The organism is Variovorax sp. P5_A3, assembly GCF_056400665.1.
Genome location: NZ_JBFUKW010000004.1, coordinates 335,013 through 382,600 on the forward strand (window position 1 = coordinate 335,013; position 47,588 = coordinate 382,600).

General features: G+C 66.0%; 46 protein-coding genes and 3 pseudogenes (1 of these 49 only partly in view). 31 read left to right on the forward strand and 18 right to left on the reverse strand.

The window, feature by feature from the left end:
* The 6 genes in view from AC1D3B_RS09085 to AC1D3B_RS09110 are tightly spaced (at most 52 nt apart) and all read right to left on the reverse strand, a layout consistent with a single transcriptional unit that may run on beyond the window.
* Positions 1-574, reverse strand: the 5' portion of a protein-coding gene (locus tag AC1D3B_RS09085) for a Gfo/Idh/MocA family protein (protein WP_478190319.1). Its footprint begins 524 nt before the window's first position; the window shows 574 of its 1,098 coding nt (coding positions 1-574); it begins with the start codon at positions 572-574; its stop codon lies off the left edge, out of view.
* A gap of 22 nt (positions 575-596) precedes the next feature.
* Entirely contained in the window at positions 597-2,078 is a 1,482-nt protein-coding gene (locus AC1D3B_RS09090; RefSeq protein ID WP_478190320.1) for a glycoside hydrolase family 5 protein, read from the reverse strand.
* A gap of 19 nt (positions 2,079-2,097) precedes the next feature.
* Positions 2,098-3,159 carry an ABC transporter ATP-binding protein gene (locus AC1D3B_RS09095; RefSeq protein WP_478190321.1) on the reverse strand — a complete coding sequence of 354 codons (1,062 nt, stop codon included), beginning with the start codon at positions 3,157-3,159 and terminating at the stop codon, positions 2,098-2,100.
* A gap of 52 nt (positions 3,160-3,211) precedes the next feature.
* Positions 3,212-4,024: a carbohydrate ABC transporter permease gene (locus tag AC1D3B_RS09100; RefSeq protein WP_478190322.1), complete on the reverse strand. Its 813-nt coding sequence runs from the start codon at positions 4,022-4,024 to the stop codon at positions 3,212-3,214.
* A 31-nt stretch (positions 4,025-4,055) separates the two neighbouring features.
* Positions 4,056-5,003 (reverse strand): carbohydrate ABC transporter permease, encoded by a 948-nt coding sequence (locus tag AC1D3B_RS09105; protein WP_478190323.1) that lies wholly within the window; start codon positions 5,001-5,003, stop codon positions 4,056-4,058.
* 25 nt (positions 5,004-5,028) lie between these two features.
* Positions 5,029-6,309 carry an ABC transporter substrate-binding protein gene (locus tag AC1D3B_RS09110; RefSeq protein WP_478190324.1) on the reverse strand — a complete coding sequence of 427 codons (1,281 nt, stop codon included), beginning with the start codon at positions 6,307-6,309 and terminating at the stop codon, positions 5,029-5,031.
* A 146-nt stretch (positions 6,310-6,455) separates the two neighbouring features.
* Between AC1D3B_RS09110 and AC1D3B_RS09115 the strand changes: the two genes are divergently transcribed.
* The 9 genes and pseudogenes from AC1D3B_RS09115 to AC1D3B_RS09155 form a co-directional block, all read left to right on the forward strand.
* Entirely contained in the window at positions 6,456-7,775 is a 1,320-nt protein-coding gene (locus tag AC1D3B_RS09115) for an ROK family transcriptional regulator (protein ID WP_478190325.1), read from the forward strand.
* 148 nt (positions 7,776-7,923) lie between these two features.
* The gene (gene gnd / locus AC1D3B_RS09120) at positions 7,924-8,937 is read left to right on the forward strand and encodes a phosphogluconate dehydrogenase (NAD(+)-dependent, decarboxylating) (protein ID WP_478190326.1); all 1,014 of its coding nucleotides are present in this window, start codon (positions 7,924-7,926) and stop codon (positions 8,935-8,937) included.
* The gene (gene tkt / locus AC1D3B_RS09125; RefSeq protein WP_478190327.1) at positions 8,934-11,006 is read left to right on the forward strand and encodes a transketolase; all 2,073 of its coding nucleotides are present in this window, start codon (positions 8,934-8,936) and stop codon (positions 11,004-11,006) included. The genes gnd and tkt overlap by 4 nt, the downstream gene beginning before the upstream one ends.
* Before the next feature lie 11 nt (positions 11,007-11,017).
* Positions 11,018-12,673 carry a phosphoglucomutase (alpha-D-glucose-1,6-bisphosphate-dependent) gene (gene pgm / locus AC1D3B_RS09130; RefSeq protein ID WP_478190328.1) on the forward strand — a complete coding sequence of 552 codons (1,656 nt, stop codon included), beginning with the start codon at positions 11,018-11,020 and terminating at the stop codon, positions 12,671-12,673.
* 98 nt (positions 12,674-12,771) lie between these two features.
* A complete protein-coding gene (locus tag AC1D3B_RS09135; protein ID WP_478190329.1) occupies positions 12,772-13,404 on the forward strand; it encodes a response regulator in 633 nt (210 codons plus the stop codon).
* Between the two features lie 156 nt (positions 13,405-13,560).
* Positions 13,561-13,866 (forward strand): hypothetical protein, encoded by a 306-nt coding sequence (locus AC1D3B_RS09140; protein ID WP_478190330.1) that lies wholly within the window; start codon positions 13,561-13,563, stop codon positions 13,864-13,866.
* A 129-nt stretch (positions 13,867-13,995) separates the two neighbouring features.
* A complete protein-coding gene (locus tag AC1D3B_RS09145; protein WP_478190331.1) occupies positions 13,996-14,157 on the forward strand; it encodes a hypothetical protein in 162 nt (53 codons plus the stop codon).
* Positions 14,158-14,174: 17 nt separating this feature from the next.
* Positions 14,175-14,570 (forward strand): hypothetical protein, encoded by a 396-nt coding sequence (locus AC1D3B_RS09150; protein ID WP_478190332.1) that lies wholly within the window; start codon positions 14,175-14,177, stop codon positions 14,568-14,570.
* A 48-nt stretch (positions 14,571-14,618) separates the two neighbouring features.
* Positions 14,619-14,882 (forward strand): annotated as a pseudogene (locus AC1D3B_RS09155) (acyl-CoA dehydrogenase family protein); the annotation flags it as partial.
* Positions 14,883-14,894: 12 nt separating this feature from the next.
* On the opposite strand, the gene AC1D3B_RS09160 reads toward AC1D3B_RS09155, so the two are convergent.
* Positions 14,895-15,662, reverse strand: a complete 768-nt coding sequence (locus AC1D3B_RS09160) for a crotonase/enoyl-CoA hydratase family protein (RefSeq protein ID WP_478190333.1) — start codon at positions 15,660-15,662, stop codon at positions 14,895-14,897.
* Positions 15,663-15,706: 44 nt separating this feature from the next.
* Positions 15,707-15,910 carry a hypothetical protein gene (locus tag AC1D3B_RS09165; RefSeq protein ID WP_478190334.1) on the reverse strand — a complete coding sequence of 68 codons (204 nt, stop codon included), beginning with the start codon at positions 15,908-15,910 and terminating at the stop codon, positions 15,707-15,709.
* A 160-nt stretch (positions 15,911-16,070) separates the two neighbouring features.
* Here AC1D3B_RS09165 and AC1D3B_RS09170 point away from each other — a divergent pair, with 160 nt between their 5' ends.
* Together AC1D3B_RS09170 and AC1D3B_RS09175 are read left to right on the forward strand one after the other, a co-directional pair.
* Positions 16,071-16,319 (forward strand): DUF3297 family protein, encoded by a 249-nt coding sequence (locus AC1D3B_RS09170; RefSeq protein ID WP_478190335.1) that lies wholly within the window; start codon positions 16,071-16,073, stop codon positions 16,317-16,319.
* Between the two features lie 50 nt (positions 16,320-16,369).
* Positions 16,370-16,741: a hypothetical protein gene (locus tag AC1D3B_RS09175; RefSeq protein WP_478190336.1), complete on the forward strand. Its 372-nt coding sequence runs from the start codon at positions 16,370-16,372 to the stop codon at positions 16,739-16,741.
* A gap of 49 nt (positions 16,742-16,790) precedes the next feature.
* On the opposite strand, the gene AC1D3B_RS09180 is transcribed toward AC1D3B_RS09175, so the two are convergent.
* The 3 genes from AC1D3B_RS09180 to AC1D3B_RS09190 all read right to left on the reverse strand — a co-directional run bounded on the left by AC1D3B_RS09180 (position 16,791) and on the right by AC1D3B_RS09190 (position 19,044).
* Positions 16,791-17,411, reverse strand: a complete 621-nt coding sequence (locus AC1D3B_RS09180; protein WP_478190337.1) for a murein L,D-transpeptidase catalytic domain-containing protein — start codon at positions 17,409-17,411, stop codon at positions 16,791-16,793.
* Positions 17,412-17,521: 110 nt separating this feature from the next.
* A complete protein-coding gene (locus AC1D3B_RS09185) occupies positions 17,522-18,379 on the reverse strand; it encodes an alpha/beta hydrolase (RefSeq protein WP_478190338.1) in 858 nt (285 codons plus the stop codon).
* Positions 18,379-19,044: a TetR/AcrR family transcriptional regulator gene (locus AC1D3B_RS09190; RefSeq protein WP_478190339.1), complete on the reverse strand. Its 666-nt coding sequence runs from the start codon at positions 19,042-19,044 to the stop codon at positions 18,379-18,381. Before AC1D3B_RS09190 ends, AC1D3B_RS09185 begins: the two co-directional genes overlap by 1 nt.
* A gap of 179 nt (positions 19,045-19,223) precedes the next feature.
* Here AC1D3B_RS09190 and AC1D3B_RS09195 point away from each other — a divergent pair, with 179 nt between their 5' ends.
* The 19 genes and pseudogenes from AC1D3B_RS09195 to AC1D3B_RS09285 all read left to right on the forward strand — a co-directional run bounded on the left by AC1D3B_RS09195 (position 19,224) and on the right by AC1D3B_RS09285 (position 40,592).
* Complete coding sequence (locus tag AC1D3B_RS09195) at positions 19,224-20,096, forward strand: fumarylacetoacetate hydrolase family protein (RefSeq protein ID WP_478190340.1); 873 nt, start codon at positions 19,224-19,226, stop codon at positions 20,094-20,096.
* Positions 20,093-20,890, forward strand: coding sequence for an alpha/beta fold hydrolase (locus AC1D3B_RS09200; protein WP_478190341.1), 798 nt, complete (start codon positions 20,093-20,095; stop codon positions 20,888-20,890). The genes AC1D3B_RS09195 and AC1D3B_RS09200 overlap by 4 nt, the downstream gene beginning before the upstream one ends.
* Before the next feature lie 2 nt (positions 20,891-20,892).
* Positions 20,893-22,182, forward strand: a complete 1,290-nt coding sequence (locus AC1D3B_RS09205) for a metal-dependent hydrolase family protein (RefSeq protein ID WP_478190342.1) — start codon at positions 20,893-20,895, stop codon at positions 22,180-22,182.
* A 10-nt stretch (positions 22,183-22,192) separates the two neighbouring features.
* Entirely contained in the window at positions 22,193-23,476 is a 1,284-nt protein-coding gene (locus AC1D3B_RS09210; protein WP_478190343.1) for a metal-dependent hydrolase family protein, read from the forward strand.
* Positions 23,473-24,414: a branched-chain amino acid ABC transporter permease gene (locus tag AC1D3B_RS09215; RefSeq protein WP_478190344.1), complete on the forward strand. Its 942-nt coding sequence runs from the start codon at positions 23,473-23,475 to the stop codon at positions 24,412-24,414. The genes AC1D3B_RS09210 and AC1D3B_RS09215 overlap by 4 nt, the downstream gene beginning before the upstream one ends.
* Before the next feature lie 23 nt (positions 24,415-24,437).
* Positions 24,438-25,580 carry a branched-chain amino acid ABC transporter permease gene (locus AC1D3B_RS09220; RefSeq protein WP_478190345.1) on the forward strand — a complete coding sequence of 381 codons (1,143 nt, stop codon included), beginning with the start codon at positions 24,438-24,440 and terminating at the stop codon, positions 25,578-25,580.
* A gap of 16 nt (positions 25,581-25,596) precedes the next feature.
* Complete coding sequence (locus AC1D3B_RS09225) at positions 25,597-26,850, forward strand: ABC transporter substrate-binding protein (RefSeq protein ID WP_478190346.1); 1,254 nt, start codon at positions 25,597-25,599, stop codon at positions 26,848-26,850.
* Between the two features lie 8 nt (positions 26,851-26,858).
* Positions 26,859-27,677 carry an ABC transporter ATP-binding protein gene (locus AC1D3B_RS09230; protein WP_478190347.1) on the forward strand — a complete coding sequence of 273 codons (819 nt, stop codon included), beginning with the start codon at positions 26,859-26,861 and terminating at the stop codon, positions 27,675-27,677.
* Positions 27,677-28,171 (forward strand): annotated as a pseudogene (locus tag AC1D3B_RS09235) (ABC transporter ATP-binding protein); the annotation flags it as partial. The gene AC1D3B_RS09230 and the pseudogene AC1D3B_RS09235, both read left to right, overlap by 1 nt.
* A 531-nt stretch (positions 28,172-28,702) precedes the next feature.
* Positions 28,703-29,908 (forward strand): annotated as a pseudogene (locus AC1D3B_RS09240) (Tm-1-like ATP-binding domain-containing protein); the annotation flags it as partial.
* Between the two features lie 28 nt (positions 29,909-29,936).
* A complete protein-coding gene (locus AC1D3B_RS09245; protein WP_478190348.1) occupies positions 29,937-30,767 on the forward strand; it encodes a phosphoenolpyruvate hydrolase family protein in 831 nt (276 codons plus the stop codon).
* A 20-nt stretch (positions 30,768-30,787) separates the two neighbouring features.
* Complete coding sequence (locus AC1D3B_RS09250) at positions 30,788-32,482, forward strand: flotillin family protein (RefSeq protein WP_478190349.1); 1,695 nt, start codon at positions 30,788-30,790, stop codon at positions 32,480-32,482.
* A gap of 3 nt (positions 32,483-32,485) precedes the next feature.
* Positions 32,486-32,926 (forward strand): SRPBCC family protein, encoded by a 441-nt coding sequence (locus AC1D3B_RS09255; RefSeq protein WP_478190350.1) that lies wholly within the window; start codon positions 32,486-32,488, stop codon positions 32,924-32,926.
* Positions 32,926-34,407 (forward strand): SRPBCC family protein, encoded by a 1,482-nt coding sequence (locus tag AC1D3B_RS09260; RefSeq protein ID WP_478190351.1) that lies wholly within the window; start codon positions 32,926-32,928, stop codon positions 34,405-34,407. The genes AC1D3B_RS09255 and AC1D3B_RS09260 overlap by 1 nt, the downstream gene beginning before the upstream one ends.
* A gap of 30 nt (positions 34,408-34,437) precedes the next feature.
* A complete protein-coding gene (locus tag AC1D3B_RS09265) occupies positions 34,438-34,815 on the forward strand; it encodes a VOC family protein (RefSeq protein ID WP_478190352.1) in 378 nt (125 codons plus the stop codon).
* A 499-nt stretch (positions 34,816-35,314) separates the two neighbouring features.
* Positions 35,315-35,806: a helix-turn-helix transcriptional regulator gene (locus AC1D3B_RS09270; protein ID WP_478190377.1), complete on the forward strand. Its 492-nt coding sequence runs from the start codon at positions 35,315-35,317 to the stop codon at positions 35,804-35,806.
* Positions 35,803-36,210 carry a VOC family protein gene (locus tag AC1D3B_RS09275; RefSeq protein ID WP_478190353.1) on the forward strand — a complete coding sequence of 136 codons (408 nt, stop codon included), beginning with the start codon at positions 35,803-35,805 and terminating at the stop codon, positions 36,208-36,210. The genes AC1D3B_RS09270 and AC1D3B_RS09275 overlap by 4 nt, the downstream gene beginning before the upstream one ends.
* 109 nt (positions 36,211-36,319) lie before the next feature.
* Positions 36,320-39,091: an MGH1-like glycoside hydrolase domain-containing protein gene (locus tag AC1D3B_RS09280; protein WP_478190354.1), complete on the forward strand. Its 2,772-nt coding sequence runs from the start codon at positions 36,320-36,322 to the stop codon at positions 39,089-39,091.
* Positions 39,092-39,095: 4 nt separating this feature from the next.
* The gene (locus tag AC1D3B_RS09285; RefSeq protein WP_478190355.1) at positions 39,096-40,592 is read left to right on the forward strand and encodes an alpha-amylase family glycosyl hydrolase; all 1,497 of its coding nucleotides are present in this window, start codon (positions 39,096-39,098) and stop codon (positions 40,590-40,592) included.
* Here AC1D3B_RS09285 and AC1D3B_RS09290 read toward each other — a convergent pair.
* From AC1D3B_RS09290 to AC1D3B_RS09305, 4 genes are read right to left on the reverse strand one after another with little or no spacing between them, the layout of a single operon-like run.
* Positions 40,570-41,751: a lipid-transfer protein gene (locus AC1D3B_RS09290; RefSeq protein ID WP_478190356.1), complete on the reverse strand. Its 1,182-nt coding sequence runs from the start codon at positions 41,749-41,751 to the stop codon at positions 40,570-40,572. The two genes, AC1D3B_RS09285 and AC1D3B_RS09290, sit on opposite strands and share 23 nt — an antisense overlap.
* Positions 41,748-43,316, reverse strand: coding sequence for an AMP-binding protein (locus AC1D3B_RS09295; protein WP_478190357.1), 1,569 nt, complete (start codon positions 43,314-43,316; stop codon positions 41,748-41,750). Before AC1D3B_RS09295 ends, AC1D3B_RS09290 begins: the two co-directional genes overlap by 4 nt.
* 13 nt (positions 43,317-43,329) lie before the next feature.
* Positions 43,330-44,463: a DUF5938 domain-containing protein gene (locus tag AC1D3B_RS09300; protein ID WP_478190358.1), complete on the reverse strand. Its 1,134-nt coding sequence runs from the start codon at positions 44,461-44,463 to the stop codon at positions 43,330-43,332.
* Positions 44,464-44,500: 37 nt separating this feature from the next.
* Entirely contained in the window at positions 44,501-45,304 is an 804-nt protein-coding gene (locus tag AC1D3B_RS09305) for an SDR family NAD(P)-dependent oxidoreductase (protein ID WP_478190359.1), read from the reverse strand.
* Between the two features lie 137 nt (positions 45,305-45,441).
* On the opposite strand from AC1D3B_RS09305, the gene AC1D3B_RS09310 reads away from it, so the two are divergent.
* Positions 45,442-46,164 (forward strand): TetR/AcrR family transcriptional regulator, encoded by a 723-nt coding sequence (locus tag AC1D3B_RS09310; RefSeq protein ID WP_478190360.1) that lies wholly within the window; start codon positions 45,442-45,444, stop codon positions 46,162-46,164.
* Positions 46,165-46,211: 47 nt separating this feature from the next.
* Here the strand turns inward: AC1D3B_RS09310 and AC1D3B_RS09315 are convergent, their stop codons facing one another.
* The 3 genes from AC1D3B_RS09315 to AC1D3B_RS09325 all read right to left on the reverse strand — a co-directional run.
* Positions 46,212-46,439, reverse strand: a complete 228-nt coding sequence (locus tag AC1D3B_RS09315; RefSeq protein ID WP_478190361.1) for a formate dehydrogenase subunit delta — start codon at positions 46,437-46,439, stop codon at positions 46,212-46,214.
* Positions 46,429-47,310, reverse strand: coding sequence for a formate dehydrogenase accessory sulfurtransferase FdhD (fdhD, locus tag AC1D3B_RS09320; protein WP_478190378.1), 882 nt, complete (start codon positions 47,308-47,310; stop codon positions 46,429-46,431). The genes AC1D3B_RS09315 and fdhD overlap by 11 nt, the downstream gene beginning before the upstream one ends.
* Before the next feature lie 2 nt (positions 47,311-47,312).
* On the reverse strand, positions 47,313-47,588 hold a 276-nt coding region (locus tag AC1D3B_RS09325; protein ID WP_478190362.1), incomplete at its 5' end, for a molybdopterin dinucleotide binding domain-containing protein.

Here is a 47,588-nt window from a genome sequence, read left to right on the forward strand (position 1 = left end):
CCGGTCCGATGAGGTTGACCAACGCCGTGATGTAGTACGGCCCCATGTCGAGCATCGGACCACCACCGGCTGCGTAGTAGAAGGCAGGATTCGGATGCCAGCGCTCGTGACCGGGGCACATGAAAGTCGCCGTACCAGCAACTGGCTGGCCGATCGCGCCTTCGTCGATGAGCTTGCGACACGTCTGGTGCGCCCCACCCAGAAAGGTGTCGGGCGCACAACCGACGCGTAGACCCCGCTTGTCGGCGGCTTCGAGCAGCGTTCGCGCGTGGGATGTCGTGAGCGCCAACGGCTTCTCGGAATGGACGTGCTTTCCGGCAGCGAGCGCCATCAGGCCGACCTCGACGTGCGCCGCCGGAATCGTCAGGTTGACGATGATCTCGATCGCGGGGTCGCGCAAGAGTTCATCGACCGAGACCGCCTTGAGTCCGAACTGTGACGCGCGCGCCTGCGCTGCCTCAGGCTTCATGTCGGCGACGCCCCGGATGTCGAGGATCGGGAACTTCGTCGCGGCCTTCAAGTAAGCCTCGCTGATGTTTCCGCAGCCTATGAAGCCAATGCCTACCTTGTCCATGAGTGATCTCTCGGTGAATCTGTCAGTCGGCTGACGACGTCGGGAGGGAGGCGTACTTCCTCACGATGCCGGCGAGTTCATCGTTCACCTTGCACTGTTTCAGCGAGAAAGAAGCAAGGACCTGGTCGATCTGCGACTCCGACAAGTCCTTGAACAGGCTGGCGTAGTTCCGCTGCATCAAGGCGCTCGTGTAGAAGCAGAGCACCGCCGAACTGAAGCACGTGCGGTTGTAGTTCTTCGTGATGCTGTCGTCGCCGATGACCTCGTAGATCTGCTCCGCCAATCTTGCGGTTTCCTGCTTGACCGGCGTCTGCGGCATCCACGCCATCCAGTCATCGGTGCCCAACTGCTCCTTCTTCCTGATGAAGTCGCCGACACGCTGCCTGTACTCCGACTCGGGGTCGAGAGTCACCAGGCCCATGACGCCGACGTCCTTGTAGGTCCAGGTGGTCCAATGCGCGCCATGGCGCTCGAAGATGCCGATCTGGTCGTCCATTGCACGGAGGCGGTCCGGCACGCCTTCCAGCCCACCGTTGTAGACCGATCCGAACTCCCCGACCCACAAGGGGACGCCATGCTTCTTCGTGAACACGGTCCCTTCGTGGCTCTGGAACACGGCCTCTTGCTTCGCCAGGTCCCAGTGCTCCGGGCCATCGCTACGGAGGGGTCCCGCGTTGATCGTTCCGGGATACTGACCTGGACCGAAGCCCGCGATGGTGTAGTTGTGGCTGCTGTAGACAAGGTTCTCCGCGAACGGCGCTTCCAGCCCATCGAACAGGTAGGAATATCGATCGCCTTCGAGGAAGATGATGTGCCTGGGATCGATCTCCCTCACTGCGGCAACGGCCCGCCGATAGACGGCGTTCATCAGGTCCCAGTCCGGAAGATAGTTCTTCTGGACATTCCAGGGCAGATCGCCGAACTGGTTGTTCACGCAAGGCTCGTTCATCAGGTTGAAGCCCGCGACGACGGCTTCGTCCTTGTATCGCCTGGCGATCTCCTTCCACAAGGCAATGAACCTGTCCTGGTAGTGCGTGTGATTCCAGAACAGGCTGTGCCTGTTGGCGTTGTCCGAATGCCAATGCACGTTCTGCCACCCCTGGACGGCGTGAAGGTCGAGGATGGCGTAGAGGCCATGCTTCTCGCACCACCGGAGCACCTGCGTCAGCCGCTGGAAGCCGGCTTCCTTGTAGATGAAGGGCGTCCGGTCGTCCTCGAAATGCCTGTAGTTCAGCGGGAGCCTCACAACGGTGGTGCCAAGGCTCTTGAGGTATTCGATGTCCGCTTCATTGAAGAAGTGGTCGTGAAATCGCTCGAAGAAGAATTCAGCCTTCGACTTCCCCAGAACCTCGGCCATCTCGACCCGCAGCGTGTGCTCTGCGCCGGAGAACCCGTTGATGAAGTCCTCCATGTTCATCCAGCCGCCGACACAGGTGCCTCTGAGCCACACGCTCTTGCCCTGCACATCGACGATCCGGTTGGCCTTTACGCTTAGAAAATCCATTGCCACTGCTCCTGTTGCATCAGTTGATTCGTTGCTCGGTCGCCGCGTCGAACAGATGCGCGTGCTCGCGCTGTGCGGCGATCCGGATGACTTCGCCGGGGCGAGCGGTGATGCGCTCGCGGAAGACCGCGGTGATCGCCTGGCCACCGAGCTGTGCCATCACCTGGGTCTCGGAGCCGGTCGGCTCGACCACCTCCACCGTGATCGGGAAGCCCGCGCTGTCGAGTGCAAAGTGCTCTGGCCGGATGCCATAGACCGCAGGCAGTCCCGGCGTCGCCGTCGGTGCGTTCGAGAAGGGCAACGTCAGTCCGGCCGGTCCATCGACGACGAAGCCCTCCCGCTCCACCTTCCCCTTGATGAGGTTCATCGCAGGACTGCCGATGAAGCCGGCAACGAACAAGTTGGCCGGACGGTCGTACAGGTCGAGCGGTGCGCCCACCTGCTCGACGACACCGTCATGCAAGACGACGATCTTGTCGGCCATGGTCATGGCCTCGACCTGGTCATGGGTCACGTAGACGATGGTGGTTCCCAGGCGCTGGTGCAGCGCCTTGATCTCGGTGCGCATCTGCACCCGGAGCTTGGCGTCGAGGTTGGACAGCGGCTCGTCGAACAGGAACACCTTGGGGTCGCGGACAATCGCCCGGCCCATCGCGACGCGCTGGCGCTGGCCACCCGAGAGTTCCTTCGGCAGGCGACCCAGCAGCGGCTCCAGGCTGAGGATCTTCGCCGCGCGCGCGACCTTCGGTTCGATCTCGCTCTTCTTCGCGCCGCCCATCCTGAGCGAGAAGGCCATGTTCTGCTCGACCGTCATGTGCGGATACAGCGCGTAGCTCTGGAACACCATCGCGATGTCGCGTTCCTTCGGTGCGACATCGTTGACCACCTTCTCGCCGATGCGGATCTCGCCGCCCGAGATGTCCTCGAGACCGGCAATCATCCGCAGCAGCGTCGACTTTCCGCAGCCGGAAGGGCCGACGAGGATCACGAACTCACCGTCATCGATTTCGACATCGACCCCACGGATGACCGACACCGGGCCATAGTCCTTCTGGACTTTTCTGATACTGACTGAAGACATGATGGGTCCTTCTAGTTCTGCGTTGCCGCGCCGAGCGCGCGAGCGACAGAAGTCATCCCTTGACAGAGCCGGAGGTCAAGCCGGCCACGATGTGCTTTTGCGCGGCGAAGAACATGATCACGGCCGGAAGGATCGTGAGCGTGATGAACGCCAGCACCAGGTTCCAGTCGGTCGAGTACTCGCCCTGGTACGCCATGATTCCGAGAGGCCACGTGTAGAGCGTCTCGCGGTTGAAGACCACCAAGGGCAGCAGGTAGGAGTTCCAGCTGTGCACGAAGACGATCACCGACACCGTTGCCAGGATGGGTCGCGACAGGGGCAGCACGATGTGCCAGAAGAACCTGAAGTAGCCGCAGCCGTCGATCAATGCCGCCTCGAACAATTCCGCCGGCAGTTGCTTGAAGTAGTTGCGGAACAGCAGGATGCTCGACGCCAGGCCGAAAGCGACCTGCGGCAGGACGACGCCCCAGTAGTTGTCGAGCAGCCCCAGGTCCCGGATCTGGATGAACAGCGGCAGGATCGCGGTTGCCGCGGGGAACATCAGTCCGAGAAGAAGGTAGTTGACGAGGAATGTCGAGCCGAAGAACTGGATGTGCACGAACACGAACGCGGCCATCGCCGAGACCATGACCGTCAGGATGACGGTCAGCACCGCGATCACCGCGGAATTCCCCATCAATTGCCAGTAGCGGCTCCCGCCCAGGATGTCCCAGTAGTTCCGCCATTCCCAATGCGCCGGAATCCCGAAGGGATTGACGCGCAGGTCTCCGAGGGTCTTGAATCCGCCGAGGACCGTGGCGACCAGCGGGATCAGCACCAGGCCGGCGACGAGGAACAGCGCTGCATAGCGGACGACCGGCGACATGCTCGCGGACTTCGGCGCAGATGAATCGTGACTAGTCATGGCGCATCAGGACCCGCTTGTAGCCAAAGGCGAAGACGACGCAGATCAGGAACAGGACAACGCCGACGGCACTGCCGAATCCGATCTCCGTGCGGGTGACGCCGTAGCTGTAGAGGAACGTCACCATGGTCTGCGTGCTGTCGGACGGGCCGCCCTTGGTCAGCGGCATGATCAGATCGAACAACTGGATCGAACCCAGGATCGCGAAGAACACCGACAGCCTGATCGTCGAACCAAGCAATGGAACAGTGATCCGGCTGAAGATCTGCCAGCGTGACGCGCCGTCGATGCGGGCGGCCTCGTACAGGCTGCGATCGATCTGCTGCAATCCGGCGATGTAGAGGATCATGTGGAAGCCGAAGTACTTCCAGATCACGACGACCAGGATGGCATACATGGCGAGGTCGGGCTCGGACAGCACATAGGGCGCCGTCGCTCCGAACGATTCCCAGATCTTGGCCAGCAAGCCGTAGTCGCCGTCGTAGACAAAACGCCAGATCAGGCCGGCCGCGATCTCCGCCAGGATGTACGGCAGGAAGAAGATCAATCTGAACGTGGTCGTGCCACGCACCCGGTCGACGAGCAATACCGCCATCGCCAGTGCCAAAGGCAACTGCACGACCAGCGAGCTCACGATGATCAGCAGGTTGTTGCCAAGGGCCGTGTGGAACGCTGGGTTCTTGAAGAGGTCCACGAAGTTCCGCCAGCCGACGAAATTCGTGGGAACACCGTAGCCATTCCAGCTGAAGAAGCTGTACCAGCCGGCCGCCCCCATGGGCAAGGCGACGAACAAGGTGAACAGCAAGATCGCCGGCGGAAGAAAGAACAGCAGGACTGTCGTTGTTCCGCCGATTCGCTTGGATGGCTTGCGACGCCAGGCCCGCGAAGAGCCGGTCCGGGCCGCCGCCATGGCACCCGCACTGTGATCGATCGTCGTCACGATTGCGCGAGGTCGTGCGAGTGGTTCAGTTGGCGCTGTTGGCGCGCTGCCAGGCGGCTTGCACGGCAGCCGCTGCATCTGCCGGCTTCATCTTCCCCGTGGCGAGGTCGACCGACACGTCATTGACTACTGCGCCGACCGACGGGCCAAGCATCTGGTCGTAATAGATCTGGTGGTAATGGGACTTCGCAACGTTGTCGGCCAGTTGGCGAAGAATCGGATTGGCAATTGCATCCTGCGTTCCATTCACCACGGGGATGTAGGAACCGCGCTCGGCTGGCACCCGCTGATTCTTCGCCTCCGACATGAAGCGCAGGAATTCGACGGCCTCTTTCGGCGAGCCCTTGGTGACAAGCCAGCCATTCATTCCGCCCAGCGTGTCGCTCGGGTCGCCCTTGCCACCCGCAACGACCGGGAACGGAAACCATCCCAGCTTGTCCTCGGGAATGCCGAGCTTGTTCGCGGAGTTCGCCTTCATCGAGCCGAGCATCGCGTTCAGCATCAGGACCATCGCGCCCTTGCCGTCGCCGAACTGACCAGACGACTGGGGAAAGGTGCTGCCGAGGTAGCCCGGCTGGAACGGCTTCAGATCCGTGAGCTGCTGGAACAACGTGCCCGCCTGTACGAAGGTATCGCCCGCGAAGCCCTTGCCCTCGCCTTGCATGGCGGCATCGAACGCGCCCTTGCCTCCGACTCGCAGGGCCAGGTGCGACCAATAGAAGTGCAGCGGCCACTTGTCCCCGCCACCGACGATGATCGGCGTGGTTCCCGAGTCCTTGATCTTCTTCACTGCGCCGAGCAGGTCGTCCCAGGTCTTGATCGACCCTGCGTCGACCCCGGCCTTTGCAAAGAGGTCCTTGTTGTAGAAAAACCCGACCTGGCCCAGCTGCAACGGCACACCGTAGACCTTGCCGTTGACGGTATAGGCCTGCATCGCGGCTGGCATGAAGCTCTCGCGCCACTTTGCGTCCATCGGCGTCGACAGGTCCTCGACGACGCCGGCCTTGATCTGATCCCTCATCGTTCCGCCGCCCCAGCTGTAGAGGATGTTGGGCCGATCGGGCGATTGCAGGAGCGTCGTCAGCTTCTTCTTGTATGACTCGTTCTCGAGGTACTGGATCTCGACCTTGACGCCAGGGTGCGTCGACTCAAAACGCCGCGCAACGTCGTTGTAGAAAGCGCCGACGTCGGGGTTCTGATCCACGTGCATCAGACGAACGGTCGTGTCGGCGGCCAGGACCGCGGCAGAGGACAACCACATCCCTGCGGCGAGCATGGCAGTGGAAACCAACTTGATGCGTTTCATGGTGTCTCCTATTTGTTTGATGGCCAAACAAATGTGCCATCCGCCAGCGACGCGGTCACTAGGGATTACGCTGATGGTGCTAAATTTCGGGGCTGGCGTTACGCTTCCACATGTTTCCGCCAAGGCAACGGCCGCGAAAGATCGCCATGACCCACCTGACAAATCGCAACGTGAGACCATTAATTCGACCAGCAGCCATAAAGCGCACGAGCGAGCCGAAGGAGCAGATCGCCACGCCAATTCCAGTCACGGGAGACCAGGCGCTTGTCAAGAGCATCAATCGCATTGCCCTGCTTCGCCTGCTTCGCGACCACGCAGGCATCTCGCGCGCCGGCCTGTCCGAGCGCAGCGGCCTGACGCGATCGACGGTAAGCCTGCTCATCAAGGAACTCATCGATGAAGGGTGGCTGGTCGAGGCGGATGCGTTCGTCACCGGTACCGTCGGTCGTCGGCCGACGCCTTTGCGGCTCGCCGGGAAGAACATGGTCTTGCTCGGCGTCGATCTCGCACCCGACGTCGTCCAGGTCGTGGCGACCTCGATCAATGGAGAAATCCTCGAGTCGAGCCAGGCGGCCCTCCGCTCGAAGGATCCGGATGAAGCGTGCCACCAACTCGTCGAGATGGCCACCGCTCTCTCCGCGAAGATGACACGCGGCGGTTCGCGCCTGCTGGGCATCGGCGTCGGACTGCATGGTCCGGTGGACAAGCGTTCGGGCATGCTGGAATTCGCGCCGAACATCGGCTGGCGTCATGTCGAGATCGGCCGTCGATTCGGCGCGGAACTCGCACAGGCAGGTCTGGCGGACGTGCCTGTCTACTATCACAACGAAGCCGACCTGGCCGCGGTCGGCGAGACGGAGTTCTGCGAGCGACCGGTCGACGATCCCCTGGTCTACGTCAGCTGCGGCGTCGGCGTTGGCGCAGGCATCATCCTCAACCACGCGCTGTTCACGGGCGCCAGCGGTTCAGCAGGCGAAATCGGCCATACGACCCTTGTGATCGACGGGCAGCCCTGCTCTTGCGGTCGCCTCGGTTGCGCAGAGGCATACATCGGGCTCAAGGCCATCGCAGCCGCTGCAGGTTGCTTTCAGGACGACGTCATTGACCGGCGCGCACTGCGCTCGCGCATGAGCGCTCGCGATCCAGCGACCCGGAGCGCTTTCGCGCGAGCCGGCGCAGTGCTTGGCGTGTTGCTCCAGAACGCATGGACGACCTTCAACCCGCAGGTGATCGTGCTGGGCGGCGAGACGGTGACCCTCGGCGGCGACACCCTTCTCGACGCTGCAACCAAGGTACTTTCCCAGTATGCGGAGAGGGCCGGCCTGACGGCCCCCGTGGTGAAAACGGCGCGGTACTCCGACCTGGCCACCGCCGTTGGCGGCGCGGCATATGTCCTGCACGCGATTCTCAATCCTCAGCAGCAAGCCCTTCAGTCGCAGTACGTTCCGATACCGTCGTCCGGCTAGGGCACGCAGGAAGCCATTCAAGTCGAACCGCGCTCGACTTTTCCCGTGGGCGGGAAGATGATCGCCGGCCGTCCTCCGTCGTCGTCCCTGGAACTCGACGGCGAAGGCGCCCTCACACATCAACTCAACCGGACACAGGAGCATCGCGATGCAAATCGGCATGATCGGACTCGGACGCATGGGCGCCAACATGACCAGCCGCCTGATGCGTGGAGGCCACGACTGCGTCGTGCATGACAACGCCCCCGCCTCCATCGAGCGCCTGGCCGCGCAGGGTGCGACCGGCGCGGCCACGCTGAAGGAATTCGTCGACAAGCTGACGCGGCCGCGCGCGGTCTGGCTCATGGTCCCCGCCGCGGTCGTGGACTCCGCGCTGGCCACCCTGACGCCGCTGCTCGAGCCCGGTGACATCGTCATCGACGGCGGCAACTCCTACTACCGCGATGACATCCGCCGCGCCGCCGAACTGCGTTCCCTGGGCCTTCACTACATCGACGTCGGCACCAGCGGTGGCATCGCCGGCTTCGATCGCGGCTACTGCCTGATGATCGGCGGCGAAACCGAGACCGTGCAGCACCTCTCGCCGATCTTCGCCACGCTGGCACCCGGCGCCGGCGACCACCCGCCGACCCCCGGCCGCGCCCCTGGCAGCGGCACGGCCGACCAGGGCTACCTGCACTGCGGTCCGCACGGCGCAGGGCACTTCGTCAAGATGGTCCACAACGGAATCGAGTACGGGATCATGGCCGCGTATGCGGAGGGTCTGAACATCCTCCGCGGAGCGAACATCGGCAAGGGCTCGCACGACATCGACGCCGAGACCACGCCGCTGCGCGACCCCACGGCCTACCAGTACGACATGAACCTGCCCGAGATCACCGAACTGTGGCGACGCGGCAGCGTGATCGGATCGTGGCTCCTCGACCTCACGGCCGCGGCCCTTGCAGCCGATCCGGACCTGTCGAATTTCCAGGGCCGTGTTTCCGATTCCGGCGAAGGTCGCTGGACCCTCCAGGCCGCGATCGACGAGGGCGTGCCGGCGCCCGTGTTGAGTTCGGCGGTGTACGCCCGATTCAGCTCGCGCGGAGAAGCGGACTTTTCCAACCGCGTGCTGTCGGCCCTGCGGCACCAGTTCGGCGGTCATTCGGAGAAGAAATCATGAGCGATGACGCAGCCCTCGACCTGTTGTGCATCAACACGCTGCGCACCCTGTCCATCGACGCGGTGCAGAAGGCCAACTCCGGCCATCCCGGCACGCCGATGGGCGCAGCGCCGGTCGCCTACTGCCTGTGGCAGCGGTTCCTGCGCTACGACCCGAAGGACCCCGATTGGCCGAACCGCGACCGCTTCGTGCTGTCGGTGGGCCATGCATCGGCGTTGCTCTACAGCCTGCTGCATCTGTGCGGCGTGAAGGGCAAAGGGCCGCACTACCCCGCCCAAGACAGTCCCGCGGTGTCGATGGCCGACCTGCAGAGCTTTCGCCAGGAAGGCAGCCGTTGCACCGGCCACCCCGAATACGCATGGACATCGGGCGTCGAGACCACCACCGGCCCGCTCGGCCAGGGTGTCGCGACCAGCGTCGGCATGGCGATCGCGCAGCGCTGGCTGGCGGCCACCTACAACCGGCCCGGGCACGACCTGTTCGACTACAAGGTCTATGCCCTGTGCGGCGATGGCGACATGATGGAAGGCGTGAGCGCCGAAGCCGCATCGCTCGCCGGCCACCTGAAGCTCTCCAACCTGTGCTGGATCTACGACGACAACCAGATCAGCATCGAAGGCGCGACCTCGATCACTTCCGATGAGGACGTCGGCGCACGCTTCGAAGCCTACGGCTGGAGGATCCTTCGTGTCGCCGATGCGAACGATCTCGAAACGCTCACGCAAAGCCTGCGTGAATTCAACGCCACACAGGACCGGCCGACGCTCATCGTCGTGCGAAGCCACATCGGCTATGGCGCACCGCACAAGCAGGACACCAAGGAGGCGCACGGCGAGCCGCTCGGCGCCGATGAGGTCAGGCTTGCCAAGAAATTCTTCGGCTTCGATCCCGACGTGCAATTCGCCGTGCCCGACGGCGTGCGCGCCCATTTCGAAGCGCAGTTCGGCCAACGCGGCGCGATTGCCCGCGGCGCATGGGACGCGATCCATGAGGCCTACAAGGCGCAATACCCGGAACTCGCAGCGCAGATCGACTGCATGGAGCGCTGCGAATTGCCCGAAGGATGGGACAGCGACCTGCCCGCCTTTCCGGCCGACGCCAAGGGCATGGCCACGCGCGATTCCTCCGGCAAGGTGCTGAACGCGATCGCCAAGCGTGTCCCCTGGCTCCTCGGCGGTGCCGCCGACCTGTCGCCATCGACCAAGACGGCGCTCGGCTTCGAGCAAGCCGGCGAATTCAAGAGCGGCAACTACCAGGGGCGCAACTTCCACTTCGGCATCCGCGAACACGCGATGTGCGCGATCGCCAGCGGCATGACGCTGTCGAGACTGCGCGCCTATGCCGCGACCTTCTTCATCTTCACCGACTACTGCCGCGGTGCCGTCCGGCTCGGCGCAATGATGGGCATCCCCGTCATCTACATCTGGACCCACGATTCGATCAGCATGGGAGAAGACGGTCCCACGCACCAGCCCGTCGAGCAGCTTGCGTCGTTTCGCGCCATGCCCGGCATGACGCTGCTGCGCCCGGCCGACGCCAACGAAGTCGTCGAGGCCTGGCGCGTCGTGATGCAGATGACGGACCGCCCCGCGAGCCTAGTCCTGTCGCGCCAGGCGCTGCCCACGCTCGACCGCATCCGGTATGCCAGCGCCAGCGGCGTCGCCCGCGGCGCCTATGTGCTCGCCGACGCCGCCAACGGCAAGCCCGATGTGTTGTTGATGGCAAGCGGCAGCGAGGTCGCGCTCTGCATCGCCGCGCATGAGCAATTGCAAAGCCAAGGAATCGCGGCACGCGTGGTCAGCATGCCCTCATGGGACCTCTTCGAAAAGCAGAGCGACGAATACCGCGACAGCGTGCTGCCGCCCTCCGTGGCCGCCCGCGTTTCCGTGGAAGCGGCCTCGCCGCTGGGTTGGGAGCGCTACGTCGGGCGCGAAGGCGCCATCATCGGCATGCGCTCCTTCGGTCTGTCGGCGCCCGGCAAGGTCGCCGAGGCGCACTTCGGCTTCGACGCTGCGCATGTCGTCGCTGCCGCGAAGGAACAGTTGGCAAGGCATGCGCACCCAGCCTGAGGTCCACCGCCATGGCCGAACGCATCAGTCCCCTCGCCGGCAAGCCGGCACCGCCCGAGTCCCTCATCGACGTCGACGCGCTCATCGCCGCGTACTACGCGGACGTTCCCGACCCCGGCATCGCGACACAGCGCGTTGCGTTCGGGACGTCAGGCCACCGAGGATCGGCGTTCGAACGTTCCTTCAACGAATGGCACGTGCTCGCGGTCACGCAGGCCATCTGCGACTACCGCAAGGCCAAGGGCATCGACGGGCCGCTGTTCCTCGGCATCGACACGCATGCGCTGTCGCAGCCGGCCTGCGCCAGCGCGCTCGAGGTGCTGGCCGCCAACGGCGTCGACGTGATGCTGGCAACGAATGACGAATTCACGCCGACCCCGGCCCTGTCGCATGCAATCCTGACCTACAACCGCGGGCGACAGGATGGCCTGGCCGACGGCATCGTCGTCACGCCTTCGCACAACCCGCCGCGCGACGGCGGCTTCAAGTACAACCCGCCCAACGGCGGACCGGCGGGACAGGACGTCACCGGCGGCGTCGAGGCAGCGGCCAACCGCTACATCGAACAGCGGCTCAATGGCGTCAAGCGGATGCCGCACGCAGCGGCCCTGAAGGCCGGCACGACCCACCGCCACGATTTTCTCGGCACCTATGTGGGCGACCTCGGCCATGTGATCGACATGGACGTGATCCGCGACGCCAAGGTCCGGATGGGCGTCGACCCGCTTGGGGGCGCAGGCGTCCATTACTGGGCAGCCATCGCCGATCGCTACAAGCTGGACCTGACCGTCGTCAGCGATGTGGTCGATCCGCGTTTCGGCTTCATGACACTCGACTGGGACGGGCAGATCCGCATGGACCCGTCATCGGGCTATGCGATGCAGCGCCTGCTCGACATCAAGGACCGCTTCGACGTCGGCTTCGCCTGCGACACCGACCACGACCGGCACGGCATCGTGACCGGCAGCGCCGGGCTGCTGCCGCCGAACCATTACCTCTCGGTCGTCGTCGACTATCTGTTCCAGCATCGCCCGCAATGGGCGCCGCAGATGGCCGTCGGCAAGACCGTCGTCTCGACGCAGCTCATCGATCGCCTGGCTGCCAGGCTCGGCCGAGGCCTCTACGAAGTGCCGGTGGGCTTCAAGTGGTTCGTGGACGGCCTGCTGGACGGCTCCCTCGGCTTCGTCGGGGAAGAAAGCGCGGGTGCCACTTTCCTGCGGCGCGACGGCACGGTATGGACCACCGACAAGGACGGCATCACCGCTGCGCTCCTTTCGGCGGAAATCACCGCGCGGACGGGCCGCGACCCTGGCGCGCTCTACGTCGACCTTGCCAACGAATTCGGCAATCCGGTGGCCAGCAGGATCGACGCGCCCGCGACAGTCCAGCAGAAGAGGCAGTTGTCCGCGCTGTCGCCACGACAGCTCGGCGCCACCGAACTCGCCGGAGAGAAGATCGAGAGCGTGCTGAACCATGCGCCCGCCAATGGCGCAGCGATCGGCGGCATCAAGGTGATTTCGCAGGGCGGATGGTTCGCGGCGCGGCCCTCGGGCACCGAGGACATCTACAAGATCTACGGCGAGAGTTTCCGCGGCGCGGATCACCTGCGCCGCATCCTCGACGAAGCCCAGACCATCGTCGACGCGGCCATCTCTCCTGCACGCTGATTCGCGGCTTGTCCTACGAGGTGTCGGCCCCCCCGCAGACACGCGAAGAGCCTTTCCGGCCGCATGCTCTCCCGGGCCAATAACTCGAGGAGCAAGCGATGATCAAGATCGGAATCGTGGACGACCATGCGATCGTGCGTTCGGGCCTGCGGGATTTCTTTTCGCAGCACGTCGACCTTCGCGTCGTGGGCGAGGCGGCCAGCGGCCGCGAGGCGATCGACCTGGTGCGATCCAACAAGATCGACGTGCTGGTCATGGACCTTTCCATGCCGGGCCAGAGCGGCATCGATGCGATCGCGATGGTGCGCGCCAAGGCGCCCGACACCGGCATCCTGATCCTGAGCGGCTACCCCGAGGAGCACTACGCGATGAGCCTCATCCGCCAAGGCGCGAGCGGCTACCTCAACAAGGAATGCGACCCGAAGGAAATCGTGGAGGCCATCCGCACGATTTCGCTGGGCCGGCGCTACATCACGCCCGCGGTGGCCGAGTTGCTCGCACGGCAACTCGATCGCAAGAACGACGCGGCGCCGCACGAGCAGCTCTCCGAGCGCGAATTCCAGGTGTTCCTGAAGCTGGCCACCGGTGAAACGGCCGGCAGCATCGCGGAGCATCTGTCGCTCTCGGTCAAGACGGTGAGCACCTACCGCAGCCGCCTGATGGAGAAGATGAACCTCGCCTCCAACAGCGACCTCACCTACTACGCACTGAAGAACCAGCTGATCAGCTGAGTGCCCGAGTGCAACTGATCGGGCGCAAAATCACTCTCACTCCCATCCGCCGGATGTGGAAGTGAGGGTGAAATGACAGCGCGCTTGAACGTCGGAAAGTTGCTCGGGGCAGTTGCCATCTGCCTCCCATGGATTTCGGTTGCCCAGACGGGCGCGATGGCCGGTCCGGACCTTTCGGGCGAACAGCAGGAGGCGGATTACCGCGTGATTGCGGCCCGATGCGGCACCCCGGCCTTCGAAAAGGGCTTCTACAAGCAATCCAAGGCGGCGGTCGCAGCCGGGCTGGTGGTCAAGCACCGGGACCCGGCGCAGGTCGAGAAAACCGTCACCGCCCTGCGCCGCAACCCGGTCGTGCTGATCGGCACGCAGGCGGACTGCCCGGACCAGGTCGCGCGGCTGAAGGACATACAGAAAGAGCGGGCCAAGTTGCTGGGAGGCCAGCGCCGGGCGGGCAAGGGCTAGCCGGGATCGCCCGCCGGCGCAATGTCAAAAGCTGTACGCCTTGGATTTACAACACCTGCCAATTGGCAGATTCCCACCGGCGCCGCATCCGTACAGACTGAAGCCGTTGAATCGACAGGGAAGCGGATCATGGATTCAGACCTTTACACCCTCAGCGTCCTCGCGGCGGTTCTCGTGGGCGGATGGCTGCTCGATCACCTTGGCTGGTGGGGCAGTTCGCACGTCACGGAGGAAATGGAGCGCCAGCTCCAGAAGTCGGCCGATACGATCCGCGGCGCGCCGCTGGACTGATGGAGCCGGTGCGGCCCGTGGCCGCCATGGCATCGGTGCGCAGGAAATCGGCACTGCTGGCCGCCGTCTCGCTCGTGCTCGCGGCGCTTGGACTGGAGGCCTATGCGGCTGGCTACCCGATGGGCATGTCCCTTCTGGCGGCGGCCACGCTGCAGGCCCTGATTTGCTCGGCGATATTCCGCAGCCGCCTGCTGATCGCGGTGGTGGTCGCCAATTTCCTGCTCTTCGTGGCGCATGCCGTCGTGATCAGCCCCTCCTTGAGCCAACCACATCCCCCAGGGATCTTCCAACTGGGCGATTTCTGCTGCGCCGTGCTGGCAGGCGCCTCGCTGGTCTTCACGCCGGTCGAGACGATGGCACTGGTGGTCCGTGACGCCTACCTGAAGCGCCCGCGCCGCCGGAATCCGCGCTGAAATCCGGCGATCGAGAGGCCCGGCGGGTGCACCGCCGCGCCCCCGTGCCTGAAGGCGGCCGACATGATGGACCGGGTGGGCAACAAGGTCGCGCGACTCGAGATCGCGATGATCAAGGTCGCCGCGCCGCGCATGGCGCTGAAGATCATCGACGATGCCATCCAGGCGCACGGCGCGGGCGGCGTGACCACCGATTTCGGCCTTGCCAAGCAGTACGCGAGCATGCGCACGATGCGGCTGGCCGATGGGCCGGACGAAGTGCACAACCGCGCGATCGCGCGGATGGAATACGGCAAGCACCGCGTCACCTGAGGACGCGCCGGTCTACTTGCCGTGTCGGCCGGCGCCGGCGACGAATCGTGCCGCACCGGCCTCGCCTTCCGCGAGCACGATGGGCACACCCCGCTTGCCTTCGCGGCGCAACGCCATGTCCAGCGGAAGATCCCACTGTTCGTAGGCGGAACGGCGATCCGCCAACATGCACTGCTGGGGGAAGCCCGAGATCTGCCGGGCCAGTTCTTGCGCAACCGCCAACGCGCCACCCGGCGGCGTGATTCGATTCACCAGCCCCATCGCCAACGCCTCGGGTGCCGGCACGGCGCGGCCCGTGAGGATCAGATCGAGCGCGCGGCCCATCCCGACGATGCGCGGCAGGCGCACGGTGCCGCCATCGATCAGCGGCACGCCCCAGCGGCGGCAGAACACGCCGAAGGTCGCGTCTTCATCCGCTACGCGGAGGTCCGCCAGCAGCGCGAGTTCCAGTCCACCGGCCACCGCATAGCCATTGACGGCGGCAATCAGTGGCTTCGACAGCGCCATGCGTGTAGGCCCCATCGGCCCGCCTCCCTCGCCCTCGGGGTCCAGCTTGTTGCGCTCGGCCGGATTGCCGACCGCACCAAGATCGGCGCCGCCGCAGAAGTGGCCGCCGGCGCCCGTCAGCACCGCGACGCGCAACGCCTCGTCGGCCTCGAAGCGCTCGAACGCAGCCAACAGTTCGGCCGCGACGACGCCGTTGACGGCATTGCGCTTCTCCGGCCGGTTCAGGGTGATGGTGCAGACCGCTTGGTCGACTTCGAATGAAACGTGGGACATGGCATGCCTCTCTTCCTTCGAGCGGACTGGGCTCGGTCCAGGGATTACTTCGCGAGGTCGCTCAGGTTCACCGATCTTGGCACGGATGGCCGTGGCGTCGGTCGTGGTGCCGGCCAGCTCGCGCCGGCCAGTGCGTGCACCAGCGCATAGTTGTACGAAGACTCGGTGGTCGGGTCCTTGTCAGCGCCATAGGCCTTGCGATAGGCCGCCGCGAAGGTCTTGGGCCCCACGCGTTCGTCATACGACACCGGCAACACGCCGATCGACCCTTCGAGCGGTGTCAGGCCGGCCCGAAGAGCTGGCTCCAGTTCTTCGCGTACTCGTGGTCGCCCGGCAGCACGTTTGAGACACCTGCTTCTACCGCCGGGTAGGTACCGCAAAATGGAAGTCTTGACGATTCCCGATTCCATGACTGAAACCACACCCAAGCCACCTCTTCCCGACCACTTGTCGGTCGACCCCCGCAGCCCGCATCACGTGGCCGCCATCTTCGATCACGACATCGGCATCCGCTTCAACGACAAGGAGCGCGGCGACGTCGAGGAATACTGCATCAGCGAAGGCTGGATCAAGGTGCCCGCCGGCAAGACGCTCGACCGCAAGGGCAAGCCGCTGCTGATCAAGCTCAAGGGCAAGGTCGAAGCTTTCTACCGCTAGGCGACGCCCCGGCGGCCTCACGACACCGCGAATCCCGACAGGAGATGCCCATGGCGAACAAACAAGTACTGGTGATCGGCCTGGAGCCGGATCTCGTCGACTTCAGCGCGATGCCGGACATGAACGCAGCAAAGGTACGGGCGGGCCTCGAAGCCGACAAGGCGAAGCTTGCCGGACTGGGCTACGAAGCCGAACTGTGCCTCACCGACCTCGGAAGCACGGCGGAAGCCGTCGTCACGCAAAGGCTCTCCGCGAAATCCTTCGATTGCGTCGTGATCGGCGCCGGCATCCGCACGCTGCCTGTCCATTTCCTCCTTTTCGAGAGACTCGTGAACGCGGTGCACCGACACGCACCCGCCGCCCGGCTCTGCTTCAACACGAAGCCGAGCGATACAGCGGAGGCCGTCCAGCGCTGGATCTGAAACATCAGGCGTTGCCGCACCGCCCCGGAAAGCCTTGGCACATCCTGCATCAGGGTCCGGCCACCGCGTAGATCAGCGCGCCTCCGCGCAACAGGTCGATCACCGTGTCGCGGTCGGCCGACGAGAAAACCATGCATCCGTCGCTCCGGCCCGCCTTGCCGTAGAGCGCGACGAACTCCGGTTCGACATACCACTGCGCGTGGATGACGATCAGGCGCTTGTAGGCGTTGCTGTTGGTCGGGGACAGGCCACGCAGGCGCATGGAGAGCCCGTTGCCTTCCGTTGGACTCATGTAGACCTCGTCGGTGCGATACAGCCCGAGGCTGCTCGCAAAGCTGTCGACAACGTCGAGAAAGACTTCAGGCACCCCGTCGTTGTCCTCCGGCTCGGATCCGATGCCGTGTGCCACCAGGAAGCTGTGGACGATGGTGCCGGTCGAGCGCTCGATCACATGAAAGCGCGGCAATCGCGACTGGACGGAAAAGTCCAGCACCGCCGCATAGGGATGCTCGGAGGGCTGCGCCAGCACATAGGCAATGGCCGACGACAGCAACGCCGAGCGCGCCGGCGGAGCCTCGTCGGTCGGCGGCGCGAGCGCCAGCGTCACGCCGAGGCCATTCCACCCCAGGATGACGCCGAGCCCCGTCCGAAGCAACCGTCGCCTGATCACACAGCATGTCTCCTGCGCTATTTGCCCTTCGACGCCGCGGCTGCAGCCTACCCCCTTCGCCGCCAGCTTTGAATTGCACTTTGGTGCAGAGGCGCCCGTAGGCGCGAGCGTCAGAGGCCCAGCAGTTCCAGGGCGCGCCGATGTGTCCGCGCCCCCGGGTTGGCGAGTTCGTGGAGCACATCCATGTGATTACGACCCAGCTCACTCTCCGCCGCGATGACGACGCGCGGGCCCCATGCTTGCGCGATCAGGTCGGCCTGTCGATGGAACTCCTCGCTCTCTTCGCCGCCGACGACCGTGACCAGCGATCCGCGCAAGGGTGCCGGCATGGCCGCTGGACTGAGGCGCAAGGCCGACGCTTCGGTCAGACCGATGTCAGGCGCCAGGAACGGCGCATGCCGAAGCGGTTCCAGTTCGTAGAGACCCGAGATCGACAAGGCGGACTTCACGAGATCCGCCGGCAGGTCCGGCGACACGGCCCGCCAATCGGTGGCCAGCAACATCGTCGCCAGGTGCCCGCCAGCCGAATGGCCCGCCACGACGATGCGCTTCGGGTCGCCGCCATGTTCGGCCGCATGTCGCCAGACCCACGCGAGCGCCTGCACGAGTTGCGACACGATGTGCTCGATGCTCACCGCCGGGCACAGCGCGTAGTTGAGGTTCACGACCATCGCCCCCGCATCCGCGAGCGGCGGCGCGACGAAGGCGTGATCGCGCTTGTCGAGCGCCCGCCAGTAGCCGCCGTGGATGTAGACGAACACCGGCGCGTCGCGGCCCGCCGGAAGAATGTCGAGCCGCTCGCTCGCGTCATCCCCGTAGGCCACGTCGAGCACCCAGCCTGGGCGCACCAGCGCACGCGCCGACGCATCGGCCCAATGCTGGAGGATGGCCGGGTGCCCGGGAATGCGTGCGCGGTTGTTGTACTGCTCGTCGTGCCAGGCTGGCGAGGGTCGGGACCTGGAACGCATCAGGGGGCCTTGTGCTTCGGGCGTGGCTTCTGTTCGGATTCGCGCAGGGCCGCATCGATCAACGCATCGGCCATCCAGATCGCGGTCCGTTCGACTTCCCGATCGCGCAGTCCCCAGATGTCCTTGAGGATCACGTAGGGCTCGATGCCGTAGACGACGGACAGCGCTTGATGCAGCCGATTGCGCATCGCCGGCCGCATCAGCGGCGCCAGCGGCTCGATCGCATGCTCCAGGATGCGCACGCGATGGCCGCGCCGATAGGGCTCCTCTTCCAGCAGCCCTGCGCGCTCCAGGCCCCACTGCTCCAGCGACAGCAGCGCGGCGGCACGCATTTGCGCCTCGAACTCCTTGAAGCGCGGAAAGGTCTGGAGGAACAGCTCGTGCACGCGCTCGCGGCCGTTGGGGTTGTCCGAAGCGAGCCTGCGCACCGGGCCGAGCGAGCTGTCGATCACCGCCGTCACCAGCGCGCTGCGGCTCGGAAAGTAGCGGTACGCCGTGGCGCGCGAAACCTTCGCCCGCGCCGCGCACACGGCCACCGAAGGGATGTGGCCGCTTTCCTGGATGATGGCCATGGCGGTGTCGAGCAACAAGCGGAAGGTCGCGGCCCGCACACCGCGTTCGGGGGGCACCGGGGGTTCGCTCAGCTTGTGCTTCAGGCGGGCCATGGGGTTTGTACGGGGCTCGGTAGGGTCTGGAATCTATTGTGAACAGCTGCGGCCGGCCCGTATGATGCAGCGATCCCGATTTGAGACGCAAGTCTCAAACCTGACATTCAAGACTTCCGAGATCCCATGGCAACTGGCTCGCACCAGCAAGACCGCGGGACCCCATGGAGACAAAGTCGATGCGCCTGGCCAGCTGGAATTGGGGTGGTCGCGACTACGTTGGCACGATCTCGCCGGACGGGCGTGAAGCCACGCCCCTGGGTGTGCGCGACGCATCGCTCGGCGCGCTCCCGCTGATCCAGGCCCTGGCGCGCGACGAGCCGCTGCCCCAGCCTTCGGGCACGCGCCTTCCCGTCGAAGTCGTCACCCTTCGTGCGCCCCTGCCGCGCCCTCTGCGCAGCCTGTTCTGCGTCGGACGCAACTACCGTGCGCATGCGGAGGAACTGGCCGGCTCGGTGTTCCGGTCGGCCATGCCGGAGAGCGACCCCTGGCCCATCGTCTTCGGCAAGCTGGGCGAATGCGTGGTCGGGCCGCACGATGCCGTGCGCCTGCCCTCGCCGGCGGCATCGGTGCAGATCGACTACGAATCCGAACTCGCCGTCGTCATCGGCCGCGGCGGACGGGACATTCCCGCGTCGCGCGCGATGGAACACGTGTTCGGCTACACCATCGTCAACGACGTGACCGCGCGCGACGTGCAGATGCGGCACCAGCAGTGGGACCTGGGCAAGAGCTTCGACACCTTCTGCCCGATGGGCCCCTGGATCGTCACGGCCGACGAACTCGACGGCCGCGCCACGCGCGTGCGCGGCTGGGTCAACGGCGCGCTGCGGCAGGACGGGCAGACGCGCGACATGATCTTCGACATCCCGACGCTGATCGAGACCTGCTCGCGCGGCATCACGCTGCATCCCGGCGACGTCATCGCGACCGGCACGCCGTCCGGCGTGGGCATGGGGCTGAAGCCGCCGCAGTGGCTGAAGTCGGGCGACGTGGTGCGCATCGAGATCGACGGTGTGGGCATCATCGAGAACAGGTTCGAATCATCATGAGCTTTCAACTGATCGACCGCATCGCGGTGGAAGAGGAAGGCGAAGGCCCCGCTGTCGTCTGCGTGCATGGCCTGGGCGGCAGCTCCAACAGCTGGACGCCGTTGATGCCCGCCCTGGCGCGGCATCGCGTGATCCGGGTCGACCTGCCGGGCAGCGGGCGCTCGCAACGCGCGGAAGGCGCGCTGTCGATCGAGCGCTATGTCGAGACGATGCTGAACATCTGCGAGCGGCTGAACGTCCCGCGCGCGCACTGGCTCGGGCACTCGATGGGCACCATCGTCTGCCAGCACATCGCGGCGGCGCATCCGAAGCGGGTGGCGAGCGTCGCGCTCTTCGGTCCGCTCATCGCGCCGCCGGATGCCGCGCGCTCGGCGATGAAGGCGCGTGCGGCGAAGGCGCGCGAGGGCGCTGCGGGCATGCAGGAGATCACGCAGGGGCTGCTCCAGGCCGCGATCTCGCGCGACACGCGCGAGCGGCTTCCGGTCGCGGTGGCCTTCGTTCGCGAAAGCCTGATGCGGCAGGACGGCGACGGCTATGCGCGAAGCTGCGAAGCACTGGCCGACGCGCAAGCCGCGGCGGTCGAGAACATCGAGGCGCCCGTCCTGCTGGTGACGGGCGACGAGGACGGCGTGGCGCCGCCGCAGTCCGTGCGCTCCTTCGCTGACCGGCTGCACCGCGCCGCCAGCAAACGCGTGGTCGTGCTGCCGCGCTGCGGGCACTGGACGCCGGTCGAGCGTCCCGAGGAGTGCCAGCGCGAGCTGCGCGACTTTCTTGCAACGCATGCGAGGAACTGACAATGGCCGACGTCCTCTTCACGAATGTGCGGGTCTTCGACGGCGGCGGCGAAGCACCTTTCACCGGTGACGTGCTCGTGCAGGGCAATCGCATCGCGCGCGTGGTCAAGACGGCCTACGGGGCGCGGCCCGCGCTCATCAGCGGCGCGCAGGTGATCGACGGTGCCGGCGCCTTCCTGATGCCGGGCATGGTCGAGGCGCACACGCATTTCTCGTGGAACGACCAGCCCAGCCTCGACGCGATCCAGCGCATGCCGCCGGAGGAGCACATCCTCTGGTGCGCCGAGGTCGCGAAGCGCTATCTGGACATGGGCTGGACAAGCTGCGTCGGCGCCGCCGCCGCCAAGCCCCGCCTCGACGTGGTCATCCGCAATGCGATCAACGACGGCACCATCATCGGCCCGCGCTACCTGGCCGCGAGCCAGGAGATCACCGTGCCGGGTGGCCTGGGCGACACCACGCAGCCGCACCTGCCGCAACCGGAGTTCGCCTTCGGCGCGATCGTCAGCGGCGCGGAAGAGATGCGCCGCTGCGTGCGCATGTTCGCCAAGTACGGCGTCGACTCGCTCAAGATCAATCTCTCGGGCGAGTCGATCACCGGCATGCCGAGCGAGATGAGCCAGTTCACCGAGGAAGAGATCACGGTCTGCGTGCAGGAGGCCAAGGCCTGGGGCAAGCGCGTGGCGGCGCATGCGCGCTCCACATGGTCGATCAAGCAATGTGTGAAGCAGGGCATCGAAGTGATCTACCACGCCAGCTTCACCGACGAAGAGGCGCTGGACATGCTCGAGGCGAAGAAGACCGAGCATTTCATCGCGCCGGGCCTGGCCTGGCTCATCAACACCTGCCATCACGCAAGCCAATGGGGCTTGACGCCCGAGGTCACGCGCAAGATGGGCTACCACCGCGAACTCGAAGCGGCCGTCGAAAGCATGCGCGCCATGCGCAAGCGCGGCATCCGCATCCTGCCGGGCGGGGACTACGGCTTCGCGTGGACACCGCACGGAACCAATGCGAAAGACCTGGAGTACTTCGTCAAGTACGTCGGCATGAGCACCATGGAAGCATTGCTCTCGGCGACTGCCTGGGGCGGTCCGATGATGCGCATGGGCAAGGTACTGGGCTACATCCGCGAAGGCTACCTGGCCGACATCCTGCTGATCGACGGCGACCCGCTCGCCGACATCACCGTGCTGCAGGACAAGTCCCGGATCATGGCCGTCATGAAGGACGGCGAATTTCATCGCGCGCCCCCTGTGCGTTCGCAACGTACTACCCGCTGGGCAGCATAGGAGATACGTCATGGCCGATGTCGTCTTCACCAACGTCCGCGTCCTCGACGGCACGGGGCAGAACCCCTACACCGGCAGCGTGCTCGTGCGGGGCAACCGCATCCGGCAGGTCGGGCGCAGCTCGGCGCCGATCGCACCGGGCGGCGCGACGGTGATCGACGGCGCTGGCGCCACGCTGATGCCCGGCATGTGCGAGGCCCACACGCACTTCTCGTGGAACGACGCAGCCACGCTCGCGGCCATCCAGACGATGCCGCTCGAAGAGCATGTGCTGTGGTGCAGCAAGGTAGCCCGGCGCTATCTCGAAGCGGGCTTCACCTCCTGCGTTGGAGCCGCCTGCGCCAAGCCGCGTCTCGATGTGGTGATCCGCAACGCCATCAACGCCGGGCAGATCCCGGGGCCGCGTTATCTCGCGGCCAGCCAGGAGATCACGGTACTGGGTGGCCTGGGCGACGAAACGCTGCCGCATCTGCCCTTCCCGGAGTTCAGCTTCGGCGTGAACATCTCCGGCCCCGAGGAGATGCGCAAGGCCGTGCGCACCTTCCTCAAGTACGGCGTGGACTCGGTCAAGCTCAACCTCTCGGGCGACAACTTCACGCCCCAGTCGCCGTCCGAGACGACGTGGATGATGGACGAGGAGGTCGAGGCCGCCATGCGCGAAGTGCGCATCCGCGGCAAGCGCGGCATCGCGCACGCACGCTCGTCGGACAGCGTGAAGCAGGCACTGCGCCACGGCATCGACCTGATCTACCACGCGAGCTTCGTCGACGACGAGGCCATCGACATGCTGGAGGCCGCGAAGGACCGCGTGTTCGTCGCGCCGGGCATCGCGATCCTCTACGCCATGCTGCACGAGGCCGAGCCCTACGGCGTCACGCACGCCATGGCCGTCGACATGGGCTACGAGACGGAGTGGGAGGCGGCCTGCGTGTCGCTGTCGAAGATGCACAAGCGCGGCATCCGCGTGTTGCCGGGCGGCGACTACGGTTTTGCCTTCACACCGCATTGCCAGAACGCGCGCGACCTGGAGTTCTTCGTCAAGTACCTGGGCTTCACGCCGATGGAAGCGATCCGCTCGACCACGCTTTACGGCGGCCAGATCATGATGAAGCCGGACGAGCTCGGCGTCATCAAGGACGGCTACCTCGCCGACATGCTGCTGGTCGACGGCGACCCGCTGGCCAACCTGTCGATCCTGCGCGACCCGAAGCGCATCCTCGCGGTGATGAAGGATGGCGAATTCGCCAAGACGCCGGAGATCGCGTCGCAACGCAGCTGGGAGCGCGCCGCGTGAGTCGAAAAAACTGGGCTCTCCTGCTGCTCTTCGTCATTCCGGTCGCGGTGTTCGCCGTCTGGGCGATCGTCGACAACGCTTCCCTGTTCTTCAAGACGCTGCTGAACGGGCTCACGCTCGCATCGCTGTACTTCCTGGTCGCGAGCGGGTTCACGCTGGTGTTCGGGCTGATGCGCAACGTCAACCTGGCGCATGGCTCGCTCTACCTCTTCGGAGCCTACATCGGGTGGTACGTGGGCGAGCACACCGGTTCTTGGGTGCTGGCGGTGATCGCCGGGTTCCTGTCGGCGGCCGTGCTGGGGCTGCTGATGCAGGTGCTGGTGTTCCGCCACATGCAAGGGCAGGACCTGCGGCAGACGCTCGTGACCATCGGGCTGTCGATCGTGCTCGCCGACCTGATGCTCTGGGCCTGGGGCGCGGAGATCTACACCTTCGATCCGCCGTCGTGGATCTACGGCTCGACCACGCTGCCGCTGGTCAACAAGTTTCCGACCTATCGCATCTTCGTGCTGATCGCCTCCATCGTGATCGGCGTCGGTCTGTGGCTCCTGCTTGCGCGCACACGCATCGGGATGATGATCCGCGCCGGAGTGGATGACCGGGGCATGCTGGCAGCTTCCGGCGTCAACGTGCAGCGCGTCTTTGCGCTGACCTTCGCGATCGGGGCCGGGCTGGCCGGACTGGCCGGCGTCGTCGGCGGCACGGCGCTGTCGATCTCGCCGGGAGAGGACACACGCTACCTACTCGCGTCGCTCGTCGTGGTGATCGTCGGCGGCATGGGCAGCGTTGTCGGCGCGGCCATCGGTGCGCTGCTGATCGGGCTGGCCGAGCAGTTCGGTCTCGCCTACGCGCCGACCTACAGCGTGGTCTTCACGTTTGTGATCATGGTGGTTGCACTGGCGTTCAAGCCGCGCGGCCTGATGGGGAAAAACTCGTGAGCGCAGCGAAGTGGCGGCGGGCCATGAATTCATCTTCCGCCGCGGCGGCGCAGGCTGCGCGCGGCGTGCGCGATACGAGCAGGCCCGCGGTCGTGCGGTCCACCGCTCAGACGCTGCCTTCGCGCGACGGCATGTCGGAGGCGCGCTTCTCGAACTGGTGGCGGTCCGTCGTGCGCGCCGTGAAGTGGCGGCACATCGCAGTCATCGTCTTCGTCTTCGCCTATCCCTTCTTCGCCACGCCCTTCTTCACTTTCCAGATCGGCGCGCAGTCGCTGGCGCTCGGCCTGATCGCGCTGTCGCTGATCTTCCTCGGCGGCTACGGCGGCATGGTGTCGCTCGCGCAGATGACAGTCGCGGGTTTCGCGGCCTACATGCTGGCGATCTTCGGCACCAGCAGCAACCTGGCCATCAGCCTGGGCTGGCCGTGGTGGCTCGCGCTCGTCGTCGCGATCTCGCTCGGGACGCTGGTCGCCGCGAGCATCGGCTGGCTGTCGGTGCGCACCGAAGGCATCTACACGATCATGATCACGCTCGCGGTCGGTGTCGCCTTCTTCTACCTGGCGCAGCAGAATTACACCGTCTTCAACGGCTTCCAGGGCTTCAGCCGCATCGCCGCGCCGACGGTCTTCGACCTGGACCTCGGCAAGCCGATGCCCTTCTACTTCCTGGTGCTCGCCTGCTCGCTGGCCGGCTACTTCTTCGTCAAGCACCTGATCCGCGCGCCCTTCGGCATTGCGCTGCAAGGCATCCGCGACAACCCGCGCCGCATGCAGGCGCTGGGCTACAACGTGACGGCGCACCGCGTCGGCGCGTATGCGGTGGCGGGCTTTCTCTCGGCGGTGGGCGGCATCCTGATGGTCTGGTACAACGGCCGCATCTCGCCCGGCACCGTCGGCGTCGGCGCGATGATCAACATCCTCATCATCGCCGTGCTCGGCGGCATGAAGCACCCCATCGGCGCCTTCATCGGCGCGATCGTCTTCGTGCTGCTGCAGAACTTCGCGATCGACCTGGTCGACCGCGAACGCTTCAATCTCGTGATCGGCGGGGTCTTCCTCGCGATCGTGCTGTTTTCACCCGACGGATTGCTTGGCTTGTGGCAGAGCCTTCGCAATCGCCTGGGCTCCGCTTTCACCCACCGCGGTCAAGGCCGCATTCATCGATGACAAGAAGGAGCGAGACATGAGCAGAGGCAAGAAATCGTTCGGGCGCAGCATCGTGGCTGCGGCAGCTTTGGTCGCCCTGGGCGGCGTCGCGTACGCCCAGGAGACCATCAAGATCGGCCTGCTGGCCTCACTGGAGGGACCGTTCGCGGCGCCCGGCCAGGACGGCATGCGCGGCGCGGACATGGCGCTGAAAGAGAAGAATGGCATGGCCGGCGGCAAGAAGGTCGAGTTCGTCAAGGTCTCGTCCGACGCCACGCCGGACAAGGCCGTGAACTCCACACGCAAGGCGGTCGAGCAGGACAAGGTGCAGATCATGATCGGCCCGCTGTCGGGCGACGAGGGCATCGCGGTCAAGAACTACGCGAAGACGCAGCCGAACATCACCTTCATCAACGGCTCCTCGGGTGCGCAGGCGGCGACGTGGGGCGATCCGGCCCCCAACTTCTATCGCTTCAACACCGAAGGCGCGCAGTGGATGGTGGGCCTCGGCGAGCACGCGCTCTCCAAGGGCTACAAGAAGACCTTCCTGATCGCGGAGGACTACGGCTTCCCGTATTCGCAGGTGCAGGGCTTCATGGCCAGCTACTGCGCCAAGGGCGGCAAGGTGGTCGACAAGGCGTGGGTGCCACTGGGCACCAAGGACTACGCCTCGGTGATCGCGAAGATCCCGAAGGATGTCGATGCGCTGGTCGTGGTCCTCGGCGGTTCGGATGCGGTGAACTTCCTCACGCAGTACGAGCAGGCCGGCGGCGACAAGCCGATGATCGGCGGCTCGATCACGGTCGACCAGACGGTGCTCAATTTCAAGGGCAAGCGCCGCGAGTCGCTGCTGGGCACCGCGTCGGCCGGGCCGATGGCCGATTCGATCGACACGCCGGAGTGGAAGAAGTTCGTGGCCGACTACAAGGCCAACTACAAGGACGGCTTCCCGAGCCCATCGCTGTTCGCCTACCTGTACTACATCAACACCAAGGCGGCGCTCGACGGGCTCGATGCGGTCAAAGGCGATCTGTCGGGCGGGCAGAAGGCCTATCGCGACGCGCTGCAGAAGACCAACTTCAATGGTCCTGCAGGCGTGGTGAAGATCGATGCAAACCGCAATGGCGTCGGCACCACCTACATCACGGAAGTGACGAAGGCGCCCGACGGCTCCTTCTACAACAAGGTCGTGAAGTCGGTGCCCAACATCACGCAGACGCTGGGCCTGCCTGAAGCCGAGTTCCAGAAGATGGGGTTGGGTACGCGCGACGTACCCGATTGCCGCAAGTAAGCACCAAGATGGCCACGATCACCCCGCTCCGGCCGGTCGCTTCGCGCGGCCACGCGATCAGCGGCGCAGGCACGCAGTTGCTCTCGGGCGACGCGCTGCGGCTGGACGGGGTGACGCGTGCCTTCGGTGCGTTGCGCGCGGTCGATGACGTATCGATCACGGTCACGGCCGGACAGAAGTACGCCATCCTCGGTTCCAACGGCGCGGGCAAGACCACGCTGTTCAATGCGATCACCGGCGACTTCCCACCGACGGCCGGGCGCATTCATTTCTTCGGCGAGGACATCACCGACCTGCCGCCGCACGATCGCATCCGCAAGGGGTTGCGCCGCACGTACCAGTCTTCGCTGCTGTTCCGCGACCTCACGGTGCGGGACAACCTCTTTCTTGCGGTCCGTGGCGTTGCCAGCGGCCGCTTCAGTTTCCTGAGGGCGCGCGCGGGCAACGCCTCCACGCGCGCCACCAACGACCTGCTGGAACGCACGCGCCTGAGCCACATCGCCGACGAACGGGTCGCCAATCTCGCGCACGGGCAACAGCGGCAACTGGAGATCGGCATGGCACTGGCCGGCGCACCGCGACTGATCCTGTTCGACGAGCCGGCGGCGGGTCTTTCGCCGGTCGAGCGGCGCGAACTGGTCGCGCTGCTGGGCTCGTTGCCGGCGCACATGAGTTTCGTGCTGATCGAGCACGACCTGGACATTGCACTGCGCGTGGTCGACCGCGTCACTGTCATGCACAACGGACGCACGCTGCGCACCGGCACGCCGGACGAGATCGAGAACGACGCGCAGGTGCAGGCGATCTACATGGGGAGCAGGCACTGATGGCATGGTTCGGCACCGACCGGAAAGCAATCGCCAGCGGCGCGCCGGTGCTCGTCATCGAAGCGCTCGACGTGTTCTATGGCCGCGCGCATGCGCTGCAGGGCGTGAGCCTCGCGCTGGAACGCGGCGTTCTCGGCATCGTCGGGCGCAACGGCATGGGCAAGAGCACGCTGTGCAACGCCATCACCGGACTCGTGCCGGCGCGCGGGAGCATCCGGCTCGTGGGCGAGGAAATCCTCGGCCTGTCGCCGAACGAGATCACGAAGCGCGGCATCGCCTACGTGCCGCAGGGTCGTCGCGTGTGGGCCTCGCTTTCGGTGGACGAGACATTGCGGCTGGTGGCCGGTCGCCGGCGCGAGGTCGATCGCGTCTATGCGATGTTCCCGCGGCTGGCGGAGCGGCGCGGCCATGGCGGTGCGCAACTGTCGGGCGGCGAACAGCAGATGCTGGCGATCGGGCGTGCGCTGCTGCTCAACCCCAAGCTGCTCGTGATGGACGAGCCCACCGAAGGCCTGGCCCCGGTGATCGTCGACCAGGTGGCGCAGGCGCTGCGCGATCTGGCGGCCGAGGGCAGCATCGCCGTGTTGCTGATCGAGCAGAACCTCGGCGTCGCGGTGTCGGTGGCCGATCGGATCGGACTGATGGTCAACGGCCGCATCGCGCAGGAGATGCCCGCGTCGCAACTGGCGGCTGACCGCGAATTGCAGGAGCGCCTGCTCGGCGTGCGCTCCGGCGGTCCCGACGACGAGGTCGAGAACCTGGGCGCGTCGCCCGCGGCCGACGCGCCGGCATCCACGCAAGTCTTCACCGTCCGTCGCGCCCACGGCGATGGCGCGCCGTCACTCGACGATCTGCCGCCCGCCACGGTGCGCGGCTTCACGCGATGGAACGCGGGCGGCACGGCCGCACCGGGGGCGGACATCGCGCGCGTCGCACCCGTGCCTGAAACGACGACCGCCGCGCCCGCATCCACGTCACCTCGCGTCTTCGAGTTCCCCGTAGCCGCCAGCAGCGTCCGCTCCGCCTACGTCGCAGGCACCTTCGACACCAAGGGCCGCGAACTCGCCTTCCTGCGCCAATGCCTCGAAAAGCTCGGCATGCGCGTGGTCACCGTCGATCTCGCGACCTCCGGCAAGCCTTCGCCCGCCAGCGTGCACCCGCGCGAAGTGGCGCGTCATCACCCTCAAGGCGAGTCGGCCGTCTTCAGCAACGACCGCGGCAGCGCGACCGCCGCGATGGCGACCGCATTCGAAGCCTTCCTCGCCACGCGGCGCGACCTCGGCGGCATCATCTCGGCGGGCGGCTCCGGCGGCACCTCAATGGCGACGCAGGGCATGCGCGCGCTGCCCATCGGCGTGCCCAAGATGATGGTGTCGACCATGGCCAGCGGCGACACGCGCCCCTACGTCGGGCCGAGCGACATCTGCATGATGTATTCGGTCACCGACGTGCAGGGCATCCATCGCATCAGCGAACTCGTGCTCGCCAACGCGGCGAACGCGCTGGCCGGGATGATTGCCCATCCGCCCGTCATCTCGACGGTCGCCAAGACGGCCATCGGCCTCACCATGTTCGGTGTGACGACGCCCTGCGTGCAGACCGTCACCAGGCAACTCGGCGATGAATACGACTGCCTGGTGTTCCACGCCACAGGCGTCGGCGGCCAGTCGATGGAGAAGCTCGTCGATTCCGGCCTGGTGGCAGGCGTGATCGACGTCTCGACCACCGAGATCGCGGACGAGATCGTCGGCGGCACGCTGTCGGCCGGCGCGACGCGGCTGGACGTGTTCGCGCGGCACGCATCGCCCTACGTCGGCTCCTGCGGCGCGCTCGACATGGTGAACTTCGGCGCCTGGGACACGGTGCCCGAGCGCTTCAAGGGGCGCAGGCTCTACCGCCACAACCCCACGATCACCCTGATGCGCACCACGGCCGACGAATGCCGCGCCATCGGCGAATTCATCGCCACCAAGCTCAACGCGATGCGCGGGCCGGTTCGCTTCCTCATCCCCGAAGGCGGCGTATCCGCCATCGACCGCCCCGGCCAGCCTTTCCATGACCCCGACGCGGACCGGGCGCTTTTCACCGCCATCGAAAGCGGCTTCCGCGCAGGCCCCGACCGGAAGCTGCAGCGCCTGCCGCTGCACATCAACGACGAAGCCTTCGCCGACGCACTGGTCGGCGCATGGCATGAAGTGGCGCGCTCGACGCCGGGCGCGCGGCGCGCCTGAACAACAACACGCGAGGAGACCGAACACCATGCCCCGCATCGCCCGAACGACACTGCTCGAACGCTTCCGCGCGAAGATCGAGGCCGGCCGGCCGATCATCGGTGGGGGCGCCGGCACCGGCCTGTCCGCCAAGTGCGAGGAAGCCGGCGGCATCGACCTCATCGTCATCTACAACTCGGGCCGGTATCGCATGGCGGGCCGCGGTTCCCTCGCGGGCCTGCTGGCCTACGGCAATGCGAACGAGATCGTCTGCGAGATGGCGCACGAGGTGCTTCCGGTGGTGCTGAATACGCCGGTGCTGGCAGGCGTGAACGGCACCGACCCGTTCATGATCCCCGACGAATTCCTGAACAGGTTGATCTCGCTCGGCTTCTCGGGCGTGCAGAACTTTCCGACGGTCGGCCTGATCGACGGTGTCTTCCGCGCGAACCTGGAGGAAACAGGCATGGGCTATGGGCTGGAGGTCGAGATGATCGCCCGCGCCCGCGCGCTCGACCTCTTGACCACGCCCTACGTCTTCAGCGAAGCGGATGCGCGCGCCATGGCAGGCGCCGGTGCCGACATCGTGGTCTGCCACCTCGGGCTGACGACGGGCGGTGCCATCGGCGCCGAAACCGCCCTCACGCTGGCCGACTGCGTGACGCGCATCAACCAGTGGGCGGCCGCCGCGCACGCGGTCAAGCCCGATGCCATCGTGCTCTGCCACGGCGGGCCGATCGCAACGCCCGAGGACGCCCAGTACGTGCTCGCGCATTGCCCCTCGTGCGCCGGCTTCTACGGCGCGAGTTCGATGGAGCGCCTGCCGACGGAAACGGCGCTCACCGAGACCACGCGACGCTTCGTCCAGATCACGCGATAGACCAACAGGAGACGACACCCATGTCAGGCGCTCAATTCGGAAGTTTCATCCTCGGGCTGATCGTCGTCGCGATCGTCGTGGCGATCGCAGTGTGGCTGCTGCACTGGCTCTACCTGCGCAGCTCGAAGGAGCGCGCCTTCGTGCGCACCGGCCTCGGCGGGCAGAAGGTGGTGCTGGGTGGCGGCGCCTTCGTGCTGCCCATCGTGCATGACGTGATCCCCGTCAACATGAACACGCTTCGCCTCGAAGTGAGCCGCGGCCGCGACAAGGCGCTGATCACCAAGGACCGCATGCGGGTCGACGTGATTGCCGAGTTCTACGTGCGTGTCGCCACCAACGAGGATGCCGTTGCCGCGGCGGCCCAGACGCTCGGCCTGCGGACCATGGAGCCTGAGCAACTCAAGGAACTGGTCGAAGGCAAGTTTGTCGATGCCCTGCGCACGGCAGCGGCCGAAATGACGATGGAAGAACTGCACGAGAAGCGTGGCGCCTACGTGAAGCGCGTGCGCGAAGCGGTGGCGGTGGACCTGACCAAGAACGGCCTCGAACTCGAAGCCGCGTCGCTCACGCAACTCGACCAGACCGGCATGGAGTTCTTCAATCCGAGCAACGCCTTCGACGCCGAAGGCCTGACCCGCCTCACCGAGCAGATCGAGCACCGCAAGAAGCAGCGCAACGACGTCGAGCAGGACACACTCATCGCCATCCGCAACAAGAACCTCGAAGCCGAGAAGCTCTCGCTCGACATCGATCGCGAGAGCGAACACGCGCGGCTGGCGCAGCAGCGCGAGCTGGAGATGGCCCGCGCGCGCCAGCGTGCCGAGGTGTCGACCGAACGCGCCCAACGCGAGCAGGAGGCCGAAGGCGCGCAGATCACCGCCAAGCAGACCATCGACACCGCACGCATCCGCTCGGAACAGACCATCGAGGAAGAGCGCATCGGCAAGGAGCGCGCAATCCAGAGCGCGGAGATCGAGCGCCGTCTGTCCCTCGAACTCGCGGAGCAGCAGCGCGCGATCTCGATTGCCCGCGAAAGCAAGGCACAGAGCGAAGCGCAGGCCGAGGCCGAACTGGCGCGGGCGACAGCGGTGTCCGCCGAAGAGAAGGTCTTCACCGCGCGAGAAGTCGAAATGGCCGAACGAAGAAAGGCCATCGAACTGATTTCCGCAGCCCAGATCGCCGAGCGCGACGCGTTGCGCCTCACCTCCGCAGCCCAGGCCGAGAGCGATGCGAGCGTGGCCCGTGGCGCTGCAGTACGCGCCCAGGCCGAGGCCGATGCGGACGCCGACAAGATCCGCTCGATGGCGATGAAGGTGCGCGCCGAGATCGAGGCCGACGCGGCGCGCATGATGAACGAATCGCACAACATGCTCTCGCCCGAGGCGCGCATGTCCGCACTTCGCATGAAGCTGGTCGAGAAGGCCGAGGCGATCATTCGCGAGTCGGTGCGGCCGCTGGAGAACATCGAAGGCATCAAGATCCTGCACGTCGACGGTCTCGGCGGATCGTCGGGCGACGGCGGTCGCAACAGCGATGGCGGCAACTTTGCCGACGGGGTGGTCAACTCCGCGCTGCGCTTCCGGGCGCAGGCGCCGCTGGTGGACCAGCTCCTGCGCGAGATCGGCATCCAGGGCGGCGACATCCAGCGGCTGGTGGGCGACGCCAGCGGCGCCCATGCCGCGCTGCCCTCGTCGAGCGAGTCGTCGAAGGAATAGCGCATGGTCAGCGTCTATGTCTCGAGCGTCATCGACGCCAGTGCGGACAACGTGTGGTCGCGCGTGCGCGACTTCAACGGGATGCCGCAATGGCATCCGATGATTGCCGACAGCCGCATCGAGAACGGCCAGCCGGCCGATCGGGTCGGGTGCATCCGACACTTCCATACGCGCGACGGCGGCATGATCCGCGAGAAGCTGCTGGCCCTGTCGGACTACGAGTACAGCTGCACCTACGAGATCCTCGAAAGCCCGATGGGGGTCACCAACTATGTCTCCACGCTCAAGCTCACGCCCGTGACCGACGGCACGCGGTGCTTCGCCGAATGGAGCGCGGAGTTCGACTGCGATGCGGGCCGCGAGGGGGAACTCACGCAGTCCATCGGCGGCGGCGTGTTCCAGGGCGGCTTCAATGCGCTGAAGTTGCACTTCGGCGGACGCTGATGCCGGGCCTGCAACGCGTCGTGCGATCGACCGTCATCGACGCGCCGATCGAGCGTGTGTGGGCCGTGCTGCGCGACTTCAACAGCCACGACCAGTGGCACGACACGGTGGAACGCAGCCGCATCGAAGGCAACGAGCGCGGCGACCAGGTCGGCTGCGTGCGCAGCTTCACGCTCCGGGACGGCAACCGCATCCGCGAGCAGTTGCTGACGCTGTCGGACACCGAGCACAAGAGCACCTATTGCATCGTCGAGGCGACCTTGCCTTTGCAGCGCTACGTCGCCACCGTGACGCTGAAGCCCGTGACCGATGGCAACCGCACCTTCTGGCATTGGGAATCGACCTTTGCGACGCCCCCCGGCATGGAGCGCGAGTTGCGCGACACCGTGGCGCGAGGCGTCTACGAGGCGGGCTTCGAGAACCTGCGCCGGCACCTGCGGCTGGGGAGCGACCAGCGGGCGGCGGGCGCGATTGCAATGCCGACGGCCATGCCGATGCCCTCACGCCGCATCGGTATCGAGCGCTACGGCGGTCCCGAGGAACTCCGGCCGCAAGACGGCGAGGCCGCGGGTCCGCGCGAGGGCGAGATCCGCATCCGGCAGCGCGCGATCGGCGTCAACTTCATCGACGTGTACCTGCGCCGCGGCTGGGTGCCGCAGATGCTGCCGGTGTCCGCAACTTCGCCGGGCGTGCCAGGCATGGAAGCGGCCGGCGCCGTGGTCGATGTCGGCGCGCAGGTGTCGGGCTTCCTGCCCGGCGACCGCGTCGCCTACCTGGGGCCGGTGCCCGGCGCCTACTGCAGCGTGCGCAATGTGCCGGCCGAATGGGTGATCCGGCTGCCCGCCGCGATCGAGGACGACGTGGCGGCCGCGCTGCTGCTCAAGGGCATCACCGCCGACTACCTGTTGCACGACCTGGGGCGCGTGCAGCGCGGCACACGGCTGCTGGTTCACGCCGCGGCCGGCGGTGTCGGGCTGTTGGTGTGCGCCTGGGCGCGCCGGCTCGGTGCCGTCGTGATCGGCACCGTGTCGAGCGAGGAGAAAGCCCGCATCGCGCGCGAGTACGGCTGCGAGCACGTGATCGTGACGCGCGACTACCGCTTTGCCGATGCCGTGCAGCGCACCTGCGGCGGTGCCGACGTGGTGATCGACGGCCTGGGCGATGCGGCGCGTGAAGAGAACCTCGCCGCCCTCGCCCGCCGCGGCCACTGGATCAGCCTCGGCCAGGCCAGCGGCCCGCTGACGCCGCTCGCGCCCGATGCGCTGGTGACCAAGTCGCTGAGCTTCTCGCGGCCGGTCGTGTTCGACTATGTGTCGACCCAGGCATCGCTCGCCGAGCGGGCGCAGCGCGTGTGGAATGCGCTGGCCGACGGCGCGATCCGGCTGCCGCCGATCGAACGCTTTTCGCTCGAATCCGCCGCGCGGGCGCACACTCGTCTCGAATCGCGCGCCAGCACCGGCGCCCTGGTGCTGTTGCCCTAGCGCCCCCCAACATCCGAACAGGAGACTCCCATGATCGTCGGCATGAACCATTTCACCGTGACTGCGGAAGACGAGAAGAAGACGCTGGACTTCTACACCGGCCTGCTGGGCCTGAAGGTCGGGCACAGGCCGGACCTGGGGTTTCCGGGCGCTTGGCTCTACGGCAGCGGACCGCAGGCGGTGCTGCATCTGTACTTCGGTCGGCCGGTGCCCGAGCAGCGTACGGGGGTCATCGACCACATGGCTTTCACCGCGCAAGGCCTGGCTGCGGTGAAGAAACGGTTTGACGATGGAGGTGTCAAGTACGACTTGCGGCAGCAGGCTGGCGCTGGGACCTGGCAGTTGTTCTGCCTTGATCCGAACGGGGCAAAAGTGGAACTGGATTTCGATGCGTCGGAGACGCCTTAACGGCAAGCGCAAAAATCGGGACTCGATCGCTATACTCCGCCCGATCACGTCAAACAGAGACGTGACCGGGTTTAGCAGCCCAATCAAGGCACCCCTGCGACGAAAGCCGCAGTGACCTCCGCAGGACCTGCGGCTTTTTCGTTCGCGCCACTTTTAAGGCGGCTCGAACGGGAGGGCTCACGCCCTGCCGGTTCTCGCAAGGGGTGCCCGGTCTGCTAACCCGTTCGAGCTGCCGCCATCGTTTAGCAGCGAGGGCGGCGGTTTTTGCAAACCGCACCCTTTGGAGGCCTTTGATGGTCCACCCTTCCTGCGCGCCCGCGCGCCCCCCGACCATCGAATCGATGCAAGTACCCGCGCGTTGAAGCCGACGCGTACGATTTGCGGCGGCAGGCCGGGGCCGGGACCCGGGCAGTTGTCTTTTCAGAATGCGTATGTGCGAAAGAGGAGCTTGGATGGATTGGCTAAGCCGTAGCGGCCAGGAGTCGAGAGGTGAATGCGCATGAGCAGCGGCCCGGCAAGCCAGGAGCCCAGGCTGCTGCGCCGCCTGCTGCGCGCCAAGGACCGCATGGACGCCGCCTCGCACGAGGCCTGGCCCGTCCCGCGGCTGGCGCAGGTGAGTGGCGTCTCCGAGGCCCACTTCGCACGATCGTTCAAGCAGGCCTTTGGCATCCCGCCGCACCGCTACCTCCTTACGCGCCGCATCGAACGCGCGACGGCGCTACTGCGCGACACCGACCTGTCCGTGACCGACATCGCCTTCGTCACGGGTTGGGGGAGCCTGGGCACCTTCGGGCGCACCTTCCGCGACATCACCGGCGAGAACCCAGGCGCGGTCCGCGAACGCGCCCGGGCCGCCGCGCAGCAACTCGACCGCGTGCCCGCCTGTTTCCTAAGCGCCGCGCATCGGCCCGACCTCAAGACCGCAGTTTTGGAGAAGCGGCGGCGGCTGGCGGGCGATACAAACAACGCCGAAGAAAAGGAGATTCCATGAGTCAAGGTGTCCAAGTGGCTGGCCTGTATGTGCGGGACCAGGATGAAGCGCTCGCGTTCTACGTCGAGAAACTGGGGTTCCGCGTCCACACGGACGCACGGAACGGTGACTATCGCTGGCTGACGGTCCAGCACCCGGACCAGCCGTCGTTCCAGCTCGGCCTGTTCACGCCGGGTGCGCCGATGCTCGACGCGGAGACGGCCCAGATGCTGCGCGCGCTCGTAGCGAAGGGCGCGATGCCGCCGCTGGTGCTGGTCGTCGACGACTGCCGCGCAGCATCCGACCGGATGCGCGGCCTGGGCGTGGAATTCACGCAGGAACCCACGGAGCGCTACGGCAGCGTCGACGCCAGCTTCCGCGACCCGTCGGGCAACGGCTGGAAGCTGGTCGAGACCCGCCGCTGAGGCCTGCGCCGAGCGCTTCGAGGCCCTGCAAACGGGCCTTGATCAAACCGGCCGGGATGATGCCCAATGAGGATGCGACGGGGCGAATCCGCCCCGAGGAGCACATCCCATGGGCACCGATGCAGCAGAAAAACGCCGGCTCGACGAGGCGCACGCCAACCGCGCAGCCTGGAAGAAGTGGGGGCCGTATCTCAGCGAACGGCAATGGGGGACGGTCCGCGAGGACTACAGCGACAACGGCGACGCCTGGAACTATTTCACCCACGACCAGGCCCGCTCGCGCGCCTACCGCTGGGGAGAAGACGGCCTGGCCGGCGTCAGCGACGACCACCAGATCCTGTGTTTCGCGCTGGCCCTGTGGAACGGTCGCGATCCGATCCTGAAGGAGCGCGCCTTCGGCCTGGCCAACAGCGAGGGCAACCATGGCGAGGACGTCAAGGAGTGCTACTTCTACCTCGACTCGACGCCGACGCACTCGTACATGAAGTATCTGTACAAGTACCCGCAGGCGGCCTACCCGTACAACGATCTCGTCACAACCAATCGCGGCCGCGGCAAGCAGGACCCGGAGTACGAGCTGCTGGACACCGGCGTGTTCGACGACAACCGCTACTTCGATGTCTTCGTCGAATACGCGAAGGGCGCGCCCGAGGACCTGCTGATGAAGATCACAGCCATCAACCGCGGTGCCGAAGCGGCGCCGCTGCACCTGCTGCCGACACTGTGGTTCCGGAACACGTGGACGCAGTCGGGCGGCGGCTCGAAGCCGATCCTCGAGCGTGTGGCCTCCGGCGGAACCGCGACCGTCCGTGCCCGCCATACCGATCCGCTGTTCCTTGAATCGCTGGACGAGTACCACCTCTATTGCGATGCCGACGTGCCGCTGCTGTTCACGGAGAACGAAACCAACAACGCCCGGCTGTTCGGCGGAACCAATGCCTCACCCTACGTGAAGGACGCCTTCCACAACTTCGTCATCCAGGGCGACGCGGATGCGATCAATCCCGCGGGCCAGGGGACGAAGGTGTCGCCCCACTACCAGCTCGGCATCGGCCCCGGCCAGTCGCAGACCGTGCGGCTGCGACTGACGACCCGCAAGCCCGGCACGTCGCCCGCGCCCTTCGACGATTTCGATGCAGTCTTTGCCCTCCGGCTGAAGGAGGCGGACGAGTTCTATGCCTCGCTGACGCCGCCCGCCGTGCGCGATGATCCCGACCGCGCGAATGTCATGCGCCAGGCGCTGGCCGGCATGCTGTGGACCAAGCAGTACTTCTACTACGACCTCGATCTGTGGCTCGACGAGCACGGCGCCGGCAGCCAGCTGCCGCAGTCGGAGCGCCGCAAGGTGCGCAACCTCGATTGGGGCCACATGTTCAACGACGACATCATCTCGATGCCCGACAAGTGGGAGTACCCGTGGTACGCCGCGTGGGACCTGGCATTCCACATGATCCCGCTGGGCATGGTCGACCCCGATTTCGCCAAGCAGCAACTCGACCTCATGCTGCGCAACGACTATCTGCACCCGAACGGCCAGCTCCCTGCCTACGAGTGGAATTTCGGCGACGTCAATCCGCCGGTGCATGCCTGGGCGACGATGCAACTCTTCCTGGTCGACAAGGAGCGTCGCGGCGACGCGGGCGACATCGAGTTCCTCAAGTACGCCTTCTCCAAGCTGCTGGTCAACTTCACGTGGTGGGTCAACCGAAAGGATCGCACGGGCGCCAACGTGTTCGAGGGCGGTTTTCTCGGGCTCGACAACATCGGCGTGTTCGACCGATCCGCGCCGCTGCCCACGGGCGGCTATCTGGACCAGGCGGACGGGACGGCATGGATGGTGTTCTTCAGCCAGCAGATGCTCCGTATCGCGGTCGAACTCGCGTTGAGCGAGCCGCTGTACGAGGAGTTCGTCGAGAAGTTCTTCCAGCACACGCTGTTCATCGCCGGCGCGATGGACCGGGTCGGTGAGCGCCAGGACGAGATGTGGGACGAGGAGGACGGCTTTTTCTACGACGTGCTGCGCATGCCGGATGGCAGTGCCACGCGCCTGAAGGTCCGCTCGATCGTCGGGCTGCTGCCGTTGGCCGGCGTTGCCGTTTTCGAGGAAGACATCCCTGCAAGAATGCCGAGGTTCCGCGAACGTGCGCGCCTGTTCCTGATGCGGCATCCCGAACTCGCGGCGAACATGCACCTGCCGCAGGAGCCCGGCGTGGCCAATCGTCGAATGCTGGCGATCGTCAACGAACAGAAGCTGCGCCGCATCCTCGCGCGCATGCTCGACGAGAACGAATTCTTCAGCCCGTACGGCATTCGCGCGTTGTCGCGGGTGCACCATGATCACCCCTACGTCTTCGAGCACGCAGGCCAGTCGTATCGGGTGGCCTACGTGCCGGGTGACTCGGATTCGGGGATGTTCGGCGGCAATTCGAACTGGCGCGGTCCCGTCTGGATGCCGATCAACTTCCTGCTCTACACGTCGCTGCTGCGCCTCTACGCGTACTTCGGAGAAGACTTCAAGGTCGAGTGTCCGACGGGGTCGGGGCAGATGATGACGCTGCTCGACGTGGCGAAGGAACTGGGTGAGCGGCTGAGCCGCCTCTTCCTGCTGGACGGCGAAGGCCGACGACCGTCTCACGGCGCCGCGCAGAAGTTCCGCGACGACCCTCACTGGCGCGACCTGGTGCTCTTCTACGAATACTTTCACGGCGACAACGGGGCGGGGATCGGCGCGAGTCACCAGACCGGCTGGACCGGTTGCGTGGCGCGCATCATCCAGACGAACGCGGTGGTGACGAAAGACCTCCTGCTGATGCCGGGCGCCGAGGCGGCGTCGGTGCGGGCGCTGCGTGCTGCGTCAGGAAACGACGCTCCCGCGCGGTGATGCCGTGGACTCCCCTCGCTACCCGGCGCTGTACCAGATCAACACGCGGGTCACGCTGACCGGACTGTCGCTCTCGCTGGGCCGTGCGGCGACGCTGGACGACATCGCGGACGCCGAACTTGATCGCCTCGCTGGAATGGGATTCGACTGGATCTGGCTATTGAGCGTCTGGCAGACGGGCATTGCTGCGCAGCGCATCTCGCGCAGCAATCCGGCGTGGAGGCACGAGTTCGAACACACCTTGCCCGACTTGCGCGAGGAAGACATCGAGGGTTCGGGCTTTGCGATCAAGGGCTACACCGTGCATGAGGGCCTTGGCGGCGACGCGGCCCTCGCGCGACTGCGCTCGCGCATGCGCCAGCGGGGATTGCGCTTGATGCTCGACTTCGTGCCCAACCACATGGCGCCCGATCACCCGTGGACCGAAGATCGCCCGGGCTACTTCGTCCACGGCAGGGAGGACGACCTGGCGCGTTCGCCCAAGAACTATTGCCGCGTGACGACGAGGAACGGGCCGACGGTGTTCGCCTATGGTCGCGACCCGTACTTCGACGGCTGGCCCGACACATTGCAACTGAACTACGGAAACCCGAAGTTGCAGGAGGCGATGGTCGGCGAGCTCGAACGCATCGCCGGTCAATGCGACGGCGTGCGATGCGACATGGCCATGCTGGTCCTGCCCGAGGTGTTCGAGCGAACCTGGGGCATCCGGGCCGAGCCCTTCTGGCGCAAGGCGATCGGTGCGGTGCGGCGCGAGCATCCCGCCTTCCTGTTCATGGCGGAAGCCTACTGGGACATGGAATGGACGTTGCAGCAGGAGGGCTTCGACTACGCGTACGACAAACGCCTCTATGACCGCTTGCACGAACGGCGCGCGCGACCGGTGCGAGAACATCTGTGCGCGGACACGGCCTATCAGGACAAGCTGGCGCGCTTCCTGGAGAACCACGACGAACCGCGCGCGGCATCGACCTTTGCGCCGGAAGTCCATCCCGCGGCCGCGGTGCTGACCTTTCTCTCACCGGGCCTGCGCTTCTTCCACCAGGGGCAATTCGAAGGTCGCCGCATGCGCATTTCGCCGCATCTGGTCCGTGCGCCGGACGAGCCCGTCGACGACAACCTGGCGCAGTTCTACGCCCGACTTCTTGCCGTGCTGCGCAGGCCCGTGTCTCGCGACGGCCATTGGTCCTTGCTGGAATGCGTTCCGACGTGGGCCGGCAATCCCACTGCGGACAACTTCATTGCATTTCGATGGGAATCGCCGAAGCAACCATGGTTGCTCGTGGCGGTGAACTATTCGCCGCAGCAATCCCAATGCTTCGTGCGCCTTCCCTTTCCGGAGATCGCGCAAAGCGCCCTGAGGCTTCAGGATCTGCTCGGCCCGGCCGTCTTCGATCGGCCAGGTGACGACCTGCTCGCCCGCGGGCTCTTCCTCGACATGCCGCCCTGGGGCTGCCACGTCTTCGAGGTGCAAGGGCTCAGGCCGCCTGATAGAGCGTGACGACGCAGGCCCCGCCCAGTCCCAGGTTGTGCTGCAGCCCGACGCGCGCGCCGCTCACCTGGCGCGCTTCGGCGCTGCCGCGCAGCTGGTGCGTCAGCTCGAAGCATTGCGCCAGGCCCGTGGCACCGAGCGGGTGGCCCTTGGACAGCAACCCGCCTGACGGATTCGTGACGACCTGCCCGCCGTAAGTGTTGTCCCCGGCATCGATGAAGGCGGCCGCACCGCCGGCTTCGCACAAGCCCAGAGCCTCGTAGCTGATCAACTCGTTGTGTGCGAAGCAGTCGTGCAGTTCGACGACGTCGAGGTCCGACGGCCCGATGCCGGCCTGCTCGTAGACCTGCCGTGCCGCGGCTTCGCTCATCCCGTAGCCGACGACACGCATCATGTCGTGGCTTTGCAGGCTGTCGGGCGTGTCCGTGGTCATGGCTTGTGCCGTGATCCACACGTCCCGGCGCAAGCTGTGCGCCTTGGCAAACTTCTCCGACACCAGGACCGCCGCGGCCGCGCCGCACGTCGGCGGGCAGGCCATGAGGCGCGTGAGCACTCCCGGCCAAAGCATCGGCGCGTTCATCACGTCGTCCACGCTGAGTTCCTTTCGGAGCAGCGCAAGCGGGTTCCGTGCGGCGTGCCGGCTGGCCTTGGCACGCACCTTGGCAAAGGACTCGAGCGGCGTGCCGTACTTCTTCATGTGCGCCAGCCCCGCCCCGCCGAAGTACCGCAGTGCGAGCGGCAGGTCCGGCATCCCGACCAAGGCTTCGGCCTCGCGGTCGAAATCCTCGAACGGGCTGACGCGGTCGTTGAACACGGTGCCGAGCGCCCCGGGATTCATCTGCTCGAAGCCCAGTGCGAGGACGCAGTCCGCCGCGCCGCTCTCGATCGCCTGGCGGGCGAGGAACAGCGCGGTCGAGCCCGTCGAACAATTGTTGTTGACGTTGAAGATCGGAATCCCGGTCATCCCCAGTCCGTAGACCGCCTTCTGGCCACTCGTCGAATCGCCGTACACGTAGCCAACGTAGGCTTGCTGGATCGCCTCATAGCCGATCCCGGCGTCTGCCAGTGCCTGGCGCCCTGCGTTCACGGCCATCACGGGATACGGGTCGCTGGCGCCCGGTTTGGCGAACGGGATCATGCCGACGCCCGCTATGCATGTCTTGCTCATGATCTGGCGGCACCGTCGCCGAGCCGTTCGAGGAGGGTCGCGCGAATGTCCTTCTTCAACACCTTCCCGACCTTGGAGCGCGGCAGGTCCGGCCAGATCTCGACCTGCTTGGGCGTCTTCACGCTGCCGATGCGCGCCTTCACGAAGGCCTGGATCTCCTGGGCAGTCTTGTCGATGTCGTTGCTGCGATTGGCGTGCAGCTGGAGCACCGCGACGACACGCTCGCCCCACTTGTCGTCGGGCAAGCCGACCACCGCGCTGTCCTGCACGTCGGGGTGCTGCATCAGGGCCTGCTCGACCTCGACTGAGTAGACGTTGAAGCCGCCCGTGATGATCATGTCCTTCGCGCGATCGACGATGTAGAGGAAGCCGTCGGCGTCGAGCCGCCCGATGTCGCCGGTGTGGTGCCAGCCGTGGTGCCCGACCGCTTCGGTCGCGGGCGCATCCTTGTAGTAACCCATCATCACGAGCGAACTGCGGATCACGATCTCGCCGGTTTCGCCGGTGGGCAGCAACGCGCCGTCGGCATTCATCGTTGCCACCTGCACGAGCGGGCCCGGGCGGCCTGCCGAGGTGAGCCGCTCGCGCGCCACCGAGCCGTCGCCATTGAAGTGCTCGTGCGGCGCCATCATCGAGATCATCATCGGCGCCTCGGTCTGACCGAACAACTGGGCCATCACCGGGCCGATCTTTCCGAGCGCTTCCTCGAGCCGGGCCGCGGAGATCGGAGCCGCGCCGTACCAGAAGCATTGCAGCGAATCGAGCCGCGTGGCCGCGAGCCGCTCGTGCTGGAGCAGCATGTAGATCAGCGTCGGCGGCAGGAAGGTGTGCGTCACGCGGTGCCGCTCGATCAGCGCGAGGAAGTCGCCGAGGTCGGGCTTGGGCATGATCACGACGCGCCCACCCAGCGCCATCACCGGCAGGCACAGCACGCCGGCTGCATGCGTCAGCGGTGCGAGCGCCAGGTAGGTCGGCCGGCCATCGAAGGGATAGCCCATCAGGGTCAGCGCGGACATCGTCTCCAGGTTGCGTCCCGACAGCATGACGCCCTTGGGCTGGCCGGTCGTGCCGCCCGTGCCCGCGATCATCGCGAGATCGTCCGGCGGCGCCACGTCCAGCGGCTCGTCGCCCACACCCTCGACCCACTGTGCCCAGGAGGGCGCGTACGGCTGCGCCTTGTCGAGGCAGACCAGCGTCGTGAGCTTCGGGCAGGCCTCGCGGATCTGCTCGACCATCGGCGCATAGTTGCTGTGGAAGATCAGGCAGGTGCAATCGAAGGCATCGAGCACGAAGCGGTTTTCGCTCGCCTCGTTGCGCGGGTTGATGGGGCACCAGACGGCGCCCGCGCGCGAAATGCCGAACACGCAGGCGAAGGCGATCGCGTCATTGCTGGCGAGCACGGCAACCTTCTGGCCCGGGAGAATCCCGGATCGCTGCAGTGCGCGCCCTACCCGATGGCTGAGGCCCTGGACCTCGGCATAGGACAGGTCGGTGTCGCCCATCGTGAAGCAGGGCGCGCGCCCGCCCAGTTGGGCGCCCTTGTCGAGATAGTCGATCAGGCGCATGGCGTGCGCCCGATCAGTTGTGAACGGTCAGCACCGGCGCCTGCACAAGGCCGAAGCCGCGCAAGGCGCCGAGGAGCTCGTGATGCCCGAAGGCCTGGCAGCCCGAAGCAAAGCCCACGCGCTTGGGCGCCTGCTGGAGCAGCGACGCCGCAGCATAGGCTTGCAGCATGCCGGTCTGCTTGTAGTTGCAGTTGCCGAAGATCACGCAATGCGCGCGCCCCAGCGGCCCCGACGCATGGACCGAATCCACCGACTTGTTGATCCGCGGGTTCTCTCGCGGGGGCATGCTGTTCATGACACCCGCCGCCGTCTTGGCCAGCGCGGCGTAGCGGTCGTCAGGATTCATGCCTTCCGTTGCCTTGAGGGCGGCGGCAACGATCTGCGGAACGCCGAGCATCAGCGGCTTGTTGAACACGCCACCCAGCACCTTCACATTGGCGACGCGCGGGTCTTTCTTGAACCACACCGGATGCGAGGTGCCGCCCCAGGGGAGTGCCAGCGCCGCCTCGTGTTGGCCGGGGATCGCGAGGCTGTACAAGCCCGCGTCGGGCTGCCACTCGACATAGTTGTTCTGCTCGAGGTAGTAGGCCTTGGCCATTGCCGCATTGACCAGGATCGTCTGCGTCGAGGCGATGGTCGGGCTGCCGCCCCAGAACACGGCGATGTCGAGGGTGTCGAGGCCCGGCGTCTCCAGGCACAACTGCGCGGCGATCTCGCCGGTGGTGTACATCTGCGCGAGGCCGGGTGAAAGCAGCAGGCCGGCGGCCGCGAACTTGGCGCCGAACTGCTCTTCCAGCGTGATCAGCCAGTCCTGCTCGCCCGTGGTGTCGGTGTAGTGGGTCTTGGCCGCGAGACACGCCTGCACGACTTCCGGGCCGAACTTGGCAAACGGCCCCACGGTGTTCAAGACCACGGAAGCGCCCGTGAAGAGCTCGGTGAGCGCGTCGACATTGTGGGCTACCTCGACCACCTCGTAGCTCGCGGTCTCGATGCCCGGCACGTTGGATTTCATCGCGTCGAGGACCTTGTCCTTGCTGCGGCCCGCCGCGATGAAGGGGATGTTGTACTCGCGGAGGTACTCGCAGGTCAGCCGGCCGGTGTAGCCGGAGGCGCCGTAGACCACGACGGGTTTCTTGCTGTTGCTCATTGTCTCGTCCTTGATTGTGGAATGCGGAAATTTCGGCTCAGGTGCCCATGCCGCCGTCCACCGGCAAGCCGGCGCCGGTGATGAAGCGTGCTGCGTCGGAACAGAGGAACACGACGGCATCGGCCATGTCGCCGACTTCGCCCAGGCGCCCCGCCGGGGTCTGTTCGATGATCGCGCCCACTGCCGCGTCGGGCGATGCGAAGAGCCCGGCCGCGACCACGTCGCCGGCCAGCTTCATGCCCATCTCGGTGGGAACCAGACCTGGGTAGATGCAGTTCACGCGCACGCCGTAACCGAGCTTGCCGGCCTCCATCGCGCCGACGCGCGTCAGGCGGTCGACCGCCGACTTGGTGGCCGAGTAGCCGGCGATCGCCGGGAAGGCGATGGTCGCCGCGACCGAGGAGATATTGACGACGGCCCCGCCCTTGCCGGCGGCACCGCCCGGACGCATCGCGCGAAACGCGTGCTTCATGCCGAGCGCCGTGCCCACGATGTTCACGTCGAGCATGCGGCGGAGGTCATCCGCCTGGATCTCGGTCACGAGCGCCGTGATCTCGATGCCGGCGTTGTTGACGAGGATGTCGAAGCCGCCCAGCGTATCGATGGTCGCCTGGACTGCGCTCGCCCAGTTCTCTTCCTTGGTGACGTCGAGTTCGACGAAGCCCACCTTGGCGCCGCCCGCCGAAAGTTTGCCGGCCGTGTCGCGACCGAGTGACGCGAGCACGTCGCCGATCATCACCGAGGCACCGGCCGCCGCCAGCGCCTGCGCCATGCCTTCGCCGAGGCCGCGCGCCCCGCCAGTCACGAGGGCCTTGCGGCCCGACAAGTCGAACTTCTGCATGTTGTCTCCTGTTTGATTTGGACACTCGTCAAGGAACGCGAGCCGATGCTAGAAGTGACCTTGACGGCTGTCAAGATTTATCAGGACAGTTGTCAAGACACACGGGTTTGCACTGATGAGTGGGCTCGAACGGCAGGATGGCTCTCTACAATCGCCACATGCTCAAGACCTCCCGCGCCCCCGACGACAAGTTCAACGAGCGCCGCGCCGAGCTCGGCGAAGCGGCCATGCAGACACTCGCCGAACTTGGCTACGCCCGCACCAGCCTGCGCGAGATCGCGCAGAACTCCGCCTTCTCGCACGGGGTGCTGCACTACTACTTCACCGACAAGCTCGACCTGATCCTCTGCAGCGTGCGCCAGTACAAGGCACGTTGCGTGACCCGCTACGACGAAGTCACGATGGAAGCGGGTTCGTACGACGAACTGATGGAAGGGTTCACCGCGGGCCTGGCCGATACCGTCCGCAAGGATGCGACGATGCACCGGCTGTGGTACGACCTGCGGGCGCAATCCCTGTTCGAACCAGCCTTCCGGGACGATGTCGCGGAAATCGACAAGAGCCTGGAGCGGATGATCTGGCGCGTGATGTCGCGCTTTGCCGAACTCACGGGCACGCCGGTGCGCGTTCCCAGCAGCGTCGCCTATGCCATGTTCGACGGCCTGTTCCAGCAGTGCCTTCTGAAGCACCTGGCGGGCGACCGTCGCGCGGTCGCCGCGCTGCAATCGCAGGTCCGCCTGGTGGTAGGTCAACTGGTCGGCGCCGTCGCGAGTGAACCTGTTCATCGGGCCAGGCGCTCACCGGTGGCGCGCCGCGCGTCGACTCGCGCGCGCAAGGACGGCGCGCGCCCCGCCCTATAGGCAAGGTCGAGGACAGTCGGAAGATGGAGCGGGCCTGACCCGCGCACTCACGGCGTCAGCATATCCCGATGATCGCGAATCGCCTCGGAGACCATGCCGCTCAGCCCGGCTCCGCCCTCCCCGTCGACATGCGCCAGCAAATCACGTCGCATGCGTGGCTCCCAGAACTTCTTGATGTGCAGTGCAATGCCTTCGAGTGCCTCTGGACGGTCGGGCATCGCTTCGAAGAACTGTCCGATCTGATTGGCCATCCGGACCAGCGAGTCAGTGTGCATCGCCATCTCCGCTGTGGGCATCTAGCGCCAGTCGGTCATCGTGGCAGTAGACGACAAGATCCTGCTTGCGCGCGAAGCCGACCAGCGTCATGCCTGCCCCCTGCGCCGTTGCGACCGCGAGCGACGTGGGCGCGGAAACAGCGGCCAGGAGCGAGACGCGGGCCATCGCCGTCTTCTGCACCATTTCGAAGCTGGCCCGGCTGGTGACGGCGATGAATCCGGCGGAAGCGTCGACGTCGTGGGTGGCGAGCGCGCCGATCAGCTTGTCGAGCGCGTTGTGGCGTCCGACATCCTCGCGCAGCCACATCACTTCACCCTCGGCCGAACACCAGGCGGCCGCGTGGACCGCGCCGGTCGCCTGCTGCAGCGCCTGCAACTGGAAGAACTGCGACATCGCATGGCTGATGGCCTCGCGACGCCACGGCGGCCCGTCGGGCAGCGCAGGCAGATTGCGGGCGACCTGGCCGAGACTTTCCGTGCCGCAAAGTCCGCATCCGGTGCGGCCCGTCAGGCTCCGCCGACGCTCCTTGAGGCGCGCAAAAGGTCCGCTCGCCACCTGCAGATGAAGCGTGATTCCCATGTCGGAGCGTTCCTCCTCGACGGAGAACAGCTCATGCGGTGCACCGAGAATTCCTTCGCTGAGCGAAAAGCCCAGGGCGAAGTCCTCGAGATCGAGCGGGGTGGCGAGCATCACGGCATGCGAGATGCCGTTGTACTCGAGGGCCACGGGCACTTCGTCGGCAACCCAGTCCTGCGCTGTAAATTCCCGCCCGGCGCGCACGCCGCGCACCGGCAGGGAGCGCGCGCCCTCGCAGAAGCCGGGCGCTTCCTTCGCGACTTCGGCAGTGATGGATTCGTCGGTCACGGGCATGCTCATTTGGCGGGAATCGATTCTCCGGTCTCCGCGCGAGCATCCAGGAGTTCCTGCTGCACGCGGTTGAAGCGACTGTATTCTCGCTGCCACGCGGACGGCTGCATGACGGGCATGACCTGCACCGCAGTCACCTTGTACTCGGGGCAATTGGTCGCCCAGTCGGAGTTGTCGGTGGTGATCACGTTGGCGCCCGACTCCGGGAAGTGGAAGGTGGTGTAGACCACGCCGGGCTGCATGCGCTCCGAGACGGTGGCGCGCAGCACGGTCTCGCCGGC

Bases quoted from the DNA above. Each gene is read 5' to 3' on its own strand.
- AC1D3B_RS09090 (WP_478190320.1), bottom strand. From the start codon at position 2,078: ATGGATTTTCTAAGCGTAAAGGCCAACCGGATCGTCGATGTGCAGGGC.
- AC1D3B_RS09095 (WP_478190321.1), bottom strand. From the start codon at position 3,159: ATGTCTTCAGTCAGTATCAGAAAAGTCCAGAAGGACTATGGCCCGGTG.
- AC1D3B_RS09100 (WP_478190322.1), bottom strand. From the start codon at position 4,024: ATGTCGCCGGTCGTCCGCTATGCAGCGCTGTTCCTCGTCGCCGGCCTG.
- AC1D3B_RS09110 (WP_478190324.1), bottom strand. From the start codon at position 6,309: ATGAAACGCATCAAGTTGGTTTCCACTGCCATGCTCGCCGCAGGGATG.
- AC1D3B_RS09115 (WP_478190325.1), top strand. From the start codon at position 6,456: ATGACCCACCTGACAAATCGCAACGTGAGACCATTAATTCGACCAGCA.
- gnd (WP_478190326.1), top strand. From the start codon at position 7,924: ATGCAAATCGGCATGATCGGACTCGGACGCATGGGCGCCAACATGACC.
- tkt (WP_478190327.1), top strand. From the start codon at position 8,934: ATGAGCGATGACGCAGCCCTCGACCTGTTGTGCATCAACACGCTGCGC.
- pgm (WP_478190328.1), top strand. From the start codon at position 11,018: ATGGCCGAACGCATCAGTCCCCTCGCCGGCAAGCCGGCACCGCCCGAG.
- AC1D3B_RS09135 (WP_478190329.1), top strand. From the start codon at position 12,772: ATGATCAAGATCGGAATCGTGGACGACCATGCGATCGTGCGTTCGGGC.
- AC1D3B_RS09140 (WP_478190330.1), top strand. From the start codon at position 13,561: ATGGCCGGTCCGGACCTTTCGGGCGAACAGCAGGAGGCGGATTACCGC.
- AC1D3B_RS09145 (WP_478190331.1), top strand. From the start codon at position 13,996: ATGGATTCAGACCTTTACACCCTCAGCGTCCTCGCGGCGGTTCTCGTG.
- AC1D3B_RS09160 (WP_478190333.1), bottom strand. From the start codon at position 15,662: ATGTCCCACGTTTCATTCGAAGTCGACCAAGCGGTCTGCACCATCACC.
- AC1D3B_RS09170 (WP_478190335.1), top strand. From the start codon at position 16,071: ATGACTGAAACCACACCCAAGCCACCTCTTCCCGACCACTTGTCGGTC.
- AC1D3B_RS09175 (WP_478190336.1), top strand. From the start codon at position 16,370: ATGGCGAACAAACAAGTACTGGTGATCGGCCTGGAGCCGGATCTCGTC.
- AC1D3B_RS09185 (WP_478190338.1), bottom strand. From the start codon at position 18,379: ATGCGTTCCAGGTCCCGACCCTCGCCAGCCTGGCACGACGAGCAGTAC.
- AC1D3B_RS09190 (WP_478190339.1), bottom strand. From the start codon at position 19,044: ATGGCCCGCCTGAAGCACAAGCTGAGCGAACCCCCGGTGCCCCCCGAA.
- AC1D3B_RS09195 (WP_478190340.1), top strand. From the start codon at position 19,224: ATGCGCCTGGCCAGCTGGAATTGGGGTGGTCGCGACTACGTTGGCACG.
- AC1D3B_RS09200 (WP_478190341.1), top strand. From the start codon at position 20,093: ATGAGCTTTCAACTGATCGACCGCATCGCGGTGGAAGAGGAAGGCGAA.
- AC1D3B_RS09205 (WP_478190342.1), top strand. From the start codon at position 20,893: ATGGCCGACGTCCTCTTCACGAATGTGCGGGTCTTCGACGGCGGCGGC.
- AC1D3B_RS09210 (WP_478190343.1), top strand. From the start codon at position 22,193: ATGGCCGATGTCGTCTTCACCAACGTCCGCGTCCTCGACGGCACGGGG.
- AC1D3B_RS09220 (WP_478190345.1), top strand. From the start codon at position 24,438: ATGAATTCATCTTCCGCCGCGGCGGCGCAGGCTGCGCGCGGCGTGCGC.
- AC1D3B_RS09225 (WP_478190346.1), top strand. From the start codon at position 25,597: ATGAGCAGAGGCAAGAAATCGTTCGGGCGCAGCATCGTGGCTGCGGCA.
- AC1D3B_RS09230 (WP_478190347.1), top strand. From the start codon at position 26,859: ATGGCCACGATCACCCCGCTCCGGCCGGTCGCTTCGCGCGGCCACGCG.
- AC1D3B_RS09245 (WP_478190348.1), top strand. From the start codon at position 29,937: ATGCCCCGCATCGCCCGAACGACACTGCTCGAACGCTTCCGCGCGAAG.
- AC1D3B_RS09250 (WP_478190349.1), top strand. From the start codon at position 30,788: ATGTCAGGCGCTCAATTCGGAAGTTTCATCCTCGGGCTGATCGTCGTC.
- AC1D3B_RS09255 (WP_478190350.1), top strand. From the start codon at position 32,486: ATGGTCAGCGTCTATGTCTCGAGCGTCATCGACGCCAGTGCGGACAAC.
- AC1D3B_RS09260 (WP_478190351.1), top strand. From the start codon at position 32,926: ATGCCGGGCCTGCAACGCGTCGTGCGATCGACCGTCATCGACGCGCCG.
- AC1D3B_RS09265 (WP_478190352.1), top strand. From the start codon at position 34,438: ATGATCGTCGGCATGAACCATTTCACCGTGACTGCGGAAGACGAGAAG.
- AC1D3B_RS09270 (WP_478190377.1), top strand. From the start codon at position 35,315: ATGAGCAGCGGCCCGGCAAGCCAGGAGCCCAGGCTGCTGCGCCGCCTG.
- AC1D3B_RS09275 (WP_478190353.1), top strand. From the start codon at position 35,803: ATGAGTCAAGGTGTCCAAGTGGCTGGCCTGTATGTGCGGGACCAGGAT.
- AC1D3B_RS09280 (WP_478190354.1), top strand. From the start codon at position 36,320: ATGGGCACCGATGCAGCAGAAAAACGCCGGCTCGACGAGGCGCACGCC.
- AC1D3B_RS09290 (WP_478190356.1), bottom strand. From the start codon at position 41,751: ATGAGCAAGACATGCATAGCGGGCGTCGGCATGATCCCGTTCGCCAAA.
- AC1D3B_RS09295 (WP_478190357.1), bottom strand. From the start codon at position 43,316: ATGCGCCTGATCGACTATCTCGACAAGGGCGCCCAACTGGGCGGGCGC.
- AC1D3B_RS09300 (WP_478190358.1), bottom strand. From the start codon at position 44,463: ATGAGCAACAGCAAGAAACCCGTCGTGGTCTACGGCGCCTCCGGCTAC.
- AC1D3B_RS09305 (WP_478190359.1), bottom strand. From the start codon at position 45,304: ATGCAGAAGTTCGACTTGTCGGGCCGCAAGGCCCTCGTGACTGGCGGG.
- AC1D3B_RS09310 (WP_478190360.1), top strand. From the start codon at position 45,442: ATGGCTCTCTACAATCGCCACATGCTCAAGACCTCCCGCGCCCCCGAC.
- AC1D3B_RS09315 (WP_478190361.1), bottom strand. From the start codon at position 46,439: ATGCACACTGACTCGCTGGTCCGGATGGCCAATCAGATCGGACAGTTC.
- fdhD (WP_478190378.1), bottom strand. From the start codon at position 47,310: ATGCCCGTGACCGACGAATCCATCACTGCCGAAGTCGCGAAGGAAGCG.